Here is a 57,671-nt window from a genome sequence, read left to right on the forward strand (position 1 = left end):
GCATTTATAATAAAAAATTTAATCATAATCTTTTTAGCTATTGTATCTATATATGCAAGAGATTCTATTATTGATACAAGTAAAATATTAAAAGAAAATCAAGCCATCGTAATTGATGCAAAAACAAATAGTATAAATTATGTATTAGAGATTTTGCCAAATGGCAAAATAATAAAAAAATATATAGATATACAAGAGCAAGAAAAAATCATAAAAGAATTAAAATTAGAAAATGTCTCATCAAGCTACAACAACAAATACATAAGAAACACTCCAATAACTACATGGAATAAAAAGAAAATAATTTATGAACAAAAAATAGAAAAAATTGATTTAGATAGATAAATTTTTTTAATATTTTTACGATTTGGAATCTAAATTGCTTAATTACAAGTAGATTATAAAATTTTAGGAATTGTTATGCGCGTAACATTTGGTACAAAATATAATCAAATGGACTATTATCAAAATACATTACAAAATAAACTAAATGAAGCAAATACAAAAATTGCATCTGGTTTAAAAATAAAATATGGCTATGAAGATAGCAGTATCTTTAATCAAAATCTAAAACTAGAATATGATGTTCATGGGCTAAATCAATCTATCGATATAGCAAATGATGCAAATACAAATACACTTCATACAGATAAATCACTTAGTGAAATTTCAAAAGCACTTGATGATTTTAAGACAAAATTAATCCACGCAGGAAATGATATACACTCACAAACTTCAAGAGAAGCTATTGCAAATGATATGCAAAGTATTAGGGATCATATATTATCTATTGCAAATACTTCAATTGGTGGGGAATATATCTTTGCAGGAAGCAGAGTAGATATAAAGCCATTTAATGATGATGGAACTTACAATGGAAATAATGCAAAGCTAGAAGCATTGATTGCCCCAGATATGAAAAGCGCTTATAATATCAATGGAGAAGAATTATTTTTAAGCAGAGATTTAGATAAATACAAGACTATAACTACAAATATCCAAAAATTAAATTTAAGAAAACTCTATCCAAGTGTAATGGATAAAGTCCATAAAACAAATATACCAAGTGAAGTTTTTATAAAAAGTGAAGACACTCTAAGAGATTTAATAGGTGATAATGATAATGATACTACAAATGATTCTAAAGCATATTTTTATTTGCGTGGAAAAAAAGTAGATGGAACTTCATTTAAAGAAAAATTTGTCCTTGATGTGGCATATTCAAATGAAGAAAATGCTACAAGGGTGAGTGATTTATTAAGAAAAATTGGTGAAGCCTTTGGCAATACTTCACAAAATCAAGTAGTAGATGTAAGAATGAATGCTTGGGGACAAATAGAGATAAAAGAAACAAAACCTGGCGGCTCAAATATCGACTTTCATCTAATTGCAGCTGATATTGATGTAGATGATGTAAGTATGCTAAATCAAAGTAATGCTAGAGTTACTAGCTTTCAAAAATCTGCGTATCTTGGAGACTTTAGCTTATCAAAAATTAGTGGTATAAAAAATAATTATGATGCAAGATATACGAGTTTGCCTACAGAATTTATCACAAGTGATAATAAATACGCCTCGCGTAGCACAAAGTTAAGCGATATTTTTGGTATTGAAGCAAATAAGATTGAAATAAGTGGCAAACTTCCAAATAGCCCAAATGGAAATAAATTAGATATAAAAGTAGAACCATTTTTAATTGATATAGAAAATAGCACGATTGATGATTTGATAAAAGCAATAGAAAGCAAATTTAGCGGAAATATAGATGTTGAAATCTCAAATGGTAAAATAAATATCATAGATCACAATGTTTTTAGCCTCGAAAATGATGAGAAAGAGCCGCCATTTAATGGACCTAGTGGTCTTGAAATCACACTAAGAACATTAAATAACAATGGAAATGAAGTAAAGGCTTTGCGGGATAGTTTTCAAAATAATTATGACAATGTCAGTTTTACAAATGCTGGTTCATCACTAAGATCAAATATATCACAGATGAATGCACTAAGTGGAGAATATGCAAAAGATGATACGAAATTAAGTGAAGTTGCTAATAAAAGTCTAGTTGGTGAGACATATATTATGCGATTAAAAGATCATAATGGCATAGATGTTGAAGCAAAGATTGAATTTAGCAGTAATGGAGCATTTCTTATATTACCAAATAAAAATGCAGGAGAAGGAAACTATAGAATCCCATTTTATAATCCACATGATAGACCACCTGAAATAAGCGTTACAAAAGCAGATGATGTTACATATAGGCAATTATTAGATGCAATAACAATCACACTAAATTATTCAAATAAACAAACTCAAGATTTTTTAAATGCACAAGGAAATACTAGTGATGGATTAAGCGAGAGTGGAAAGAAAGCATATGAAAAATTATTAAATATGGCAAACAGCAATGTAAATGCAACACTAAATCAAGAAGGACAGATAGAGATAAAAGACAATATCAGATCTATTACAAAAATGCAATTTATGATACATGGGAGCAATAGCAGTGATTTTTCACAAAGTGGATTACAAAATGCACCTGCCCTTACATTTAATGCAAATAATGCTTTGGTGATTGATAAACCATATATAAACTTTTTTAAACAACTAGATGGAATGATTGAAGCTGTAAGAAAAGGCATATATCGCCCTGATGCACTAGGTGATAACTATAATGCAGATTTAAGAAATATAGGAATCCAAAATTCTATCATGCTATTTGATCATTTAAGCGATCATATAGAAAAAAATATTGCATTAAATGGTGCGTATGGCAGGGCTTTTGAAGATAGTATCAAAAGAAATGAGGTGCTAAAAGTCCAAGTAGAATCCCTAAAAAGTGATACTATTGGCACAGATATAGCAGATACTTATAATAAATTTTCACAACTTACAAATAATTATAATGCCGTCCTTGCTTCAACTAGTAAAATAAATCAAATGTCTTTGGTGGATTTTTTATAAGATTCTATTTAGAAGATTAAAAATCTCACCATATTATACAAATCTATTTTAGGTGTTTTAAAGCCTCTTTTATTATATCTTGTGCTTCTAAGTGCGTAGAATTTTCTACAATTTTCATAAAATCATTTCTTTTAAATCCAAGAGATTCTAAGGCTTGTATGGCTTCTTTTTTATGCTGTGGGATTGAAATAGAATCTATAGATTCTAGCTTTCCACTAATCTCTACAATAATCCGCTTAGCCATTTTTTCACCAATACCTGGCACTTTTTTTAAACTCATAAAGTCATTATTATAAGCAATACTTATAAATTCGCTTGGATTAAATGAGCTACAAATTGCCATTGCAACCTTTGGACCAATACCATTTATCTTTATCAAAGTATCAAATAAATCTTTTTCATTTTTTTGCAAAAATCCATATAAAAAACTCCCATCTTCTCGTATAATTTGTGTGATTAGCAAAATATCATTATCTTTTAGATTAGTAATAGCATTGATAGACATAAATACTTCATAAATCACGCCATTAACATTAAAAAGCACACTATTTCCACTTTTACTATAAACATTTCCAATAAGTCCAGCTATCATTTAGAATCCATAATTATCAATTTCTTGTTGCTCATCTACAAAAATCTTTTGATGGATGATTTTTTTACTCTCTTTATCAAAATAATACCTGCCAATACCTTTTATAATCGTCTTTGATGAATATACTTTTGGCAAAATTAACTCAAATACAACATCATTATATTTTAACCAGCCTTCTTTGCAGATAAATTCTGCTTGAAATACTTCTTTTTGTAGTGATTTGATTTTAGTTTCAATCTCATTTTTATTTTTATCTAAATCAATATTTTTTAGTTTTAAAGATTTTATAAGTTTTACAATCTCTAAAAAATAATTATAATTTTCTACCATATAACTTGGGGCTTCTTTTTTCTGCTCTTTATATTTTTTTATCATTTCTCTTAATTCATTTGCACTAGATTGAAATTTATTATATTTATATATCAAGCCTGTGATTTTCTTATTTAAGGTTTGTTGCTCTGCATATTTAGAATCTAAATCTAGTTTCAAAATATTGATTTGTTTTTTTAAAGATATATTTCCTTGTGGAGTAAATATGATTTTATTATTTCCACCTTTTAGATTATTGATAGTACATTTACTTGAAAATTCTATATTTGAGTTATAATAAAGCTCATTTATATTTATATTTTGTGCTCTAAGATTCCCGCCATTTACTTGATTTACTTCCAAAATATTGCATTCTATAACACCATTTTCAATACTCTCAATAGTGACCTTATCGCCTTTTAGATTCCCTTTTAAGATATCTATTTTTGCTTCTTTTGTAAGAATCACAGAATCTTTATGGCTTTGCCCATTTAATTCTAAATCTTTTGAAATAATTTTTACATTTGCACCAATATTTCCATTTATGATGATTTTATTTGCAAGTATTTGCACGCCACTGCCAATAGCATCAACAAACTCTCCATTTGTTCCAATTGTAATCTTTGTATTAGTATTTATATCGCCAGTGAATTTATAATTATCTACATTTTGGATATTTTTAAAATTTAGTTCTTCATTAAAGGTAAAATCATTATCAAAAAAAGATACAAAGCCACTTTTATTATTAAAATATTCTAAATATTCATCATTATCAATGATATTAAAATCATTGCTATATTTTGGAGATTCTATCTTGGTGTTTATAACATCTATATATTTTCCAAATATATCTCTTCCACTATTTCCATCTTTTTGTTTTATAAATCTAGCTATTTTTGTATTTTCACTCAAAGCGATGATATTTTTTGCACTTGTAGCAACATCTTTTATAAAAAATTCTAAAACACCACCTTTTTTATCTATAAAATTACTGCATTTATAAATTGTGATAAATTTATCTTTATCTTTTACATCCTCTAGATTCTGCATAATGATTTCTTTTTGCTTATTTAAATGCCTTAAAAATACTCTCTTTTGCACTTTTATAGAATCTATAGTATTTATAAATTCATTTATTTCTATTTCATCCTTAGGGGCTATAAAACCATTTTTCAAATGTAAAATCACTTCCTCATTATTAACAATTACATCAAATAATCTATCTTTTGGTTTATATCTCACGCAAAAATCATAGCTTTGCTTGAATTCATAATCTTTATTTTCAAATAATAAATCATCATCAATAGATTCTCCAGCACTAGTATTTAATAATCTATAAGCATTGTATTTTTTTATGTAGGTTGTAAAAGATTTTAGGTTAATCTCTAAAGAATTAATATTTGTTTTTGCCTTTAGTGCGACTTCTTTTAAAATAGAATTTACATCATAAATATCATATATCACTTTAGTTTGCAAAATGAGCCCTTAGTTTTTAAGTCAAATTTATTATAGAATCGTAAATCTTGAAATTTTAAAAAATAAGGCTTGAAAACTTGTTTAAAAAAGCTTTCTATACAAATAGCAGCGGAATCTTATGTTCTAGAATCTTTGGTTTTATAAGAGATTTATTGATGGCAAATACACTTGGGGCTGGAATCTATAGTGATATATTTTTTATTGCATTTAAATTGCCAAATCTATTTAGGAGAATCTTTTCAGAAGGTGCATTTACTCAAAGTTTCTTACCGACTTTCATAAATGCAAAAAGAAAAGGTTTAATTTGTGTTTGTATCTTTATGATATTTTTTTTATTTTTGATTTTATTTAGCATTGCTGTGCAAGTTTTTAGTGGATTTTTTACAAAACTCTTAGCTTATGGATTCCCACAAACTACAATAGAACTTGCAAAACCAATTGTTGCAATAAATTTTTGGTATCTAAGCCTTATTTTTTGTGCAAATTTTTTTAGCTCACTTTTGCAATATAAAAATAATTTTTGGGTTAGTGCATACAATACAGCACTTTTAAATATAGCAATGATTTTAACATTGATATTTGCAAAAGATAAAGATACTTATAATATCGTATATATGCTAAGCTATGGTGTTTTAATAGGTGGAGTAGCACAGATTCTGCTTCATTGCTATAGTTTGTATAAACTAAAATTTTTTAGATTATTTGTAATTGGATTTTTAGATTTAAAAATAATTTTTACAAAAAAAGAAGATTCAAAAATACATATCTTAAAAAATGATTTAAATAGCTTTTTAAAACAATTTTTTCCTGCATTAATTGGTAGCTCTACTGCACAAATTGCATCATTTATAGATACACTTCTTGCGTCATTTTTAGCTGTTGGTTCTGTATCATATCTATATTATGCAAATAGAATCTTCCAGCTACCACTTGCACTTTTTGCAATAGCAACTTCTACTGCACTATTTCCTATGGTTGCAAAAATGATAAAAAATAATGATGAAAAAAAAGCTCTGCATTTGCTAAAAAATGCATTTTGGTTGCTTTTATTTAGTCTTGGCATTTGTGTAGTTGGTGGAATTGTGCTAAAAAATGAAATTATTTGGATTTTATTTGAGAGAGGAAAATTTCAAAGAGATGATACGATAATTGTTGCAAATGTATTTATGATGTATCTAATTGGACTTATTCCATTTGGAATTGCTAGAATCTTTTCTCTTTGGCTCTATTCACACAAAAGACAAGATATAGCTGCCAAAATATCAGCTATTTCGCTTGCATGTGGGGTATTATTTTCACTAATTTTAATGCAGAAATTTGGTGTATTTGCACTTGCATTTTCATCATCATTAAGCGGATTTGTGTTATTAATACTTACAATAAAGGTATTTGGTTATGATAAATTTAAGAATGTAATAAACTCTAAAAGGCTATTTATTATTCTTATTTTGGTTTTGATACTTGAGACATTGATATTATATTTTTTAAAACATTTATTTAATTTTGGAGGTTTTTATGGTGCTTAATAATATAAAATTTTATGATAGTGTAAAAAGAAAAAAACTAGAATTTATCCCTATTAAACCAAATATAGTAAAGATATATCTATGCGGTCCAACCGTTTATGACAACTCACATTTAGGACATGCAAGAAGTGCCATAACATTTGATTTATTGTATAGGGTGTTATTGCAAAATAATTATGAAGTGATTTTTGCTAGAAATTTTACAGATATCGATGATAAAATCGTTAAAAAAAGTAAAGAAGAAAACATTGGTATAAATGAAATTACTTCTACTTATATTACTAGCTATCTAAATGATATGAATGCACTAAATATACTAAAACCTATGCTAGAGCCTCGCGCAACACAGAATCTTGATGCTATATTTGATATGATTAAGATTCTACTAAAAGATGGTAAAGCCTATATTACCCCAAATAATGATATATATATGAGAGTATCAAAAGATTCAAAATATGGTGAATTATCAAATAGAACCAATCTAGAATCTCAAGTTAGTCGTATAGGTGAAAATGAGCAAAAAGAAGATATTAGAGATTTTGCTTTATGGAAGATATTTAATAAAGATGATGATATAGCTTATGATTCTCCATTTGGTCGCGGGCGTCCAGGCTGGCATATAGAATGCTCTGCTATGATTGAAAAACATTTAGCATATAAAGATACTGAATTTTCTATTGATATACATGCAGGGGGAGCAGATTTGTTCTTTCCTCATCATGAAAATGAAGCATCACAAAGTAGATGTGCAAATAATAGAGAATTAGCAAAATATTGGATTCATAATGGTTTTGTGACGATAAATGGCGAGAAAATGAGTAAAAGTCTAGGAAATAGCTTTTTTGTAAAAGATGCACTAAAAATCTATGATGGCGAAGTGCTTAGATATTATTTACTTAGTTTGCATTATCGCTCACCACTAAATTTTTCACACGAAGATGTGCTAAGCAGTAAAAAAAGATTAGACAGGCTGTATAGATTAAAAAAACGAGTAATAGATGTAGAATCTAATATAATAGATAAAGATTTTAGAGATACTTTTTTAAATGCACTAAATGATGATTTAAATATCTCTATTGCATTATCTTGTTTAGATACTATGATTTCACATTATAATGAATTACTAGATAAGAATCCAAAAGATACACAAAATAAGCAAAAGGCTCTCTCAAATATAATTTTTATCAATAAGATTCTAGGAATTGGAGAAAAAAACCCAATAGATTATTTTCATATAGGCGTAAGTGATGAGATGAAAAAATATATAGAAGAAAAAATAAAAGATAGAAATGAAGCAAAAAGTAAAAAAGACTACACCCTAAGCGATAGTATAAGAGATGAATTAAAATCTAAAAATATCCATCTAATGGATACAAAAGATGGAGTAATATGGGAATATATAGCAGAAATATAAAACCTATAAAATCCTATAGATATAATTATTTATAGGCAAAAAATTAGAATCTTCTTTTTGGAATAGAAATTTTATTTGAATTAAAAATACTAAGATTTATTGCTAGATTCCTGCCTAAACCATAAAGATAAATATTTTTATATCCATCAAAAAACGATAATCATAACACAATCAAATTTTTAGCACTATAAGTAAAACTTGGGCTTATATTTTCTTTATAAATCACATCTCCACTGCCTAAAAATCCAAGCCAAAAAGAAAGTGTGCTATTTGCTAATATTTTGTGTTTGCAAGATTGCATCAAAACAAAATCAAAAATTACTTTGCTTTCATTATTTATGTTTATGACATTACAATCATCATCGATAAAATTTTCTTGCATAAAATCAAAATCATTACCAAATACAAAAAATGAAATATCACTATATTTTTCTCGCATGATCTCCATAGCCATTTTATAATAATCCATATCAAGCAATTCATAAATACCTACAAAATCGCCTCTTCTTACATGAATCATACAAGAATTTTTACTAGATTTAATCTTTTCATAAATCATATTATTTTTAGAATCTAAATTTATTTTTGGATACAAAGTATTAATAAAAAAATATCTAAAAGGTATAAAATTTGAAAAATGCCATAAATATTCACCATAAATATAGATTCTATTCTTTATGTCAAATGATAACTCATATATATTTTTATAATGCAAATGTGGATAAAAAATAATTTTTTGTTTATTTACTGGATAGAATATTTTCTTTTTAAAACATTTAATATTGATTTTATTTACAAACTTCTTAAATAATAAAAAATAAAAATTCACTTTTAGGATTTTGCTTAATTCTTTGTTTGTTGTAATGAGCTTTATATTTAAATCAAAATACTTGATTTCTAAATTTCGTGGATTGGTATCTGTATTTTGATATTCTGTGCAATCTAAATATATATCTTTTTTTGTTATTTCTTTTAATACATGGCAAAAAGCGTAGTGAAATAGCTGATTACCAAGCCCACCTTCTAAAAATACTACAATCCTATTTTTATTATATTGCTGCTGCCCCCCCCCTAAATCTAGCCATAGAATCTCCTTATATTTTTAAAAATGCAAAATAATACTATAAGAATTTAAAAAGTTAAAATGAATAGAATCCAAATTTTTGGAGAATTTATGAAAATTTTACATTTAATATCTCAAGATTCTGGTGGAGCAGGAAGAGCAGCGCTAAGACTTCACAAAGCATTATTAGAAGAAAATATAGAATCTTTAATGCTAGTGCAAAATAAAAGCACTGATTTAGATAGTGTCTTAAGATTGGCACAAACAAAACCTCAAAAAATTATGGAAAAACTGCGTCCAGCACTAAGCACAATACCTCTTATGCTATATCCAAAAAGGCATAAAGATATTTTCTCTCCAAATGCACTTAGCAATAAAACATTGATTAAAAAAATAAATGAAATAAATCCCGATATTTTACATATTCACTGGATTAATAATGGCTTTTTAAATATTAAAGATTTAAAAAAAATAAAAATACCAATGATATGGAGCTTGCATGATGCTAACGCCTACACAGGCGGTTGCCACTATGTGGCAACCGCCTGTGTAGGCGTTAAAAATCACTGCATGCGATGTCCCTTGTTAAAATCAAATTCTAAATACGACCTAAGTTTTTGGACATTTAAAGCAAAAAAGAATACATATAAAAAAATAAATCTTACAATAAATGGACTTAGTAGATGGATTGCAAATTGTGCAAAAGATTCTGCTTTGCTAAAAGATAAAACAATAATAAACCTACCAAATCCAATTGATACAAATATTTTTAAACCAATAAACAAACAAATTGCAAGAGAAATTTTGGGCTTAAATACACAAAAGAAAATAATCACATTTGGGGCAATTGATGCAACAAATACCGATAGAAAAGGTTATAATGAACTTATAAATGCATTAAAAAAACTAGATAAAAAAAATATAAGATTAATCATATTTGGTGCAAGCCATGGAAAAAACAATGAAGAAAATATAGAAGGGATTGAGACGATTTATCTAGGACATTTACATGATGATTTGACACTTAGGATTGTATATAGTTTAAGTGATGTAATAGTAGTGCCAAGCAAAGTAGAATCTTTTGGACAAGTAGCCCTAGAATCTCTATCTTGTGGCACGCCTGTTGTGGCATTTGATACAAGTGGATTAAGAGATATAATCGATCATAAAAAGAGTGGCTATCTTGCAAAATGCTATGATGTGGATGACCTAGCAAATGGAATAAAATGGGCAATAGATAATAATTTAGATGACAATCCAAGGCTTAAAGCTATGACTTTTGATTCTAAAATCGTGAGTAAAAAATATATAGCACAATATCAAAATATACTAAATGGGGGGGGGTATAAAGAACTCTTACAAGTAATATTCTTTAAACAAAACACTCTTTATATTACTTTTGGTGCAATAAGTGGCACAAATGTAGCTAGAAAAGGATATAGCGAGCTAATAGGTGCATTAAAGAAATTAGATTTTGATTTTTGTCTGCTTGTTTTTGGATCAAGCAGTGGAGAAATACTACAAAATATACCAACTCACTTTTTAGGCTATATAAATGATGATACTACTTTAAATCTTATATACAATGCAAGTGATATTTTTATCACTCCAAGCTTAGCAGAAAATCTAAGCAATGCAATAATGGAATCTCTATCTTGTGGCACGCCTGTTGTGGCATTTGATATAGGTGGCAATAGTGATATGATAGATCATAAAAAGAATGGCTATCTTGCAAAAGAAAATGATATAGATGACCTAGCAAATGGAATAAAATGGGCAATAGATAATAAAGACATCCTCTCACAAAATGCAATAAAGAAGATAAAAGAAAATTTTAAATCAAATTTAGTAGCAAAAAAATATATAGCACAATATCAAAATATACTTAATGGGGGGGGGGAACTAGCATATAGCAATTTTGCTATTTTTTATATCCTTCCAAATCATACTACAACAAACCACAATAAATACAAAAATCTAACAATCTTACCTAAGGTGGCATAAGATGAGTGCCATCAAATCTATATTAAAAAAAATACGCGACTTATATATATCTATATTTGCAAATATCACTTTTAAAAAATCACGATGTATTAAAGATTCAATGATTATTTTACGAAGTGATGCAATCGGTGATTATTTGCTTTTTCGTAATTTTTTAAAAGAAATAAGAGATGTCTATCCAAAATACAATATCACACTTATAGGAAATATTGCTTGGAAACAATTAGCTATACATTTTGATAAAGAAATCATAGATAATTTTATTTTTTTCAATCCAAAAAAACTCACAAAAAATCCACTTTATGCTACGCAATTTTTACGCACTCTAAAAAATAATAAATACGATATTTTTATTAATGCAGTGCATTCAAGAGATGCTATAAACTTTTTGTTATCAAAATATATAAATGCAAGTTTATGCATTGCTCCACAAGGAGATTATATTAATACCACTCAAAATGCTAAAGCTAAAAATGACAGAATCTATACAAAAATCTATCCTAGTAAAAAAGAAATTTTATTTGAGTTTTATAGAAATATGGAGTTTTTTCAAAACTTTTTAAATAAAAAATTAGAGACAAAATTAGAGCTAGATTCTACTAATTTAGCTTTTAAATATATTCAAGACAAATTTAAATTACAAACTCCATATAGCGTCCTTTTTATTGGTGCAAGCACCTCTTTTCGCAAATGGAATATAGAATCCTTTGGGGAAGTAGGAATACATTTGATAAAAAAATATCAACAAAATATCGCTATTTGCGGTGGAATTGATGATAAAGAAAATGCAAATATATTACAAAAGATAATAGAATCTAAAGAATCTAGCAAACAAATATATAATCTAGCTGGGGCTACAAGTCTCTTAGAGCTTGCAAGAATCGTGTATAATGGCAACCACTTGATCTCAAATGAAACAAGTTGTGCTCATTTAGGAGCTATATTAGACACGACGAATGTTTTCGTCGTGTCTAATGGCAACCACCTAGGCAGATTTATCCCTTATCCAAATGAGCTAAGGGATAAATACTACCCGGTGTTTCACCATTTTATAAAAAACAATTTCGATAAATATGAAGAACTAAGCAATACATATGCCTACAAAAGCACACTAGATATAAATGAAATTACAGCACAAGATGTAATTAAAATTATTGATTTAACTTTACAAAAGGAGAAAAAATGACAGATTATTTTGAAGCAAGAGGAGTAAAGGCTGAATTTTACAAAGATGCAAAATTGCCTGCTTACTACAAAGAAGTATTAGAGGGACTTCCTCATGATGCAAGGATTTTAGATTTTGGTTGTGGATTTGGACAAAATTTATTTGCAATTAAAAATCATAATTTTACATGGCAAATGGGGGGGGGGAATAGAGATTTTAGGCTTGTTGGTATTGATATAAATCCCAATGCAATAAATTTTGTAAAAAGTTTAGATATAGAATCTTTTTTGATAGAAGATATTTTTACATTTAAACCAAAAGAGAAATTTGATTTAATTATCACTACTCATGTGCTTGAACACTTAACAAAAAATAAGCTCATAGATATATTAAAACATTTTAGAGAATCTGTGCTTAAAGAAAATGGTGCTATTTTTGTTGCTGTGCCAAATGCACAAAGTTTTACTGGCTGTTATTGGGCTTATGAGGATTTTACGCATAATACTTTATTTACAGCTGGAAGTCTTATATATGTGCTAAAAATGGCTGGATTTAAAAATATCAATATCATTGACAAAGACGCTCTAGCTGGAAGTAAAGGTATAAAAAAGTGGATTAAAAAGGTATTTTTAAAAATATATACCTTTCATATAAAATTTTGGTGCAAGATGACAAACTCTGCATTTCACGCACCAAGCCCACAAGTATTTAGCTATGAAATAAAAGCATTAGCAAATTAAGCGATTTATCCCTTAAAAATTAGAATCTATAATTTTGATATAATCTTTGATTAAATCAAAATTAAGGGATCAAAATGATGTTAAATTTTGCTTGTGGAAGTAGAATCCACAAAGATTTTGAAAATATAGATTTCTATCCAATAAATGAATAGGGTCGGAGATAGAATCCTAGAAACAAATAAGTTGCAAACAAAAAATAAAAAAATCACATTAGATAAAATCAAAAATAAAATACTGATGAAATATCTAAATATAGTAAGTTTGTTAATCCCAAAAAGTATTAGAAATGAAGTATTTATAAATACAATCATAGGAGAGAGACATAAATTTATGTATGATAGAATTAGTTTGAAAAATATCTTAGAATCTTGTGGTTTTAGAGATATTAAAATAATGAGTTTTAATAAAAGCCAAATAATAAATTTTAATTCTTATTTGCTTGATATTAATAGCGATGGTAGCCCATATAAAGGCATATCATCAATATATATTGAATGCAAAAAATAAAAAAGTGGTGATTATGAAATGTATTTTGTGTGGAAGTGATAATACAAATAAGATTGATGTAATAAAAAAAGATGATTTAATTAGCTTGTATAAAAAGGCATTTGATATAAATGTAGAAAATATCATAAAGCAAGATTTATTTTATCATCATTGTTGTGATTGTGATTTAAGATTTTTTACACTAGAAAATGGGGAGATTCCAAGTGGTGATGATGGATTTTACAATCATTTAAATAAACTACCTTGGTATTATATGCAAGAAAAAAATGAATACCATTTTGCAAAGCAATTTATTAAAAAAGATTCTAGAGTTTTAGAAGTTGGCTGTGGAAAAGCTGCATTTGCTAGTTTTTTACCAAATAAGCAAAATTATATTGGCTTAGAATTTAGCAGTGATGCAAAAAAGTTGGCAAAACAAAATGGCATAAATATAGAAAATATTAGCATAGAAGAATATTCTAAATCTAATAAAACAAAATTTAATATAGCTTGTAGTTTTCAAGTGCTAGAGCATGTAACAAATCCTTATAGTTTTATCCACTCACAGATAAAATGCCTAAATTGGGGGGGGGCAGCAAGGTGATTTGCTAATAATAGCAGTGCCAAGCCAAGATAGCTTTATATCAAAATGTAGCAATGGAATCTTAAATATGCCACCACATCATATTAGTCGCTTTAGTGATAAAACTTTAAAAAATATAAGTGAGATTTTTAATATAGAATTATTAGAGATTTATCACGAAAGTGTGCAAAAGGAACATTTTGATTTTTATAAACAAACAATATGGGCAAATATATTTTTAAAACCAAAGTTGATAGATACAAGCATAAAAAGAAAAATCATAAATAAAGCAGGAATCTTTGCTAGACCTTTTATAAAGATTCCAAATGATGCATATGGACACACTGTTGTAGCTGTGTATAGAGTAAATTAAAGGATTAAAATTAGATGGATAAAATAAGTATTATTACAATAGTCTTTAATGATATAAACAATATCAAAAAAACGCTAGATTCTGTAATAAATCAAACTTATGAAAACTTACAATACATAATCATTGATGGAAAAAGCAATGATGGCACAAAAGAATTTATAGAAAATAAAATCAAAAATATTTCAAATATCACGGAAGAAATAAGCAATGATGATATTTATCACCTAAAAGCCACAAAAAAGAATAATAAAAATTTTACTTTTTATTTTATTAGTCAAAAAGATCATGGAATCTATGATGCTATGAATAAAGGCATAGATTTAGCAAATGGTAAATGGTGTAATTTTATGAATTGTGCTGATAAATTTTATAATAGCAATGCGATATATAAAGTATTTGAAAAATTCAATACAAAAAAAGAGCAAGATAATATAAAACAACCTTGTGTAATATATGGAAATACGCAAATGGTATATGATAATACCTGCTCTAAGATTCTCCTAGCCTCACATAATCACAAATTTCATCACAAATTCATTCATCAATCATCTTTTATTGATACTAATATCATCAAAAAATACAAATTTGATACGAGATTTAAAATCGCAGGTGATACAAATCTTTTTACAATGCTATACAATAATGGCTACAAGTTTTTATACATTGATGAAGTCATAAGCAGTTTTAATCTAGATGGAGTTAGTGGAAAATTAAGCTATCAAATGTTTAAAGAAGATTGCATTATTGGATATAAATATAATAAATTATATCCATTGTTTAATACCCTAAAAGTCCTATTTAGAGATATGCCTAGATATATCATTAGAATCTCCTTACCAAAAAAGATAAGAAATAAAGCTAGAGTTTTGATTAGCAAAAAAAGAATCTAGATTCTGCTATAATCAAGATTTTTAAATAAAATTTTGGTAGATAAAAGTGGTAATTTTCTAGATCCATCCACAACAAATAAAATCTTATATGACAAACTTGATTTAAAAATACTAAAAAGAACTAGAATGGAAAAATATATCAAATCAAATACAAAAGATAAGACAAAAAAGCTCACCACCCCTTTTATATCAATTATCATCCCTGTGTATAATGTAGAAAAATACATATCTCGTTGCCTTGAATCTTGTATAAATCAAAGTTTTAGTGATATTGAGATTTTATTAATTGATGATTGTGGAAATGACAATAGCATATCTATTGCAAAATCTTTTGCAAAAAAAGACTGCAGGATTAGAATCATCAAAAATGAAAAAAATCTAGGATTATTTCACACAAGAATTGTAGGTGAAAAAGAAGCCAAAGGTCTGTATTTATTGCATTTGGATTCTGATGATTATATAGATTATTTTACTTGCAAGATTCTATATAGAAAAGTGTTAGATAAAAATGTTTTGATTGAAAATATCAACATTATCTATGGGGGGGGGATTGCAGCTTGAATCCTCCTAAAATATCAATTATCATCCCTGTGTATAATGTAGAAAAATACATATCTCGTTGCCTTGAATCTTGTATAAATCAAAGTTTTAGTGATATTGAGATTTTATTAATTGATGATTGTGGAAATGACAATAGCATATCTATTGCAAAATCTTTTGCAAAAAAAGACTGCAGGATTAGAATCATCAAAAATGAAAAAAATCTAGGCACTTTTAATTCAAGAATAAAAGGCATAGAAAATGCAAAAGGAATATATTTATTATTTTTAGATGCAGATGATTATATAGAATATAATACTTGCAAAAAAGCCTATGACAAAGCATTAAATGGAAATAATACAAAAGAGCAAATAAAAGAGGATAAATTACCAGATATTGTATTTTTTGGTATGAGATTCTATCCACCAACAATAAAAAAAGTAGCACCTCCAGTATTGATAGATGAGCTGCATAATGAGGAGATTTTAAAAGCCTCTTTCGCCCATTGTGCCACACCTCCGTGGCACATATGTGCGAAGCTTTATAAAGCTTCGCACATTAGTAAAACGATAAATTTACTCCTAGCACATATGGGCGAATTTCCGCGTCTAAATATGGCAGAAGACGCACTAAAAAGCTTTGCAATACTTGCTTTAGCAAATAAATCTATTGGCATAAAAGATAAATTATACATATATTGCAATAATCAATCATCAATAACAAGAAGAATAGATGAAAAATCAATACGAAAAAAAATAAATGATTTTGATAAGGTGCTAGATTATTTAGATAGATTTGGTGAAATAAAAGAAATAAGAGAAAACAAATATTTCAAACAAACAAAAGATAGGACAAAAAATATATTAAAAGCCCAAAGAGAATTAGAATTAAGATATTTACCTAAAGATGTAGCTCACGCTATTGTAGGGGGGGGGGAATTATAGATGCCCTCCTTTAATACCTCAATATCTAAATGCAGCTATAAAATCTCTAAAATATCATCGCAAGTGGCAGACTTATGTGAGGATTCTAGCCTACATAATGAGCATAGGAAAAATCAAGCTCTAAAGGTTTTACATTTAGCAAGTGATAGTATTACAGGAGGGGCGGAGAGTGTATTTAGAAATACGATAAAAATCACAAGTAAAGATTTTATCACTTATACTGCAAGTTGTGATAAAGAAATAAAAGATTCTAAAAAACACATAATCTTGGATGATTATCAAAACTACAACAAAATCACTGCAATCATAAAATATATCTTTAATATAAAAAATTACTCTACTCTACTTTTCTCTTTAAATGAGCTAAAACCAGATGTAATCCATACACAAAATTATCTATCGCGTCTTAGCCCTAGTGTGCTTTTTGCACTAAAAAGATATAAAAAACAAAATCCAAATATAAAACTCATCTATACACAGCATAGCTTTGGTGTATGTGGAAATAGCTGTCTTTATAACTACAATAAAAATCAAGTTTGCGAATCTTGCATAAAAGGAAATCAGCTACAAATTGCTTTTAAAAACTGCGATAGAAGAGGAAGAATCTATTCTTTTATAAAAGCTTTAAGGACTATATTTTATCAAGGAATATTTCTAAAAGAACAAAATCTATTTGATAAAATCATCTTTGTTAGCAATTTTCAAATGCAAAAACACATAGATGATAATTATGATAAAACTAAACTAAAAGTCATCACAAACCCGATAGATTCTAGCTTTTATAATCCAAATATCTCAATAGAGCAAAAAGAAAATTTGATAGTCTTTTTTGGGAGAATTAGTAAAGAAAAAAATGTAGCAATACTAATAGAAGCATTTTATAAATTACATAAAGATTTTAAAGATTACAAACTGCTTATTATTGGTGATGGCGATGATAAAATACGATGCGAGAATCTAGCAAAAAAAATATTTAAAGATTCTAAGCCATATATTTTTATCCCACATCTAAGCCCAAAAGAACTAAGAGAGAAGCTAAAAAGTGCAAAGATTAGCATTTTACCATCAATATTGTATGAGAGCTTTGGACTTACAATAATAGAATCTATACTATCTAGTGTCGTGCCAATTGCAAGTGATATCGGGGCTTTAAGTGAGACTATAGATAAATTTGGCGGACTTAAATTTACCCCAAATTCAAAAGATTGCTTACATGAAGTGATGAAAGAAGCACTAAATAATTATAAAAAATATTTTTATAATCTATCAAAATGGCAAGAAAAAATCTTAAAAGAAACAAACAACAAAAGATATCTAGATAATCTAAAGGAAATCTATGAAGCCAAAAATTAGCATAATCACAGCAATATATAATGATAAAGAAAATATTGCAGCTACAATAGAATCTATCCTCAATCAAACATATGAAAATATCGAATATATCATCATTGATGGTGGAAGCACAGATGGAAGCATAGAAGTTATAAATAAATATCTAAATAATAAACCAAAATATCTAAAACATAATATAGATAAATTTATAAGCAAAAAAGATGATGGAATCTCTCATGCTTTCAATAAAGGTATAAATCTATCTAGTGGGGAGTATATAAACTTTCAAGGTGCAAGCGATATATTGGATAATAAATATGCAATAGAAGAATTATTTAAAGATGTAGATTCTAGCTTTGATTTAATATTAGGTAGAATAAAACGAGTAAGCAATGATGAATACAACAAAATATTATATTTCTCCAAAAAATACAAAAGAAATCCGCTAGATTCTTTGCTCTGGAAGATGAATATTCCACATCAAGGACTTTTTACAAATAAAAGATTTTTTCAAAAATATGGACTTTTTAGGCTTGATAAGATTTATAGTATGGATTATGAACAACTCCTAAGGGCATATAAAGATAGAAAAAACTTAAAAATACTTTATAAAAATATCTTTATATCAAGATGGAAAGAAGGAGGCATTGGAAGCGGAAAAACAAAAGAAATACTAAAAGAATATCATCAAAATAGAGTAGAAAACAAAATCGCAAATAAAATAGTGCTGTATTATGTGTATTTTTGGAGTTTATTTAAATTCTATACAAAATCAATTCTTTTAAAAATAATCAAAGGAAAATAATATGAACTATGAAGCACTCTATATTACACACTTACCAAGCTTTTATAAGATAAATATTTTTAATGAAATAGCAAAAGATAATAGAATCTTGGTGATATTTATTGGATTAAAAAGCATTCAAAGAAAAGATGATTTTATAAATGGTGTGATGAAATTTGATTATTTATTTTTAGAAGAATGTGAATTTGAAAAAATAAACAAAATAAAAACAAGTATAAAATTATTAAACATACTAAAAGATATAAGTTTTAAAAAGATTATTGTAGGTGGTTATGATATGCCGCATTTCTGGATAGCTCTGATCTTTTGTAAGATTTTTAAAAAAAGTATAAAAGCAACAATCCTAGAATCTAGCATAATTGAGAGCGGGCTTAGCGCGCTAAAATTAGGCTTAAAAAAGATATTTTTCTTTTTCAATGATGCAATAATAGTCGCTGGGGGGGGGGTCGCACAGGGATTTAGCACTAAAAATCAATAAAAATAAAAAGATATTTATTGCAAATGGTGTTGGGATTCCAAATATATTTTATGCAAATATAAATAAGCAAAATTATAATCCTAAAAATAAGCAGTTTTTATACATAGGCAGAATCTCAAAAGAAAAAAATATTGATTTATTATTAGAATGTTTTAGAGATTCTATATTTCATTTAAATATCATTGGCGGCAAAATAGATACAAAACAAAGCAATATAACATGTCTTGATTATATCAATAATGACAATATAGCAAATATCATTCAAAATCACATTGCTTTGATACTTCCATCAACTAGTGAGCCTTGGGGACTTGTAGTAGATGAAGCATTGCTATGTGGTGTAAGTGTGATTGCAAGCTCAAATGTAGGCAGTAGTAATGAGCTAATAAAGCCATATAAAAGCGGGATTATCTTTGAGAATAATAATTTAGAGGCACTAAATTATGCATTAGAAGAAATGGATAAAAACTATTTAAAATATCATAAAAACACCTTAAAGATTGATTTTAAAACAAGATATGAAAAAATGAAAAAGGCATATTTATTGGATGAATAGAGTTGATTTTGTAGATAATCTAAAAGGATTTGGGGTTTTATGTGTGATTTTAGGGCATATTGCAAATCCATTTTCAAACTTTATATATTTGTGGCATATGCCTTTATTTTTCTTTATTGGTGGATTTTTTATCAATACAAACAAAAATAATATAGATTTTATAATAAGCAATACAAAAAATCTAATGGGAATCTATATCATCTTTGGAATCTTGGGCATAAGTATAGAATCCCTAAAAGATATAGCACTACATAGGGAAATAGAGATAAAAGAACTTCTTATTGGATTGTTTTTTTATATGGATTATGAGCATTTGCAAAATAGCTATGCACTTATTTTGTGGTTTTTGCCAAGTTTGCTTATTGCAAAAATCACTTGTTTTTTTATCTTAAAATATACAAAATGGCTATTTTTACCATATATCATGGCTATTATTTTTATATTAAAATACAATATAAATCTCCCATTTGTCCTAGATATCGGGATAATAACATCTATATTTTGCCTATTTGGATATTTTTTCTTCAAAAATATCACACGATTTGGTAATGGGGGGGGGTTGCAAATTATTATTTGGATTGGTTTAAGTATATTTTGCTACCTATTTGTAGAAATAAATATTTTAAAATATAGAAATTTTAGCTGGATTTTTTCTCTTGCATTTTGTATTAGCTTTTGCATTTTATTAATGTTTGTATTTTATAAATATCCAAAAATATTAAATTTCAAATATTTTGGAATACATTCTGTATTTTTTTATGTAATACATATATATACAAATAACATCGCAAACTACGCATTAAAATACTTTGGTATAACAAATTGGATAATGATTTTTATACTATCACTCATCATACTTATAACAATTTTATACATAAAATTAAAAATACATATCAAAAAGTGATATAATTGCAAATTGCATATTGCAAAAAAGATAAAAAAAGGAATTTAAAATGAAAACAAAAATTATTATAGGTGTTTTAGGATTATATACTAGCAGTATCAGTGCTTTTGACTATGATTTTTATGGCGGAGCTTATGCATTTAGCAAAATTGGATTTAATAATAAAATAGATTTAGATCAAGGCAAATATCCAACAGATAGCTGGGCTAGCATCGGATTGGAAGCAAATGTATCAGGTAGCTTTGTAGAAGGATTTACTTATGGCTTAGGTGGAATGGCATCAGCTCCTGTATGGGATAAAACTTTTAATGGAGAATATCCAAGCCGTGCATATATAAATGGAACTGCAAGAAATTCTGTAGGCAATGACCTTAATGATCTTAGAAATAATTATTACTTTATATCAATGGCATATCTTGGATATGAATATAAAGCAAAAGGATTAAATATAGGCATAAAAGCTGGTAGATATCTAGATCATGGACTTGATTGGTTTAGTGGCTCTAGCGAGGGTGCTCATGTATGGGCTGGAAATGATAATATGAAATTTCAAATCAATTTTGTAAATAGAAGAGGACTTGCTTTTAATCAATGGTTTAATGATTTTTACACTATTGGCAAGAATGATACTTTTAATGCTCCTAGATATTTTATAATTGGTGCATTTGATATTAATTTTGGTAATTTTGGTATAAAACCACAAGTTTGGTATCATAGAAATGACTATATTGCCCCGGGAGTAAATGCATTCTATCAATATAATGGTGATGATTTTAGTGCAAAAACTAGTCTTTATTCTTTATTTGTATTATCTCACAAAAATACTGCAAATACATACCTAAATCAAACAGATAAAAGACTTGGCACAATCTTAATAATACAAGAAGATATGTCTTATAGTAATTGGGATTTTGGTGCAGGTATATGGAAAACTTTTGGTAATCCAGATGGCAATAGTGGTATAGGAAGACATGGGAATCTAGCAAAAATTGATGTATGGACTTCTAGTGCATTTACTTTTGGAACTGATGGTTGGGCATTAAGTGATGTAAATTCTAAAGATGCATTTACTCTTTGGCTATATGGCGGACAAAAACTAGGTGATTTTACATGGGAATTACTAGGTAGAGCAACAACTTCAAGAAATAGCAACGAACAAAGCATTGCACTAAATCTAGGATACAATGTAACAAAACAAATAACTCTAGCTGCAAAACTAGAATATTTCAATGATCTATCAAAAAATGACTTACCAGCATATGTTGGAAAAAGTAGTGTAGCAAATGATAGAAGCCATATATTTTTAAGCGCTGCTTATAATTGGTAATATTTTTTAGCATCAAAAAGATGCTAAAAAGCTAATCAAGCCAATAATCCATAAAACCTTCTTTATAAAATAAATAATTTTGTTGTAATAATGAATTTATAGATTGCGTATATTCTTTTAGTTTGGGAATATTTTTATTTGCTTTTTTAAATAAAACCCAACATTTTGATATAGGACTATAAAGAGAATGCGAATAACCCCAATCATTCATCAGAATCTGCATTGATTTATTTGTATGAAAGCTACAATGCACAGGAAGTATATAAAACCAATTTGGATTTTTTGGGATATTTTCTCTAACTAAAGTATGAATAATTAGCACACCATCATCTTTTACTAAAGAATTGATATGTTCTAAATGCTCTCTTTTTGTGATATGCTCAAACATGGCAGAATTTATTACAATATCATAAGTTGATAGTTTATTTACATATTTTACAATGCCATCATTTTTGAATTCTTGCATATAATTTTCATATACTAAGATATTTATATTATAAAATTGAAGTAAGATTCTAGCTAGAGTGCCAATCCCACCGGCATAATCTAAAATACTATTTTTGCTGCTGCCCCCCCCCAATAATATCATCTTTTAACAATAAATTTAACATAGTTGCTTGTGCTAAATATGGAGGTTGATTTGTAAGTCTTGTATTTAAATCTGTAGATTCAAATTGTGTATGTGCTTTTAAATTTAGCTCACACCAAGTAGTATAGCTCATTTCATATACATCTTTAGAAAATGTAAAACCACAATATGAACATTTATAATATTCACTTTTTTCTAACTGCTCTTTATACTTGCCACCAAAATGGAATCTAAAATCTGTCGTAAAATAGCTTGTAGCCTTTGCTTTGCAAATGATACATTTCATTTATTTCCTTTATTTTTTAAGATGAAATTAGATTATACATTTTTGTAAAGCAAAAGATTATGAATAAAAACTTTTTTGATTTTCTATTTGTTTTTCCTTGCTATATAATTCTAAAAGTAATTTTCTATTATGTATAGAATCTGCTTCTAACATAGGATTTGTATTAAAATTTTTAATATCAAAAATCCTAAAACCAAGCTTAGTTAAAAAATCATAATGCGTAGCAGTAGAATCTAAATATACTTTTTTTACCTAAAGCTAGCAATACAAATATATTTCCCATTGCTTGCTGTCTATTTTGTTTGAATATCGCAATATCAATATTATTTAAAAAAGCTATATATTCATCAAATTGCATAAAAGATTCTAGTGCAATAAATCTATTTTTAAATCTAGCTATTCCTATATTTTTTTATAGAATCTGCATATTTTTTATCACCATAGCTAAGTGGTGCATAAATATTAATATTGTCAAAATTAGCCAAAATATCAAAACAATCAATATGATGATTTGTATCTGTCGCAGAATTACCAACTTGTATATTTACTATATCTCCTTGTGTTTTTAATGGCTGGGAGATGTATTTTTCATAAAATTGCACATACATAAATGGTTGCAAGCATTTTGCTTTTGTGTGATACCACTTTTTTGCTAAATCATAATCCCCATAAACAACAGGTATAATATATCCTATATTCTTAAATACAAATCTTCTGTATTTTTCTTTTTTAAAATATTCTTTTGTCTTTTTATCAAATTTATAACAATATAAATCCCCCCCCCCAAATAGCAAGATAACATTTTTTTAGATTCCAAAACATAAATGTCAAAATGATATTTATATGATGTATCCAAAGTCCATGTATAAAAATTTTTCTAGCAGATTGGATCTTGCAAACAATATAAAATAATTTTAATATCTTAAAATGATATTTTTGATTTATAAATGTGATATTTTTACTTTGTGTAATAGGATAAGATTGCAGTGTATTAGAATCTGCAAATATAATAAAATGATGATTATTTATATCAAAATATTTATCTATAAAATTAATATATGGAGGGATAAATTTATCTAGCACCATTATATGACATATTTTTCCTTCCATATCTTAAGCTGCTCTTTTATATTTTTCAAAAACTTGTAAAGTCGCGGAGAAATAACACCAAGAAGTAAGAATATGGATATACCCCCCCCCATAGACAGATTTATGCCCTAGTATAGATTTTGGGATTCTAGTAAAATCACTATATTGCATTTTATCTACACTACTTGCACAAGATAAATAATACATAGAAAGCGATAAAAAATAACTAGCTAGATTTACATCTCCTTTGATTGAAAAATATTCAGCCATATTATAAAAGCTATTAGTATGCATTTTATGCTTTTCTTTTTCATCTACCATAGACCATACACCGCCAATATGGATTCTATAAAATGCCGGTTTTATCTCTTTTATGTATTTTACATCACCATATTCTCCAAGAAGAATCCAAAGAAATGTATCAGCATTTTTAATCTTTTTTGCATATTGCATTAAATTTGGCTCTAAAAAATCTATAACATTTCTATACACTACACATCTAAGAGGCAAACAAAGATGAAGTCTTTGCATATCATAACCCTTACCATCTCTATAATCAAACTTTGCCCAATCATTTATAGAAAAATCTACTATATTATCATTACAATCAATAATACTACAAGAATGATAGGTGATAACAAATTTAGGATTATTTTCTAAAAAATCTACTTGAAGTTGCAGTTTTTTAGAATCATTCCAATAATCATCACCCTCACACAAAGCGATATATTTTCTGGCCATTTTGCTTAATTCACCAAAAAAATAACGTCCATTTGCACCCTTTTTATATTGATTTTCTTCTTCATAAAATGCTTTTATGATATTTGGATATTTTGTTGCATAAGATTCTATTATCTCTTTTGTGCCATCATCACTGCAATCATCATGAATAAAAATCTCAAATGCAAAATTTGTCTCTTGTTCTAAAAAGCCCTCTATTGCTCTTGTAATAAAATCTTTATGATTATATGTAATGCAAATAATTGTCAAAATCGGCTCTTTAGAGCTCCAATTTTGCATAATCTCATTTTCACTTCTTTTATATTTTTCTTGCATCAATCTACCTTTTTAGAATCTTTATTATCAAATCTTGTATTTTTCTATCTAGCCCAACATAAAGAGGCAAGCACAAGATTCTACTTGCAATATTTTGTGATATTTCACAAGGAGTATTTGTATCTATATATGGCAATGTATCCAAGCTTGGATAAAAATATCGTCGTGGAAAAATGTCATTTTTATTTAACTCTTCTATGCCTTTTAAAAGAAAATCTTCATTCTTAAATAAAATTGGAAAATAATGATAGTTATTTGTAGAATCTTTATTTAATATTTGCATATCAAAATCATCTTTTAGATTATTAAAATAATACTCCCAAATATCCTTTCTTTGCTCCATGATAAAATCAATATCATCCAAGACACAAAGCCCCATTGCAGCATGAAATTCACTATTTTTAGCATTGATTCCTAAAATCTCTGGAATCGTATTTTTTAATCCAAAATTAATAATACTTTTTGCTTCATCTAAATAATCTTTATTGCGAAATACCAAAGCACCGCCTTCAATGCTATGAAAAATTTTTGTAGCATGAAAAGAAATAGTAGAAATATCACCATAACAAAAAACGCTTTTATTTTTGTATTTCACACCAAAAGCATGTGCGGCATCAAAAATGAGTTTTAGGTTGTATTTATTTGCGATATTTTGTAAAGATTCTATATCACAAGTATTGCCAAATACATGCACGCCCAAAATTGCACTAGTATTTTTTGAGAAAAGTTTTTCTATTTTTTTTGTATCAATACAAAAACTTTTATCATCAATATCGCAGAATCTAGGTTTTATATTTTCCCAAATAAGGGTGCTTGTAGTCGCAGCAAATGAAAATGGAGTGGTTATAACTTCATTTTTTATATCTAATACTTTATATGCAATCTGCAAAGCTAAAGTGCCATTTCCAACTAATAATAAATTTTTAACACCTAAATAATCACATAATCTATTCTCTAGCTCAATACTTAGAGGTCCAAAATTTGTCAAATGATTATTCTTCCAAATCTTATCAATATATCTAAAATACTTATCCTTATTTGGTAAATAAGGCTTACTAACATTTATTTTATTTTTTATCTTCACTATTTTTTCCATCAATATTTTTAAAATCCCTTTTATAAAAACCAAAATAATAATAAATTCGCATTAGATTCTTAAATCCTAGAATCTTTCTTAAAAATCTATTATGTAAAATCTTAGCAAAGCTAACAGGCTTATCCCAATGATTAAATTGCAACAAATAATAAACCTTAGCAAAATCTTTTAATAAAGAATCGCTCATACTTGGAATCTCACTATAAAATCTACCTCCACAGCGATATACAGGAATATATCTAATATCATAAACATCATAACTCAAAGCAAAATTTGCATAAGTCTCAAACTCACTAAAACTATATTTATCTTTATTGCTACTTACAAGTCTAATAATTGGCTCATAAAATAAAGTAGGATTATTTGCATTTAGAGCTTTGCATAAATCTTGCATTATATTTTTATTAAAAATCATAAATTCACACATATATTGATGAGCAATATCTATTTTTATATTTAATAACTTTTGTATAGTCATAAAATATGGGTGATTTATATCTATTTTTGTAGGCATAGCATTTAAAAATACTTTATCAATTTTCAAATCCCTAATTAGCAGACAATCAGCATCAAAACTCAAATAAAACTCCCTTTTACAAATAAAACTATAAGCCATTTTCAAAAATTGTTGAAAAAACCAACCCGCATCATCATCAAAAAACTTACGCAAATACGCAATATCAAGACCATCTAATAATAAATCTTCATCTATAAATTCTATTTTGCTATCAATCCTTAAAACACTCTCATTCATATTAGAATTAGCAATAATTACTATATCTTTAGAATCTATTTTTTGCTGCTGCCCCCCCCCAATTAATATATAAATGAGATTTTAGACTAGATAGGGCATGTGGCAATATATGTAAATCTTTAGCTGCTGTAGGCAAAATAACTTTCATTTTTTCTCCTAATATCTATCATTTAAAATATCATTATGTTTAAAATCAATACGCCTAGATAATCTCACAAGCTTCATACCCCCCCCCATTTCTTGTAGTTTCCAATCCAAATTGGAGCATTTTTTTCATTCTTTTTTAGTGGATATACATTATCAAAACAATACTCTAATATGTCTAGGCTAGGTGAGATTCTAAAATGCTTCTTGTAATCTATATTTTTAGATTCTCGAAAATTTAATAGTGTGATTTTTTTATTGTATTGTTTTTGAAATTTTTGTAAAAAATCGCTTAGCTCTTCTATGTTCTCTTGCCTACACGATACAAGCACAATATTTTTGGCTTGTTTTAGAAATCTATCTATCCTTTGGAATCTTTCTATTTGTTTATTATAAAATTTAGGAAAATCCAAATCCAAACTAGAGTTTTTAAAAAAGTGATGTCTTGCTATCATACCGGTATCTTTATCTATCACAAAGCGACAATTACCATTATCAAGAGCTTTTATCTCATCTTCATAATGATTGACGAAAAAGTTTTTAAAGCCATTTTTATAAGCCTCAAGCACACAATCTAAACTATAATATTTCATCCAATCAATGGGCGAACTAAATTTTCTTAATTTATAATAATCCATATAATACGCAGCTTGACAATGATTTCCGATACTTAGGACAATGTCAGCCTTAATAATCTCTCTAAAATGCAAGATTCTATGGCTCCAAACACTTACAAAAAACTTAGCATCACTAGGAAGCCATCGCAAAAATTTTGCAAACTTAAACAATCGTGGATAAGCAAGTAGGTAATTTTTAATAATTTGCTTTATCATAGAAACTCACTATTTGTAATGCTAAGATTTAGCTTATTTAATGTTCTATTAAAGCTATCATTTCTACACAATATTGGACAAGAAGAACAATCTATAGAATTATAAACTTCTCTTATCCTACTTCCTCTCCAAATATCTTCTAAACTCTCATCTCTTAAATCACCTAATAAATGCCTTTTGCTTTGTCTAAAATGCAAACAAGCCCATACCTTGAAATCTGCACTAATCACCGTGCTAAAAAACATTCCATGGCATTTATTGTAGCCCCTATCTTTGATATTATGCATTTCTTTGTATTTTTGATAACTAGCTACGATTTTAAAATTAGAATCTTCGTATTTTGATCTTAATTCTTCTAACTTTGGTGTAATATCCAAACTATCACCGGTAAATGGGCGAAATTGTGCAAAATCAGCACCTCTATCTTTTACGATTTTTACAAAAGATTCCATATCGCATTCTGTAGTAGAACTTGTAAGAAAACCTACTCCAAAACTAGTTTTAGAGTTTAATCTTTGTTTTGTTTTTGCAAATTTTTCTATATTTTCTAATGTCTTTGCAAAAGATTTAGCATTCATTCCATGAATTTTAAGATACATTTCCTCACTTCCAGCATCAAGTGAGATTCTAAAATACTCTAAATTTGACGCTATTAGCTCACATTTTGCATCATCAAGATTCATACCATGAGAATTAAGACCTAGATTTTGATTAGAATTTTTTAATAATTTTATTGCATATTCAAAATGAGGGCTGATTGTGGGTTCCCCCCCCCCAGAGAGAATTACGCCTTTATTATCCATAGCTTTTAGATTGTAAGCTATTTTTTCTATTTGTTCTTTGCTTAATTCTGCATTATTTTCATTGTTACCACAGCAACCTGGACAATTATGATTGCACTTATTTGTCAAATCTAATTCTGTAACTATCAAAGTTTTATGTGAGTTTAGAAAATAATCAATCTTATTTGTATATTGTAAAATCTTTTCATCTGAATTGAAATTATTTATTTTCATTATTTTTACCTTTTAATAAATCTAGCAAATATTTTCCATACTCACTTTTATGAAGTTTATCTATACTTTTTTGCAATATGAAATCATCGATCCAACCATTATAATATGCTATTTCCTCAAGACAAGCAATTTTATAATTTTGCCTATTTTCTATAGTAGATACAAAGTTGCTAGCCTCACACATAGATTCTGGTGTGCCTGTGTCAAGCCATGTAAATCCTCGCCCAAGCGCTTTTGTCTTTAACTTTCCATTTTTTAAATATGTTAAATTTACATCTGTGATTTCTAACTCACCTCTTTTGCTAGGCTTTAATGACTTTGCGATATCAATTACATTATTATCATAAAAATAAAGACCTGTTAGTGCATAATTACTTTTTGGATTTTCTGGCTTTTCTTCTAAACTTAATACATTAAAATCATCATCAAATTCAACAACACCAAATCTATTTGGATCTTTTACAGGATATGCAAAAGTTATTGCTCCACCATTTTTAGAATCTAATTCCATACATTCATTTAATATATTTTTAAAACCTTGTCCATAAAATATATTATCACCAAGTATTAGGCTTACACTATCTTGCCCAATAAATTCATCACCTAAAATAAAAGCTTCAGCAAGCCCATTTGGCTCTTTTTGAATCTTATAATCTATATGAATGCCTAGTAGCTCTCCATTACCAAAAAGATATTTAAAACGTTCAATATCTCTACTTGTTACAATGATTAGAATCTCTCTAATCCCAGCTAGCATAAGCACTGATAAAGGATATAAAATCATAGGCTTATCATAGATTGGTAAAAGTTGTTTTGTAATTGCTAAAGTAGTTGGATACAATCTAGTTCCACTACCACCAGCTAAAATTATACCTTTCATTTACTATTCCATATGCTTCAAGTAAATGCAAATTATATCTAATCTTTATGAATTGCAAATAACACACTCTCATATCTTCCAAGTGTAAAATGATCAAAATAAAATTTATAACTTGGCATAATCTCATTTAATAACAATGGAATCCTAGTATAGTCAATTGTGCTATGATAAAGGCAGATTGCAATTTTTGGTTTGAATTGTTTTATACTTTCTTTTGCTCCAAGTAATGTATCAAACTCACTACCTTCTATATCTAATTTTATAAAATCAATTTTAGAAATATTATTATTTTTTACAAAATCATCTATACTTAGTGTCTTTATTTTTGAATTAGAAGAATTAAAATTTATAGTCGCACTGCTGCCACTACCTATGCTATCTACAAAAGTATCAGAATCTGCATATAATGGATGTTTTACTAATACTATATTATTAATATGGCTATTCATTTTAAGGTTTTTATTAAATAATTTTATATTATCCTCAATAAATTCAAATGCAAAAACTTTTCCACTCTCACCTACTAAATTTGCAAAATAAAGTGCAGTATCACCGCAACATGCACCACCATCGATTACATAATCACCTTTTTGTGCTTTGATTAGATTCTTGTATGAATATTGTTCTAAATAAAAATCACAAAAAATGCCATGTAAAGAGTAATACAGCTTGATAGGGGCTAAATTTATCTTGGATAAATCATATAAACAATAATCATATGGATTTTTCTTTATATCATCACATCTAGCAAGTATAATATTTTGATAATATCTCCAAGTATGACTATAATAAAGACATATTAAAAAACCTTGCTTTTGACTTACATAATTACAAATAGCACTTAGATAGAGATTCTTACTATATTCATCATTCAAAATGGAGCAAACTTTTGAAATATCTTTTAGTTTAAAATAAAATGCAATTTTATTTTTAGCCTTATACCCCCCCCCATAGGCTTATTCTTGATAATTTCATATCTAAATTTGAAGATTCATAATCATTGCCTTTTAAATCATAATAATAATTTAAACCAAATATTAATTTCATTCTATTTTTAATATTTCTTGGAATAAGTAAAAAAGCAAAAATACCAAATGGTAAGATAAAATAAATCTTTTTTAAAGTTTCTTTAATATTAGATTCTACTTTATCATTGCTAATGAGGCTTAATATAGAGTATATATACTTTTTAAATCTATTCATCATTTTTCCTTTATTCTTGACTTAAAATTTCTGACATAAGCCTAATTGCCAAGTCCTGCTTTATGGTATTTATTCTATCTTTATAACTAGATTTTATCTCGCTATCTTTTTTTAAACCCTCTTCTGCTGCTATTTCCAAGATTGCATAATCATTCAAAAATCCCTCAAGTGAATTTTTTATAGCCTGTGGTGAGGCATTTTGTAATATCTTTACTAAATGCTCTATTATATCGCCATCAAAAATATCATAATTAAAATCCATCATTTTTTCCTAATCTAATTTCAACAGATTTTTTATGAGCTTCTAAGCCCTCATTTTCTGCTAGTATAGCACAAGATTCTCCTATAGATAAAATTGCTTCTTTTGAAAAGCTAATAATAGAACTCTTTTTTACAAAATGTTCTACACTAAGTGGAGAAAAAAATCTTGCACTTCCACCTGTTGGAAGTGTATGATTTGGTCCTGCGATATAATCACCAATTGGCTCTGGAGTATTTTCTCCTAAAAATATAGCACCTGCATTTTCTATAAAAGGCAATAAAACATGTGGATTCTCACACATTATTTCTAAATGTTCTGGAGCAATTTCATTCATAAGTTTTATAGAATCTTGCAAGGATTGGGTAATAATAATACACGCTCTATTATTGATAGATTTTGATGTGATTTCATATCTACTTAGTTTTTTTAATTCACTCTCAACTTCAATATTTACTTGTTTTGCTAGATTGAAATCATCTGTAATAAGAATCGAGCTAGCCATTTCATCATGCTCTGCTTGTGATAATAAATCTAGGGCTATATATTTTGGATTTGCATTTTTATCTGCAATAATTCCTATTTCACTAGGACCTGCAATCATATCAATATTTACATCACCAAATACAAGTTTTTTTGCAGTGGCTACATAAATATTTCCTGGTCCAGTTATAACATCTACCTTTTTAAAACTCTCACTACCATATGCCATAAATCCAATAGCACTAGCCCCGCCAACCTTATAAATCTCTTCCAATCCACATATATGAGCAGCAGCTAAAAGTAAATCATTTGGTTTATTTTCTGGTGTAGGTGTGCAAACTATAATCTCTTTTACTCCAGCTACAATTGCAGGTATGGCATTCATAAGAAGTGAGCTAGGATATGCAGCTTTTCCTCCAGGTATATACAATCCAGCACGTTTCATTGGAGCGACTTTTACGCCAAGCATTGTGCCATTTTCTTCAAAATCAATCCAAGATTTTTCTTTTTGTTTTGCATGAAATGCACTAATACGTTCAAATGCACATTTTAGGGCATTTTTTAAATCTGTTGGTAGAGTATTATATGCTTTTTGCAATAAACTTTTATCAATGATAATATCCTCAAAGTTTTTAGGATTCCATCCATCAAACCTTGCAATATGAGATAAGAGTGCGTTATTGCCATTTACTTTAATATCATTTAAGATTCCATTGACTACAGATGAAACATTTTCTATATCCATATTACCACGATTTAGTAAATTATTAAATTTTGCATTAAAATCGCTATCTTTTGTATTTAAGATTTGCATGTATTATCCTAGAAATATTTATAAAATTGATATTATAGAGAGATCAGATTAGATATTCTTAAATTTTAAGAATATCTAAAAATAGAAGGAATTTATAAGCTTATTTTAATTGAGTTTTAAGCATCCAGATTTCTTTTTCTAGAACTGCTAAGATTCCATTTGCATAATCAGCACTTACTTTATCTTTTGCATCATCTGCTACATCTGATAATTCTTTAAATAATTTCATAAAGTATTCAAAGTCATCAAGAATAATCTTTAATACTTGAACTGGTTGAAATGCTGTTGCACTTTCTTCTTTGATTTTTGCATTTTTTAAAATATCTACTAATGTTACATATGGTTTATCACCTAATTGAATGATTCTTTCTGCTGCATCATCAAAAACATCTGCAAATTCATCATATATTTTTTCAGTAGCCTCATGAATTGGTTTAAACATTGGTCCTTCTATATGCCAATGTAAATTATGTAATTTAGTATAAAATACTAGACTATCTGCTTGAATTTGTTTTAAAAGTTGAGTTACTTTTTGTGACATTTTTTGCCTCCAATTTTCTAATCTATAAAATTTACTAAATAATAAAATTTATTATTTAGGTAATTGAAATCATAACATAAAAAATTAAAAAATACTACAAAAAAATTATTTTCATTTTAAAAATCCTAAAGATTTAAAATCTTCAAAATTACTATTTAGCTCCCTGTTAATTTCATTTATAAAATCTTGATTGCTAAAGATAGGATTAGACATCGCTGCAACTTTGTATGCAGTGTTTTCAATAATTATTTTAATCTGTCCGCCACTAAGTTCATAAGAGATTAATTTATCTACATCAAAATCTTTTGAATATTTAGCCTTTTTTGGAAGCATGATATTCCATATCTCCTTTCTTTGGGATATATTTGGCTTTTGGAATTCAATTTTATAATTAAATCTCCTAGAAAATGCAAAATCGATATTATCAAGCAAGTTTGTTGTAGCAATCAAAATCCCATCAAATTTTTCTATTTGCTCTAAAAATATATTTTGCATTTGGTTATACATTTTATCCACACTATTACCTAAAATACTTCTTTGACTCAAAAACTGATCTGCTTCATCAAGCAATAAAATCGCATCTTTTTTTATATCTCTTGTGATATTTTTATATGTATCAAAAATGCGACGAACATTTTTTTCACTCTCACCAACATACATTGATAATACTTTTGAACAATCAAGGCTAAGTAAAGGCTTTTTTAATACATTTGATAAAGCATAAGCTGTTATTGTTTTTCCTGTGCCAGGATATCCATAAAATATAATCTTTGCATTAATGCCTTTATTATTATCTTTTATGCCCCATTGTTTTAATCTATTTACAACACTAGAATCTAGCTGTTTTATAAGCAAATCTAGTGTCTCTTTGGTTTTGCTTGAAAGTATGATATTGTTTAGATTCTCTTTTGGAAATATTAACTCAAAAATATCCTGATTTTTCATAACAGAATCTATTAATATTTTATTTGATTTTCTTTGCGGATGTAATAGCTGCTGCAAAATATTTGCTGGAATATAAAAGCTCTTGTTTATTATCCCACCAAAAGGACTTAAAATATCCTCATCATAATCAATCAATCCATTTTTTATAAGAGCACTTTTTTCATCAAAAATATATTTATTACTAAGCTTTGAATAATCATCATTACTAATTAGCTCAATTAGCGAATTAATCTCTCTTGCTCTTTCATTTTCTGCATAATATTCTTCTTTTAAAAGTGCAAAAAATATAATTTTTTCTTCTTCATTGAGATTAAAAGGTCTTAAAAATGAAATAATATTTAGCTTTTTTTGTGTAATTTCTAGTCTTTTGCTTATGCAATTTTTAATAGAATTTATATTTGAGAGAATCTGCGAATATGCTTTGGATTCTATTTTGGAGATTCTGCGTAAATATGCTGATTTTTGCATCAAATTCACTCTTAAAAACTCATCTTTTAAATAATCCAAATCATCTTTATAAGCTACCATTTTTGGTAGATTAAAATTATTTTCACCATTTTCTAAGATTCTCAAAAAACTTACACTTAGGCTTATATTGGCATTTAAAAGCTCGAGCAAAGCAATATCACTTGAATATATATCACTATTTAAAGAAATATATTCTAAATGAAGCAATGATTTTATATGTTTTAAATATTTAATAGATTCTATTCCTTTTGTATTAAAAACTTGTTCTAAAAGATTTAAAACCAAAAAGCTATTTTGATTTTCAAGCAAAGAATATGATAAAAACTGCAAAATTTTTGCCTCATCAAGAGAACAATCAAGGCTTTTTATAAGCTTATTTTTAGATAAATTTTTTGAATTTATAAAATCAATATAATGTTTCAAAACTAGTCCTAAAATAGTATTTGGTAAAATGCTAACCTAAATTAGTTTTTATTTATCTTTAATATTTGGATTTATAGATGAATTTTTTTGATAGATTGATTGTTTGTGATGATAAATTGGAGTTTGTTAGAAATGATATTATCTTAAAAAAAGATAGTTATTATTTTGATTGGACAGCAAGTGGATTAGAATCTAAGAGTATAAAAACTAGATTAGAATCCATTCTACCTATATATGCAAATACTCACTCTAATAACACAAAACATGCAAATATCATCTCAAATTTATACATAGAATCCAAAGCAAAAATAAAAGAATTATTAGAATTAGAAGAAGATTTTATCATCATTCCAAGTGGATTTGGTGCAACTGGTGCGATGAAAAAATATCAAGAGATATTTGGAATCTACGCTTCACCAAAATTAAAAAATAGAATACAAGATTTTATCTCAAATAAGCCGCTTATGCTTGTTGGACCTTATGAACATCATTCAAATGAAATTAGCTTAAGAGAAAGTATTTGTGAATGCATAAGAATCCCGCTTAAAAATGGATTTATAGATTTAGAATATTTACAAAAAGTATTAGATTTAAATAAAAATAGAGAAATCCTTGCTTCAATAAATATCGCTTCAAATGTAAGTGGTGTTATCTTGCCTTATGATGAAATATCGCAGATTCTACGATCGCATAATATTAGCATAGCCTATGATTTAGCAGCACTGATATCTCATAGAAATATAGATTCTAACCTATTTGATGTAGCATATATGTCACCTCATAAGTTTCTAGGTGGTATTGGAAGTTGTGGGATATTGTGTATTCGCAATAAATATCTAAATATAGACATTCCACCTACTTTTAGCGGAGGAGGCAGTATAAAATATGCCTCAAAAGATTCTCATTATTATATAGATGATATAGAATCTAGAGAAGATGTAGGCACTCCGCCGATTTTAGGACTCTTAAAAGCTATGCTTGCTTGCAAATATCGAAATGAAATTGGACTAGATTTTATACAAAAAAGAGAAAAAATCCTAAGCAATATTTTTATAAATGAGCTAAAAGATTTGCAAGGCATAGAAACATATGAGATAAATAATAATGCAGCAAAAATACCTACAATTAGTTTTAATATAGAATCTATTTCACCTTATGATTTAGCTTATGAATTATCTTATAAATATAATATTCAAGTGAGAGCTGGTTGCACTTGTGCAGGACCTTATGGACATGATTTGCTAAAGAGAGAAACTATAATTGATATAAATAATCTTAGTAAAAATCCGCATTTAAAGCCATCGTGGCTAAGAGTAAGCTTGCATTATAGTCATAATTTTAATGATATAGAATATTTACTAGATTCTATAAAAAAAGCAAAAAAACGACTTGGAAGATAAAGCAAAGCTTTTATAATACTATTAGTAACATTGTGATACTTAAATTAAGTAAATTTAATATTCTTAATATTTATTTGACATTTAATTAACACTTTTAATAAAATGCTAAGGATAACTTATACATGCGTATAATTATAGCTATTTTTGCGATTAGTGATTTTGAACAAAAAATGCAAAATGGAATCCGCACGATAAATCTTAAAGTAAATAATCTTGATAAAATGCTAGATTCTCTAATCAGGGAAAGAATTAGATAGAGAACAAAAAGCACTAGATTAAAAAAATGGATAGAAAATAATCTCCAATTCATAAAAAAGATTCCACAAAATCGCCCATTAATTTATTTTGCACAAGGTGTAGATGGATTGCAAAATACTTGTGATGATGGGAGTGAAAATGATTTAACAAAAAAGATTGGTGGAGAAAATATCATCAAATGTAATAATAATACAAATAGACGCCTAAATATCAATGCAGAACAACTTTTACAAAATGAACCAGATATTATTTTTGTGCGTGAAGTAGCTATGTTTAGAGAACTAAAATAAAATCCAAAAAGCTTTTGGGCTAATTTAAAAGCAGTAAAATATGGCAAAGTATTTTATGCACCTAGCTCACCTTCAAATTGGCTTCATCGACCACCATCTTTGATGCAAGGAGTTGGATTTAGGTGGGCATTTAGTGTAGTAGAAAATGCAGATTCTCTTGCAAAAGAAAAAATTCCTTTAGATGAAGATAACAAAAACGCTATAAAGGAATTTTACTCCCTATTGTGACTCTAGATGCATAACTTTTTTCCGTAAAAGTATTTTCTTTTTTAATCTCTTGAATTATTTCTAAATTTGATAACTGTTTATAAAATAAATCAAAATATATAACAAAAATTGATTTTCCAACCCTGTTAAGCAAATCATCTAAATTATCAACTGAACTACCTTGCAAATCTTCAGAAACAGATGTAGATTGTCTGGATTTTTTTTCCGTAGGACATGTTTTATTTTGTCCTTTTATTATACTTTTTATATTATCCATTATTGATTGAGCTTTTTGCATCTCTAAAATTATTTTTTCATAGGATTCCTGGTATTTTTGCCAAATATCTTCACCAACTAAGGCTTCTACATCTATTTGCTTCTTGGGAAAAGTTAAATCATATTTTTCAATTATTTTAATTCTCTTGCCTAAATCTTTTATGTTTCTTGTTTTTGGTGATTTTTCAGCATCACTTACAATCCATTCTTTCCAATTATAATTCCCTTTAGATTGATTACACTTTCCGCAAGCTGGCACTAAGTTTGCAATTTCTGTTATATATCCTGTATGTCGCTTATTAACTATTAAAGGATATAAATGATCCCATTCCGTTTTTGGATCTCCACAATAAACACATGTTACATTATCTTCTGTTTGTTCAAGAGTTTTAAGGGCGTTTCTAATTTCCTCATCGGATGGTTCTATAATTGGAACTATTCCATTATAAAATGAGTTTGTAATACTAGATGATCTTCCCTTTATAGTAACAGCTTTAGGCATGTTAAAAATATTCTTTTTCATAATTTATTATTTGACCTCCGATTCGCCCCATACGTACAATTCACACATCAACTTTGTCCTGCCCAAAGTGAACTTGGACTTTTTTAGGAAAGCTTATAAGGTGGTTTAAGCCTGCTGCTGTTGCAGCCAATAAGCTTTTCTATTGATATCTGCAGTATACAGTTTTTCTCTTCGTTCTGCAAGCCTTGATTCTTTTCTGACCTCAAAATAATCTTGAGGAGTCAGATAAAGAAGTGCCCCGTGTAAGCGCTCGTTGTTGTAAAAATCAATCCACTGTGCCATTTTTTCCTTTGCATCTTCATAGCTGAAGTATGCAGTCTGGCGGACGTGTTCAGTTTTCAGCGTTGAATGAAATCTTTCCAGTTTGCCGTTGCTCTGCGGATGGCAGACTCTTGCTGCCGTTTCGTAAAGTTCAAGCAAAGAAATCAAAGACTTGAAATCCTGTGAAATGAACTGCTTTCCGTTGTCGTGGATGATTCTTGCCCTTGCTTCCGGATACTTTTCTTTTACCCTTGCAACCAGAAGCTCAATGTTTATGCCCTCCATGTTTTCGCATAATACCCAGTCCAGAATCTTTCTGCTGCAAATATGCAACACGCAGAATATTTAAGCGTAGGCAGCAATCTTGGTAAAATCTATATGAGTGCAAGTCTCTCAAACATCAAACGCACTCATTATATTATGTCAAAAAGCTTTACACCTACACAATTTCAAAATGATTTAGATAGGATAAATTCATATTATTCAAATACAAAAATCGCCCTAAAATTAGGTCTAGTGCCAAATGATAGTGATGAATATGTATTTAATGCTAATTATTCAAAAGGAAGCAAAGGTGGGATTCCAAGCACTGCTTCACAGACAAATTTTTGGAATTGGCCAAATTATGATAAATGGCATGTAAATTATATTGGTAGAACAAAGCTAAATGATAGTTTTATGCTTCATACAAAAGCATGGGTTGATGGCTTTTATAATAAGCTAAATATGCTTGGTAGATGGAATGGAAATACAATTGTTAGTGGCAGAATTAATGGCTAGTCTATTTATGATGACTATACGCTTGGGGCATAACAATTGCCAACAATTCTATAATGTAAAAGGCTTTAATACTCATGCTTTTGGAACTGAAGAAAGAAATAGATATTATCGCAGGAACAAGGCTGATAAGAAAAATATATCAAGGAATCCAGGGTATAATCAAGAAGGGCGTAGAATCTATATGGAACTTAGCTTAAAATATTAAGGAATAAAGTGAGAGAAATTACAAAATCAAAAGAAATTAAAAATCTATGGGATAAAAAAGCACAAAATTTTCCACGATTTGGAGAATTTAAAGATGAAGATAATATTATTTTTGAATATTTTAGCAAAGATGGTGAGATTTGGAAGGATAAAATAGTGCTAGATTTAGGTTGTGGAAATGGTAGATATGGGCTATTTTTTGCAACCTTAGCCAAAAAAGTTTATATGCTTGATATTTCTCCTAAAATGCTTGAAAATGTTGCAAATGATGCTAAAAAATTTGGATTTAATAATATAGAAATTCTTTGTTATGATTGGAGTGATTTTGAGCCAAAAGATCTTAATGTAGATATTATATTTACAAGCCTTACTCCTGCACTAAATAATTTTGAAAATTTTAAAAAGGCTTATACTTTGGCAAAAGAAGCTATGTTTTATGTTGGTTGGGGGCGAGTAAGAGAATCTAAAATTTTAAATGAAGTTTTCAAATCTCACAATAATAATCAAGTAGTCTTACCAAATGGTGCTGAATTTGTATGTGAATGTTTAAGTAAAATGAATGCAAAGATTCCAGAAATCAAATACATTACAAAAGAAATAACACATCAAAAACCACTACAAAAAGCGATTTTGGATATTTCTTGGCAATTAGAAGCCCATGGGATTAAACCGGATTTAGAAATTATTCAAAAAATCATCAAAGATTATACAAAAGATGGAATCACAAAATATACAACTAAAATGGAAAATGGACTTTTGTATATACAAAAATAAAACATGAGATTAAAAATTATCATCCTTGCAAAACTTGATAAAACAAATCTGCAAATTCTGCTCTCTGCTTTTTATAGCCTGTGGTATTGACATTAGCAATATTGTTGGAGGTATTGTCAATTTGAAGTTGCTGCCCTAACATACCCGTAGTGGCAGTATAAAGAGCTCTCATCATTCTTTATCCTTTGTAAATAGAATCCGCAATGTGCGTATTTAGACATATTCAAGCAAAACTAATTCCATAACTTCAATTTTATAGATTCTATAAGTTCATAATGGCTAAAATATCTCTTTGTATTTTATATATTAAAATCTTTAAGGATACAAATGCTCCTCACTACGCTCTATATCATTGCTATTACTGCTGAAGGAATGACAGGTGCGCTTGCTGCTGGTAAGCATAAAATGGATCTCTTTGGCGTGATATTTATTGCACTTGTTACTGCCATTGGTGGGGGTTCAATCCGAGATATTTTGCTTGAGCATTATCCGCTTACTTGGGTGGCTCATCCTCAATATGTTGTGCTTATTTGTATAGCTGCTCTCCTCACAACACGAGTGCCCCGCGTAGTTGCGCGAAGTGAAAATGTCTTTTTAACTCTTGATGCTATAGGCTTAGTTGTTTTTAGCATTTTAGGCGCACAAGTGGCTCTTGACAAAGGCTATGGATTCATTATCGCTGTAAGTTCAGCAGTGATTACAGGAGTGTTTGGGGGTATTTTACGCGATATTTTATGTATGCGAATCCCTCTTGTCTTTCAAAAAGAAATTTATGCTGGTATTGCTCTGCTTTCTGGTGCTCTCTATTATGTCTTCCTTGAATATGTACATTTAGATATTATGCTTGTAACACTTATTGCCTTAGTTATTGGTGTGAGTGCAAGACTTTTGGCAATTTTTTATAAACTCTCCTTGCCTGTATTTAATTATGAAGAAGACAAGAAAGAGTAGGCTTTTTTATATGCAAGTTTTTAGATTTTTTTTATACAATATAACTTCAAGTTTGTTTTGTGAGGATAGATGATGAGTTCTACTGCCTTAGCCTTAAAGTATCGCCCTACTTGCTTTAGTGATTTAGTAGGACAAAATGCGATTTCTCAAACACTCTCTTTGGCATTAGATTCTAAACATCTCTCACACGCTTATCTTTATTAGTGGATTGCGTGGAAGCGGAAAAACAAGTTCTGCAAGAATCTTTGCTCGCGCACTGCAATGTGAATCTGGACCAACAAGCACACCCTGTGGAACCTGTGCAAGTTGTGTAGAAGCCTTGCAAAATAGACATATGGATATTATCGAAATGGACGCTGCAAGCTCAAGAGGAATTGATGATATTAAACGAGTTATTGAACAAACAAAATATAGCCCAAGCTTTGCACGATACAAAATTTTTATCATCGATGAGGTGCATATGTTGAGCAAAGAAGCTTTTAATGCTTTGCTTAAAACACTTGAAGAACCGCCAGAGTTTGTAAAATTTATCCTTGCAACCACAGACCCGCTCAAACTCCCTGCGACAATTTTAAGTCGCACACAGCACTTTAGATTCAAACAAATCCCCCATAGGCTTGTTGTGGAGCATATCAGCAATATTTTAAATAAAGAAAATGTAAGCTATGAAGTGCAAGCACTTGATATTATTGCGCGTAGTGGTGCGGGAAGTTTGCGTGATACGCTCACCTTGCTTGACCAAGCAATTATTTTTTGTAAAAATCATATTGAAGTCGCCGGAGTGAGTGATATGCTAGGTGTGGTTGATCCACAAGTGCTAAAAGATTATTTTTACAGCATTGTGCATAAAGATTCACAAAAAATGCAAAGTATTTTAGAATTGCTTTTTGAATATGAATGCGAGATGATACTTGATGAGATGATGCTTTTCTTGAAAGAAAAATTGCTACAAAAAGACGCAGATTTTCCACCCCTGCTTCTTGACCGATTTGCAAGGATTCTAACAGAATCTAAAATGCTCCTTAGCCTCAATACCGATGGAAGTTTTGTCTTGCTTCTCTGTAGCCTCAAAATGCAAGAAGCCCTCAAAGTAAAAGATATAGAATCTATGATACAAGAGCTTGAAAATGAACTTTTTTCATCTCAAAATACAACACTTACATCACCTACACAACCTAACCCCACAACAAATAATACAAACCAACACATAGAACAAAATGTAACCCCTATCTCTCATACATCTCAATCTCACAGAGATAAAGAAACTATCTCACATACACAGCAAGACGCTCCTATACAGACATTTAATGCAAAAATACATTTTGATAATCTCATCACTAAAATCAAAGATCGCAATGCAGAGTTAGGTATCATTTTTGAACGCAATGTGCATTTTGTAGAATTTGTAGAAAAAGATAAAATCTTGCGTTGGCAAAGTATCGCACAGGGGAAAGACAAAGAGTTTCTTAAAGAATATGGCAAAATTATCCGCACACTTGTTTATTCAATTTTTGGCGATAATACACATATTGAACAAGTGAGCGCAGACGACAGCATTCAAACAAAACAAGATTCCTCGCCAAATCTTTCACACAATGAAACTAATATATCTTATTCACAACACAATATAGAATCTACAACGCAAACGCAAAATATGGGCTTTTGGATATTCAAAATATTTGATAAATAGTGCTAAAAATGTGCTAAATGATATGAAATTATTGCATTTAGCAAATAATAAATTTAATAATTTAAGTGGCGGACAAAAACAAATGGTGCTAATTGCTAGAGCAATAATGTAAGATTGTAAAATTATGATTTTAGATGAGCCTACAAGTGCGCTAGATTTTGGAAATAGTGCTAAAGTTTTAGAGATTCTCTAAAATATAAAAGATAAGACTATCATACAAACAACACATAATCCACACAATACTTTTTTTTAGCGATAAAATCGTGCTTTTAAAAGATTCTAATGTATTTAAATATGGTGATAAAAGTATCATAAATACACAGAATCTAAGTGATATTTATGGGATAAAAATGGACAAGTATCCAAGTAAATAGGCAAAGTATAATCCAAAAAATATAAAGTATCTTAAATGCTTTCATATTGTCCCATTTTTTGCATTTATTGCCCCAAATAATATCAAGCTATAGATTCTATTTTTTAGAATCTCTCAATTTTATTTATGTTATCTATATCTTGCATGCTTTATACAATAATAATCTATCAATTTTTTCCATATAAATCCTTAAGAATAAAGCATTCCACAAAACTTTAGTATTTTACGCATTATAGGATGTATTATGGGATTAACAATGTAACTAACAAAAATAGAGAATGGCAATCCACTTAGTGCTAATACACCAAATATTATGACCTTACCTTTATGCAAAGGTCTTGGAGTTTTACCTATTTTGCGCATATTGATAAGTTCTACTATACAAAATGCGATAATGTTTCCTATCAAATATATGGGTATAAAAAATGCAACAATCATATTGTATTCCGCGTATTCTGTTTCTATAGGATAATCAATACCAATATCTTCTTTGCGATAAGGAAAATCAAAAGGCACATGCAATGCAATAAAGCATTCAAATAATATAAATACAATAGCATACCCCAAAAAATAATATATTAAAAGCCATCTGAATAAATAGCATTTTTATAAATAAAACGATTGTAAATATAAAAAATTAGTATATATGTCAGTAAAACCCATATATTAGCTCAAAAATAAAAAATAGACCTAAACCTAACCCAGATAAGATGCTATCAATCATTGATTCTATCCTTTTGTGTCATTATAGAGTTTTAAAGGCAAAATCTCTAAATTTTAATTAATTATAACTCTCATTTAAATTTTGATAGATTCTATTATATTTTATATATCGATTTTAAAAGAGAGTAAATCTAAAAATTAAATACAAATTAATTTATTTTGTATGATAATTTGCCACTAAAAAATTACAAAAATTAGATTTATTTCAAAGGGGCTTTAATAGTGAATCTTGAAGCAAAAATGTCAAATACATTAAAATTCTTATCTGCTGATATGGTAGAGATGGCAAATAGCGGACATCCAGGAGCGCCAATGGGGCTTTCTGATGTGCTTACAATATTATCAAAACACATCATTCACAATCCAAAACAACCAAAATGGATAAATAGAGATAGGCTGATTTTTAGCGGTGGGCACTGCTCTGCTCTACTTTATAGCTTTTTACATTTATGTGGATATAAAATTTTGCTTGATGATTTGAAAAAATTTAGATCACTAGATTCTATTACTCCAGGACACCCAGAATATGGACTAACTGATGGTGTAGAAATGACTACAGGACCACTTGGGCAAGGTGTCGCAAATGCAGTTGGTTTTGCTATGGCTTCAAAACTTGCAAAAAATATGCTTGGAGAAGATTTGATAAATCATAAAGTATATTGTATATGTGGCGATGGCGACTTACAAGAAGGTATAAGCTATGAGGCTTGCTCACTTGCTGGACTTCATAAATTAGATAATCTAATAATCATCTATGATAGCAATGATATTACAATTGAGGGTGAGATAAAAATTGCATTTGATGAAGACATAAAAAAGCGATTTGAATCTTGCGGATTTGATAGCATACAAATTGATGGACATAATTTTATAGATATAGAAAATGCCTTGCGAAAGGCAAAAAAATCAACCAAACCATTTTTAATTATTGCAAAAACAAAAATAGCAAAAGGAGCAATGGAACTAGAGGGAAGCCACAAAAGCCATGGTGCTCCACTTGGCAAAGAAATATTACAAAAAGCAAAAAAAGAAGCAGGATTTAAAGAAGATTTCTATATCCCACAAGATGTAAAATTAGCATTTGAATCTTGCAAAGAAATCGGCGATATGCACTATCAAATATGGCTTAATAAACTAGAAAAATCAGGCAAACAAGCCTTACTAGATGAACTTTTAAATCCTAATTTTGATTCTATAAAATATCCTACTTTTAGTAAAGATACTAGCACTAGAGTTTCAAATGGTGAGATTCTAAATACAATATCAAGCACTCTAAAAGGCTTTGTTGGCGGGAGTGCTGATCTTGCTCCATCAAATAATACAAATATAAAAAATAGTGGTGATTTTCCAAATGGAGTAAATTTGCATTTTGGTATTAGAGAGCATGCTATGGGGGCGATAACAAATGCCTTTAGTGCGTATGGGATTTTTATTCCATTTTGTGCTACTTTTTTTGTATTTAGCGATTACATGAGCCCTACTCTTAGAATAGCAAGTATCAGCCATCTAAAAAATTTCTTTATTTTTACACATGATAGTATAGGCGTTGGAGAAGATGGGGCTACACATCAGCCAATAGAACAGCTTAGCCATTTTCGCTCTATGCCAAATCTATATGTTTTTAGACCTGCGGATGCAAATGAAAATATAGAATGCTGGAAAATTGCCCTAAAATCACAGAATCCAAGCGCTTTTGTGCTAAGCAGGCAGAATCTTCCATTGCTAGAATCTTGCAATATAGATTGCACAAAAGGTGCTTATATCATAAAAGATTCTAAAGATGCAAAGATTATTCTTTGTGCTAGTGGGAGTGAAGTGCATTTAGCACTCAATTGTGCAAAAGAATTAGAAAAGCAAGGAATAAATACAAAAGTAATAAGCGTGCCTTGCTATGATTTATTAGTAAAGCAAGATAAAAAATTCATAGATTCCTTATTTGATAAAAATGCTAAAGTATTAGCGATTGAAGCATCAAGAGGGTTTGAGTGGTATAAATTTGCAGATGATGTTATAGCAATGGATAGCTTTGGCAAATCTGCAAAAGGCGAAGTTTTGTTTAATCATTTTGGTTTTAGTGTAGAAAATGTCATAAATAGGGCTAAAAGTCTTTTATGAGATTATTTATATTTCCAACAAATCGAGCATTAAATAATTTTTATATAAATTATAAAGATAGCATACTACCAGATGCAACGACTATTGGAAGTTTTTTTGAAGAAATAATAATAGTAAATGGCAAATCAAAAATACCAAAAAAGCTAAGAAAAATCATACTTTGGGATATTATTAGTAGATTTGAAGTAGAAAAAATCGGATTTGATAAGACATTTTTGCGATTTTTAGAAAACTCATCATTTTTATTTAACTTTTTTGATGAGATAGAATCTGCAAATATAGATATAAAAAATATCGATATTAGCGATACTTATGGAGATTATGAGGATCACTTAAGAATCCTAAATAATATTTATAATGCTTATAAAAAAAGATTAGATGAACTAAATTTATATGATAATCCTACAGAATATAGACTAAATACCGCATATATAAAGTATTATAAACATATTGAAATATATATCGATGGATTGCTTAGTAATAAAGATTTTAATCTAATAAAAGAGATAGCAAAATATAGCAATATAGATTTAATTTTTGAGTGTAGCAAATATAATAAAACTATTTTTGAGAAGCTTTTTAATCAAAGATTTAAAATAGATATAAAATATACAATAAGTATAAATACCAACAAAATAAAAGATCAAATATCACTAGATACAAAAAAGCCAAATATATCAATTTATAGTTTTTCACTGCGATTAAATCAAGCATTGCTTGTGATTGCAAAAATAAATGAATGGCTAAAAAATGGTATTGAAAATATTGCCGTAATACTTCCTAGTGAGGATTTTAAAAAATATTTAAAATTATTTGATAAAGCCAAGAATCTAAACTATGCAATGGGATTAGAAGATTCTAATACCATATCAAAAATACGAAATTTAGAGCTAAAAATAGATAATTCAAAATCAAAACTCTTAAATATTATAGAAAATATAGGCACAATAAAAGAAAATCTAAAAGATGAATTATTAGAGCTAACTAGATTTGAAAATCTATTTGAAAACCTTGATTATAATGATATATTAGAATTTATTATCAATAATATTAAAAATATAGATGACACACATGGCGGAAAAGTAAAAGTCATTGGAATCTTAGAGACTAGAGGAATTGCATTTGATAAAATTATTATTGTTGATTTTAATGATGAATTTTTACCAAAAATAAATGACAATGATATTTTTATAAACTCTAATATAAGAAAAAGGGTAAATCTCCCTACAATAAATGATAAAGAGAATCTCCAAAGACACTATTATGCAAATCTCATTAATAATGCAAATGAAGTATGTATCGCTTTTGATGCTAATAAGATTCGCTCTAATTTACTTGATGATTTTGAACTATATGATGTAATTGATGGAGAGAGTTTGTGGAGTTTTTTTCCAAAAAACTTACAAAAAGAATACAAAGAAGATGAAATCATCGCAAATTTTGAGGATAAGAATCTATCTGCTACAAAAATAAAAACTTTTTTAGATTGCAAACGAAAATTTTATTTTTGCTATATTGCAAAACTAGCTCCAGATGAAATCGATATAGAAGATACAAGTGCATTTATAGGCAATGTAGTGCATGATATTTTAAAAGATTTAGGAGATGATTTTAAAATAGAATCTTTTAAAAAAGCTCTAAAAATTAGAGAAATGAATATACTAAATAGAATAGATATGGAATCTTTAATATTTAAAATCAAGCCATTTATAGAATCTAATTATGAAATTTTGCAAAAAAATAGGCAGATATTAAATAGAGAGTTTGAATTTAAATATGATATTTTTGGATTTGCATTTAGCGGAAGAATAGATAGAATAGATAAAGATAAAAATGAAATACATATCATTGACTATAAAATAAAAAATAATTTTGATATAAAAAAAGAGAGATATTTACAACTTCTAATATACAAAAAAGCTATTAGTGAGATTTATAAAGATTATTATATAAAAGCTGCTTATTATGATGTATTGAATGATAAATTGCATTATATGGATAGCAAAGATGAGCAAGCAGAAGAAGAGATATTGCAAGAGGTATTGACGCTACTAAAAATAAAAAATATAAACTTTGAAAAAACAAATAATAGCAGTATATGTCATTATTGTGATTATAAACATTTATGTGATATGTATTAAAACTTTATACAATTAGGCAATAAATCAATTTTATTTTGTAAGTCATGCTCATTTTTAGCAGATAAAAAAACAATACCTGCTTTATATTTAGAGGTATCATCGATTATATCACCACTTTTTGCCCATATTATAGAATCTAGCAAATGCTCACCAAGCAAAGTTAAATCTATATTTTTAATTTTGCCTCGTTTATTGCTCATTATACATGCTCTTGCAAAAAATCTTTTTGCATTAATATGATTTATAATCCCACCATTATATTGATATTTTTTAGGTATAAGAATCCTCCTATCAAGCACTTTAGATTCTATAGAAGAAAAAATATTTGTGATTTTATCTTGATTATGTGCTTGGATACAAAGACTTGGATAGTCAATCCCGCAAGCTTGCGATACAAACTCATTATACAAATCACCGCCCATTCTCCTACAAGATTCTACGATAAATGGCATTATTTCATTATTTTTATTCTTGTATAAAATGATTTGTGTATGAAAGATTCCATCTTTTAGATTTAGGATTCTAGCAATTTGTTCTATTTGATTTATCACCTCTTTGATGATTTTTGAAGTAAATTTTTTACTTGTTGTTGTGCTAGATACAGCAAAAGGATTGAAACAATGCTCTTCATTATCATAAAAATAAAATACTACTTTTTGATTTTGCAAAATAACACTAAAGCCATGATTGCTACCATCTATAAACTCTTCAACGACAATACGACTGCTTTTAGAATTCATAAATGCAAGTTGTAATTTTTCATACAAATATTCATTTGCATATGCGATATTTACGCCCTTGCCAGTAGCAAAATCAACAGGTTTAATAATAATTTTAGAATCTTTAAAATTATTTGTAATCTTTAAAATTGCTTCATTGATATTATCAAATCCCATTGCCTTGGGACAAGGAAGTTTATTTTCTTGTAAAAATTTACGCCATAAATCCTTATAGTGAATAATTTTTGCAGTCTCTAAAGTATCAAAATTACCAATTTTAAGCTTATTTGCAACATAGCTACAAGTAAGAGTAGATACATCATCACAAGAACTAATAATTGCATCAATTTTTGATTTTTTTGCTAGTTCTAGCATAGAATCCATATCGCTATAATCACACAAAATCACTTCATCTGCAAAACTATGCCCTAAATCATTTGGATTATTTCCACTTGTAATAACATAATATCCTAACATCTTAGCAGATTTTATAGTAGGGATATCAGCAAACTTGCCACCTGCTATTAGTAGCTTTTTCAAAATCTCTCCAGCATATAAATTGATTATTATTAAATTTTATTTAATATATATTCTCTATCCTTTTTATCGCTACCATCACAAAAACTTTCATCGTTACAAGTAAGACAAGGTTTTGGTTTTTTGGAATATAAAAATAAAATTTTTCTATAAATATAATTCTTTGTATAAATTTCTTCTATAGTTTGATTTTGTATGCTTCCTATGTGATTATTTTGTGTTGGAAAAATATTACAACATAAATACGCATAACCCAAAAAATCAAAAAATATTTCTCTAAATACACGAACACACGGATTAATCCTATTATTAATACTCAAAGTTTTCACAACCCCCCCCCTATCACTTCCAATATCACTCCAATTTATAGTATTAACTTGTAATATAAAATTATCGATTTTACATTCAGTAGTGATGCTATGACTTGGATTAATTGAAATTTGTGGAATAGAAATATCTAGTTTTTTATAAAATTGATTGATTTTTTCTAATGATATATCATCACAATATATTTCATTTGGCTTTGTATGCAATGTAATATTTATACGGTTAAGGCCAGCGTTTATTAAATTTTCTAGCATTTCAATATCCAAATAATCACCATTTGAATTAAAATGAATAAAAGCATTTGTAGCCCTTTTTAAATCAGAAATATGTCGTAATATATGCGGGTCAAGCAATGGCTCATTATAATAATTTAAGCAAATGCTTGAATTGAATTCTAAAGATTCTAGATTCTTAAGTAATTTATTAAAAATACTGCTATCAATGAGATGTGATTTATCATTGCGTTTATATGTAGATACAGGGCAGTATAAACATTTTCTATTACAAAAACCGCTAGTTTCAAGATTAAAAATAGAAACAAATTCTTTAAAAATTTGTTTTTGTAAATTTTTGTCATCGATACTTTTAAAGAGATAAGCAATATCCTTAAAATGATTTAAATGATGATTTAAAAGCTTCTTCCAGTAAAATCTCCCAGGAGTTTTATTTAGCGGGATACAATCATCACTAAAATACAATTCATAATCTTTCATCTCTGTCCTTTGTGGTAATATAGATATTTCTTAGTTTATTGATATGTTTTTGCAATGTTGTTGTAGAAGCTTGTTCTGGATATTGACAAAATCTACATACACAAATACTATCTCTTTTACCCTGCAAATGCTTTAAGCGCAATTCATATAATCTTTTGAAATAAGGGGGGGGGTCGTGCTAGTTTTATCATCCCATATATCTTTAAGATTATGAGTATAGATATTTCCGAGCTTGATTCTACCTTGATAATCCGCACAACACGGACTTACATCGCCATTACTATGTATTAAAAGTTGATAAAAAATATTTGGACAAATATTGTAAGTAGATGATAATTTATGCCCATATTGATGTGTGATTATGGACTTTTCTTTTTTTTCTTTACTTAAATTAATTTTTAGTGAATCGCTTACATCAATTCCATACCAAATGTTTGCAACACCATCAAGAAAAATGCTATCACAATAATCACCAAATATATCAAGAAATCTTTGACAATCATCTTTGCTAAAATAATCTTTATTCATTTTAATATGAATATGGCAGTTATGCCCTGTTTTATCTGCATATTGAGTTTTGTATTGATAAAAGTATTTTATGTTTTCAACAATTTTAGAAAAACTTATTTTTCTATGTGAAAAAGTTTTATAAGCAGAATCTTCTAGTCCATAAATACTAAAATGTATCTGGTCTAATCCTGCTTCAATGATACTATTGCTTAAATTGTTTGACAATAAGCTTGCATTGCTGGTAGTCGCAATACGTTGTGCAACATTGGAATCTTTTAGCAAAGCCACCATTTGTGGAAAATATTTATTTAAAAGTGGCTCCCCAAACCCGTGAAGATGAATCATCTTTATTGGATTTTTAAACTCCTTTAGCTGTGTGATGATAATCTTCAATGTCTCCAAACTCATTTGCGATAAATTCATTGATTTTAGAGCATCTCTATTGCTTTGAAAACAAAACTCACATTTAAAATTACATATGCTACTTGGGTCAATATACATTGTGATTGGCTGCGTGAGCGGTAATAATTCAATAAGTGGTTTTCTATCTTTGCTATATGGCTGTCTAAATTCTGCTTTCATAAAAATTCCTCATAATAAAATAATCAAATAAAAAACATAACACTTTCTGTTAATCCGCTTGAATAGTGCCTAAAATACATCTTATAATCGCATCTTATGCTAAAAACTAGCTCTGGGATCTTATAAAAATCATCAAAGCTATGATATACGCATATAGCAATCATTGGACGATATTTTGTGATAAATCTTTGCATTCCTTTTAAAGCCTCTATTTCTACACTCTCAATATCAACCTTAATTAACATCAACCCCCCCCCATCTAGCACAGAATCCAATATCTCTATCTTCCCTTCTTGCAAAAGTGTATCGAGTTTGCAAAGTTGTATTTCAAAGTGATTGTTTAAATTATTCATCTTATTTATATCGCTTATTATATGTCCTGAAGTGCTATCGCTACAAAAAAATGTGAGATCATCTGTGTTTGCAAGTCCAACATTAAATCCCTTTGTATTTTTAAGTTTAGATTCTATATTCTGCTTTGCGATAATAAAATTTTGCCTATCTGGCTCGAAATAATAAATATATTGATATAGATTGTTTCTTTTTACGAACTCTAAACTGGTCTCACCCCTATAAGCACCAATGTCAAAGAAATATCTTACATTATCAATATCATAAAAATCTTCAAAATACTGCTCTTGTGGAATAAAATCAAAATCTTTCATAAATGAATAATCACTATTTAGTCTAAAGTTTATAATTTTTTCAAATTGACTTTTAGATTCTTCATCTTGCAATCTATCAAAAATCTCTTGATATTTATTTTTATGATTTAGATAGTCAAGTCTAAAGTCTTCCCAAGTGCTAACATTTTTGTGCAAGTGATTGCATTTAAAAGCATCAAAAAATTCTAACTCTAATAATTTTAGATTTGCAGATTCTCTTGAAGCTCTCTGTAATGCAAAATAATCAATATATTCTAAATCAATCAAAGTAGAATCATTAGATATAGATTGTATTTTTGCAATAGCACTTTTAGTCTGTGATGTAACTACTACTACTACTTTTATACAAAGTGGTGATTTATCGATTGATTTATTGGATAGACTGTGTGGTACTAAATCATTTACCTTTATTATGGGTATTTTATAATCTTTGACTTCATAATATTGATTGGTTGTAAAATCATCTATGATTCCATCACATTCAATTTTATTATCTAAAAGAACTTTTATGATATTTTTTGAATATTGGTTATGTCCAAAAATATAACGTTTAAAACTAGTATCTTTATGATTAAAAAAAGAGTTGAAAAATAACGTAGCTAAGTTATTATCTGTTTTATAGATTTTCATTTATCTACCTCCATATTTCTATAATCAATCTCAACGATATTATTTTTTTGTGCCGATAATGTAGCACTCTCAAAAAACAATAATCCTTCTTTTGATTCACCTAAACCAAAAATATAAGGCGAAGTAGAATCTATGCCATTTTTAAAATTTACAAGGCTTATGGCAATATCATAATAATAATTCGCAAAGGCTTCCAAAAAACCTTGTGGATGTCCTGCCTTAAATCGATTATAGCGGGCAAGTGAAGCAATTTTTAGATTTGGTGATGCCCTATCTTTTATGATTCTTTCTCCAGATTGGGTATTGAGTATTAATTCTTCGCTATTACTTTGCAACCACTCGCAACTAGATTTAGAACCAAAGATTCTAAGTTTTAGTCCATTTCTATGACCTAATGCACACTTTGAAAACCACATATTTACCGATATATTATCTTCATAAGTGGCAAAAATATTTACATTATCAATGATATTTTTAAAATTCCCACAACCATTATATTTACTATATACATTAAGTGCTTTTTTATGGGTTAAAAAATAAATTAGATTATGGCAATGTATCCCTAAATCAAGTGAAATAATAGGTATTATTCCATCAGTTAATCGCCAACTCTGTGGAATCTTTACCTCGCCATTATCATTCTTGCAAATAAAACTTTCCTGTGGCATTTCAATATTTATTTGAAAAATATCTCCAAATTCGCCATTTTCTATCATATATCTCAATTCACGAATCATAGGATAACCAGTATAATTATAAATCACCGCCAAAAAAATATTTTTATCTTGCAATGCAGCGGCGATCTCTTTGGCTTCATTAAGATTCCTGCAAAGCGTTTTCTCAACAACAACAGCATATCCATATCTTATACAATCAAGCAATATTTGTTTATGCGTAGGAGTTGGAGTAAGAATGCAAATAGCATCAATTTTACCCTGCTCTATTTTCAATAAATCCTTATAATCATCATAGATTCTAATATTGCTATCCCATAGGTATGCTGTCTTATGATTAATCTCTTTGTTTGTGCTAAAACAAGCACAACAGATTTCAAATTTATTATCCATACGAGTAGATACAAAATGCGTATAACCAATAGCAGAATCACAGCTGCCACCGATGAATCCTAGCCTTAATATAGACATAAATACTCTTTAAAAATTTTGAAAATAGAAATTTTCAAACTATAAATATTAAGGTTAATAATGCTTGTTTTTTATAGATAAAATAATGCTTTGGTAGATAAATAAAAAAATATAAATATATTTACATTAATCATTTTTCAAGTATAATTTGAACTCATTATTTTAGAAAAATAACGATTTATACGAGGTGGATAGTTTGAAAATTTCTATTTTCACAACTTTTAAAAAATCAAAAAATATAACCAAATCTTAGAGAATATTTTGTATGAAAATTTTTATATTAACTGATAATTATGATATTTTTTTACCAATTTATGATGTGATAAAAAATAATATTAAAAAAGATATAGATATAAAATATTTTTGTAATCCTACTTCAAAAAATAAATTTAAAGACTTTGATTTTATAAAGCAAAAAAATATCAAAGATGATTATAACGATTTGCTTAAATTTGATATTGGATTTTCAATCCATAGCAAGATGATATTTCCAAAAGAGCTAGTAGAAACAATCCCTTGTTTCAATCTCCACCCTGGTTTTAATCCTCATAATAGAGGTATATTCCCACATGTATTTTCTATCATAAATAAGCTAAAAGCAGGTGCTTCACTCCATATTATGGATTCTAAAATTGATAATGGCAAAATAATAGATAGAGAAGAAGTTGCTATAAAATCATATGATGATAGCTTAAGTTTATATAAAAAGATTCTAAATTTAGAAGTAAAAATTTTTAGACGCAATCTAGATTCTATTATCAATAAAACATATAAATTTATAGACATAGATTACAAGCACTCAAATTACAATTCTATGAATGATTTTAAAAATCTATGCAAAATAAACCTAGATAAGATTCTAACGATGCAAGAAGCGATAGATTATCTTAGAGCATTAAGCCACAAACCATACAAAAATGCCTATTTTATTGATAAAAATGGAGATAAAATATTTGTTTCTTTAAAATTACAAAAAGATAATATTATCAAAAATCCTACTATGGGGGGGGGTTGTCTCAAAAATAGAATCTTAGATAAAAGATTCAATCTCCTCCTTAAAAAGAGTGCTTAAATGTCACACTTAAGCATTGATGAATTAAAACAATTACAAATTAAACTTCCTAAAAACCCACAAAATATTCTAGTATCCAAAAAAGCAAGCCTCTATAACACGCATTTAATGGAATTTAGCAATAATATAAGAATAGATGATTTTGCAATATTAAGCGGTGCTATAAAATTAGAAAGTTTTATTCATATTGCTGCATTTGTGGCACTTTATGGTGGTAAAAATGGAATTGAAATAAGCGAATTTTGCACTATATCACCAAAAGCTACTATATTTGCAAGCAATGATGATTTCAGCGGAAATGCTCTAATTAGTGGTGTTGTAGATTCTAGATTCTGCAATACAACATACAAAAAAGTCCTTTTAAAAAAACATACACAAATATGCTCAAATGCTACTATATTGCCTGATGTAGTATGCGGTATTGGTAGTGTGCTTGGGGCATTTTCTCTGCTAAAAAGTAATATCAATGAATTTGAAATCTTTGCTGGAATCCCTGCAAAAAAGATTGGCTCTAGAGCAAAAAAGATTTTAGAATTAGAAATAGCATTTAAAAAAGATTTCGCCAAAAATACCATGTATGGGGGGGGGGATTCCAAAATATAAAATCCCTTAATCCCTACTTCTATCTTTATATTTTTAGACTTTTTATCTCTTTCTTCATATTTTTTATCTCAAATAAAAGGAAAAAAGCAAAATGGAAAATATTGAAAAAATTATATTTAATGCACTAAAAAATCTAGCAGATGAATTAGAAAACAATGAGCTTAAAAACCCAACAAGAGAAACTAAAATATATGGTATTGATGGCAATTTAGATTCTCTTGCATTAGTTAGCTTTATAGCAGATTTAGAAGAATCTTTGAGTGAAGCATGGGGCGGAGTGGCAGTGGTTTTGGCAGATGAAAAAGCAATGAGTTTGAGAAATTCACCATTTAGAGATGTAGAAACACTAACAAAATACATAATCTCTCTTAAGCAGGACAAATGAAAAATAAAATAATAGTAATAACTGGCACTAGAAAAGGCATAGGCAAGGAATTAAGCTTATATTATCTAAAAAAAGGACACATAGTATGTGGCTGTTCTCGTGGGGTTTCTAGCATAGAGCACGAAAATTATCGCCATTTTGAGCTAGATGTAAGTAATGAATCTCAAGTTGTTTCAATGATAAGAACGATAAAAAAAGAATTTGGCAGAATTGATATTTTACTTAATAATGCTGGAATCGCCTCTATGAATCACATTTTAACAACACCATATAAAAGTGTGCAAAATATTTTTAATACAAATGTTTTTGGCTCATTTTTATTCCTAAGAGAAGTAGCAAAACTCATGAGTCTAACTTATAAAAAAAATAAAATGCAAGGTTTGCCTTTTCGCATTGTGAATTTTGCCACAATCGCAACTCCGCTTAGATTGGAAGGTGAGGCAATTTATGCAGCTTCAAAAGCAGCAATAGTAAATTTTACCCAAATTGCAGCAAAAGAATTAAGCGAGCTTGGAATTACGATAAATGCAGTAGGACCAACCCCTATTCCAACAGATTTAATCAAAAATGTCCCAAAAGAAAAAATGCAAAATTTACTAAACGAGCAAGCCATAAAAAGATTTGGAGAATTTAGCGATGTCTTAAATGTAATTGATTTTTTTATCAATGAAAATAGTGATTTTATCACCGGACAAGTGATTTATCTAGGGGGCGTAGTAAATGGCTAATTTCTTAGAGAAAATCTCAAAACATAGTGGAAATTTTATTATATATGATGATAATCCATATAGCTATAGAGATTTATTTAAAAAAATTGATGAAAAGTCTTTAATTTTATCAAATATAGAGCAAGGAAGCACTATAGCTTTAATTGGTGATTATGATATAGATTCTATTAGTTTTTTACTTTGCTGCTACAAACATAAAATGATAGTTGCGCCACTTTTAAAATCAAATCCAAATGAAGATTCTATAAAAGCAGCACAGATTGAATATATCTATCAAAATAATAAATTAGAAAAAACTAATAATAAAAGTGAAAATAATTTATTATCCAGATTAAAAAATAAAAGTGGGCTTATTTTGTTTTCAAGCGGTAGCACAGGAATCCCAAAAGCAATAGTGCATGATTTAGATTCTATGCTTGAAAGCTATATAGATAAAAGGGTAAAGCCTATTAATTTGCTTTTATTTTTAGGATTTGATCATATTGGTGGATTAAATACGCTTTTTAATAGTTTGAGCAGTGGTAGCTGTGGTATTGCACTAAAAGATAGAAAAAATATAAAAGATATAGCAAAAGCCTTGCAAGATTATAAAATTTCTTTACTTCCTGCAAGCCCTAGCCTCTTAAATCTTATGCTAACTTGCAATATTCAAAATAATTATGATTTAAGCAATTTACGCATTATTACATATGGAAGTGAGATGATGCCACCTTCCTTGCTATATAAATTAAAGCTA

The 57,671-nt window shown here is 28.2% G+C and carries 62 protein-coding genes and 2 pseudogenes (1 of these 64 running past the window's edge); 35 read left to right on the forward strand and 29 right to left on the reverse strand.

Annotated elements, in window-relative coordinates; translation table 11 throughout:
* Positions 1–153: 153 nt before the first annotated feature.
* Both CQA42_RS01870 and flgL read left to right on the forward strand, forming a co-directional pair.
* Positions 154–345 carry a hypothetical protein gene (locus CQA42_RS01870; protein ID WP_115582996.1) on the forward strand — a complete coding sequence of 64 codons (192 nt, stop codon included), beginning with the start codon at positions 154–156 and terminating at the stop codon, positions 343–345.
* 75 nt (positions 346–420) lie between these two features.
* Positions 421–2,967: a flagellar hook-associated protein FlgL gene (gene flgL, locus CQA42_RS01875; RefSeq protein ID WP_115582997.1), complete on the forward strand. Its 2,547-nt coding sequence runs from the start codon at positions 421–423 to the stop codon at positions 2,965–2,967.
* 43 nt (positions 2,968–3,010) lie between these two features.
* Here the strand turns inward: flgL and ruvA are convergent, their stop codons facing one another.
* Positions 3,011–3,559, reverse strand: a complete 549-nt coding sequence (ruvA, locus tag CQA42_RS01880; RefSeq protein ID WP_115582998.1) for a Holliday junction branch migration protein RuvA — start codon at positions 3,557–3,559, stop codon at positions 3,011–3,013.
* A complete protein-coding gene (locus CQA42_RS01885; RefSeq protein WP_115582999.1) occupies positions 3,560–5,344 on the reverse strand; it encodes a FapA family protein in 1,785 nt (594 codons plus the stop codon).
* Positions 5,345–5,421: 77 nt separating this feature from the next.
* Here CQA42_RS01885 and murJ point away from each other — a divergent pair, with 77 nt between their 5' ends.
* Positions 5,422–6,870 (forward strand): murein biosynthesis integral membrane protein MurJ, encoded by a 1,449-nt coding sequence (gene murJ, locus CQA42_RS01890; RefSeq protein ID WP_115583000.1) that lies wholly within the window; start codon positions 5,422–5,424, stop codon positions 6,868–6,870.
* Positions 6,860–8,284 carry a cysteine--tRNA ligase gene (gene cysS / locus CQA42_RS01895; protein ID WP_115583001.1) on the forward strand — a complete coding sequence of 475 codons (1,425 nt, stop codon included), beginning with the start codon at positions 6,860–6,862 and terminating at the stop codon, positions 8,282–8,284. The genes murJ and cysS overlap by 11 nt, the downstream gene beginning before the upstream one ends.
* 160 nt (positions 8,285–8,444) lie before the next feature.
* On the opposite strand, the gene CQA42_RS01900 is transcribed toward cysS, so the two are convergent.
* Positions 8,445–9,374: an alpha-1,2-fucosyltransferase gene (locus CQA42_RS01900; protein ID WP_115583002.1), complete on the reverse strand. Its 930-nt coding sequence runs from the start codon at positions 9,372–9,374 to the stop codon at positions 8,445–8,447.
* An 84-nt stretch (positions 9,375–9,458) separates the two neighbouring features.
* On the opposite strand from CQA42_RS01900, the gene CQA42_RS01905 reads away from it, so the two are divergent.
* The 15 genes from CQA42_RS01905 (at position 9,459) to CQA42_RS01975 (ending at position 22,474) form a co-directional block, all read left to right on the forward strand.
* Positions 9,459–11,351, forward strand: a complete 1,893-nt coding sequence (locus tag CQA42_RS01905) for a glycosyltransferase (RefSeq protein WP_115583003.1) — start codon at positions 9,459–9,461, stop codon at positions 11,349–11,351.
* Between the two features lies 1 nt (position 11,352).
* On the forward strand, positions 11,353–12,537 hold the full coding sequence (locus tag CQA42_RS01910; protein WP_115583004.1) for a glycosyltransferase family 9 protein: 1,185 nt from the start codon (positions 11,353–11,355) through the stop codon (positions 12,535–12,537).
* Positions 12,534–13,256 (forward strand): bifunctional 2-polyprenyl-6-hydroxyphenol methylase/3-demethylubiquinol 3-O-methyltransferase UbiG, encoded by a 723-nt coding sequence (locus tag CQA42_RS01915; protein ID WP_115583005.1) that lies wholly within the window; start codon positions 12,534–12,536, stop codon positions 13,254–13,256. Before CQA42_RS01910 ends, CQA42_RS01915 begins: the two co-directional genes overlap by 4 nt.
* Positions 13,257–13,400: 144 nt before the next feature.
* Positions 13,401–13,763, forward strand: coding sequence for a hypothetical protein (locus CQA42_RS08390; RefSeq protein WP_258865524.1), 363 nt, complete (start codon positions 13,401–13,403; stop codon positions 13,761–13,763).
* A 13-nt stretch (positions 13,764–13,776) separates the two neighbouring features.
* Complete coding sequence (locus CQA42_RS01925; protein ID WP_115583124.1) at positions 13,777–14,346, forward strand: bifunctional 2-polyprenyl-6-hydroxyphenol methylase/3-demethylubiquinol 3-O-methyltransferase UbiG; 570 nt, start codon at positions 13,777–13,779, stop codon at positions 14,344–14,346.
* Position 14,347: 1 nt separating this feature from the next.
* The gene (locus CQA42_RS01930; protein WP_115583006.1) at positions 14,348–14,698 is read left to right on the forward strand and encodes a hypothetical protein; all 351 of its coding nucleotides are present in this window, start codon (positions 14,348–14,350) and stop codon (positions 14,696–14,698) included.
* Positions 14,699–14,712: 14 nt separating this feature from the next.
* Positions 14,713–15,588: a glycosyltransferase gene (locus CQA42_RS01935; RefSeq protein WP_115583007.1), complete on the forward strand. Its 876-nt coding sequence runs from the start codon at positions 14,713–14,715 to the stop codon at positions 15,586–15,588.
* Positions 15,589–15,621: 33 nt separating this feature from the next.
* Entirely contained in the window at positions 15,622–16,149 is a 528-nt protein-coding gene (locus CQA42_RS01940; RefSeq protein ID WP_309544414.1) for a glycosyltransferase family A protein, read from the forward strand.
* The gene (locus CQA42_RS01945; RefSeq protein WP_115583008.1) at positions 16,146–17,072 is read left to right on the forward strand and encodes a glycosyltransferase family 2 protein; all 927 of its coding nucleotides are present in this window, start codon (positions 16,146–16,148) and stop codon (positions 17,070–17,072) included. Before CQA42_RS01940 ends, CQA42_RS01945 begins: the two co-directional genes overlap by 4 nt.
* The gene (locus CQA42_RS01950) at positions 17,073–18,425 is read left to right on the forward strand and encodes a glycosyltransferase family 4 protein (protein WP_115583009.1); all 1,353 of its coding nucleotides are present in this window, start codon (positions 17,073–17,075) and stop codon (positions 18,423–18,425) included. It begins immediately after the preceding gene.
* Positions 18,409–19,209 carry a glycosyltransferase family 2 protein gene (locus CQA42_RS01955; RefSeq protein WP_115583010.1) on the forward strand — a complete coding sequence of 267 codons (801 nt, stop codon included), beginning with the start codon at positions 18,409–18,411 and terminating at the stop codon, positions 19,207–19,209. The genes CQA42_RS01950 and CQA42_RS01955 overlap by 17 nt, the downstream gene beginning before the upstream one ends.
* Position 19,210: 1 nt before the next feature.
* Positions 19,211–19,687: a hypothetical protein gene (locus CQA42_RS01960; protein ID WP_115583011.1), complete on the forward strand. Its 477-nt coding sequence runs from the start codon at positions 19,211–19,213 to the stop codon at positions 19,685–19,687.
* A gap of 58 nt (positions 19,688–19,745) precedes the next feature.
* Entirely contained in the window at positions 19,746–20,243 is a 498-nt protein-coding gene (locus tag CQA42_RS01965) for a glycosyltransferase (RefSeq protein WP_258865540.1), read from the forward strand.
* Positions 20,236–21,147 (forward strand): acyltransferase family protein, encoded by a 912-nt coding sequence (locus tag CQA42_RS01970; RefSeq protein WP_115583013.1) that lies wholly within the window; start codon positions 20,236–20,238, stop codon positions 21,145–21,147. Before CQA42_RS01965 ends, CQA42_RS01970 begins: the two co-directional genes overlap by 8 nt.
* A 49-nt stretch (positions 21,148–21,196) precedes the next feature.
* Entirely contained in the window at positions 21,197–22,474 is a 1,278-nt protein-coding gene (locus CQA42_RS01975) for an outer membrane family protein (protein WP_115583014.1), read from the forward strand.
* A gap of 31 nt (positions 22,475–22,505) precedes the next feature.
* Here the strand turns inward: CQA42_RS01975 and CQA42_RS01980 are convergent, their stop codons facing one another.
* The 17 genes from CQA42_RS01980 to CQA42_RS02055 form a co-directional block, all read right to left on the reverse strand.
* Complete coding sequence (locus CQA42_RS01980; RefSeq protein ID WP_181881451.1) at positions 22,506–23,054, reverse strand: class I SAM-dependent methyltransferase; 549 nt, start codon at positions 23,052–23,054, stop codon at positions 22,506–22,508.
* A complete protein-coding gene (locus CQA42_RS01985) occupies positions 23,029–23,349 on the reverse strand; it encodes a hypothetical protein (protein WP_115583016.1) in 321 nt (106 codons plus the stop codon). Before CQA42_RS01985 ends, CQA42_RS01980 begins: the two co-directional genes overlap by 26 nt.
* Positions 23,350–23,560: 211 nt before the next feature.
* Positions 23,561–23,707, reverse strand: coding sequence for a hypothetical protein (locus CQA42_RS08230; protein ID WP_181881452.1), 147 nt, complete (start codon positions 23,705–23,707; stop codon positions 23,561–23,563).
* A gap of 34 nt (positions 23,708–23,741) precedes the next feature.
* Positions 23,742–24,143, reverse strand: a complete 402-nt coding sequence (locus tag CQA42_RS01990; RefSeq protein WP_115583017.1) for a hypothetical protein — start codon at positions 24,141–24,143, stop codon at positions 23,742–23,744.
* Complete coding sequence (locus tag CQA42_RS01995; protein WP_147289246.1) at positions 24,109–24,459, reverse strand: hypothetical protein; 351 nt, start codon at positions 24,457–24,459, stop codon at positions 24,109–24,111. Before CQA42_RS01995 ends, CQA42_RS01990 begins: the two co-directional genes overlap by 35 nt.
* Before the next feature lie 3 nt (positions 24,460–24,462).
* A complete protein-coding gene (locus CQA42_RS02000; RefSeq protein WP_115583019.1) occupies positions 24,463–25,494 on the reverse strand; it encodes a glycosyltransferase in 1,032 nt (343 codons plus the stop codon).
* A 4-nt stretch (positions 25,495–25,498) separates the two neighbouring features.
* A complete protein-coding gene (locus CQA42_RS02005; protein ID WP_258865525.1) occupies positions 25,499–26,578 on the reverse strand; it encodes a DegT/DnrJ/EryC1/StrS aminotransferase family protein in 1,080 nt (359 codons plus the stop codon).
* Entirely contained in the window at positions 26,562–27,344 is a 783-nt protein-coding gene (locus CQA42_RS02010) for a DUF6492 family protein (protein WP_115583020.1), read from the reverse strand. Before CQA42_RS02010 ends, CQA42_RS02005 begins: the two co-directional genes overlap by 17 nt.
* 221 nt (positions 27,345–27,565) lie before the next feature.
* Complete coding sequence (locus tag CQA42_RS02015; RefSeq protein ID WP_115583021.1) at positions 27,566–28,321, reverse strand: DUF1796 family putative cysteine peptidase; 756 nt, start codon at positions 28,319–28,321, stop codon at positions 27,566–27,568.
* On the reverse strand, positions 28,318–29,337 hold the full coding sequence (locus tag CQA42_RS02020; protein ID WP_115583022.1) for a radical SAM protein: 1,020 nt from the start codon (positions 29,335–29,337) through the stop codon (positions 28,318–28,320). The genes CQA42_RS02015 and CQA42_RS02020 overlap by 4 nt, the downstream gene beginning before the upstream one ends.
* Entirely contained in the window at positions 29,324–30,217 is an 894-nt protein-coding gene (gene rfbA, locus CQA42_RS02025) for a glucose-1-phosphate thymidylyltransferase RfbA (protein ID WP_115583023.1), read from the reverse strand. Before rfbA ends, CQA42_RS02020 begins: the two co-directional genes overlap by 14 nt.
* A 38-nt stretch (positions 30,218–30,255) precedes the next feature.
* Positions 30,256–31,092 carry an FkbM family methyltransferase gene (locus CQA42_RS02030; protein ID WP_181881453.1) on the reverse strand — a complete coding sequence of 279 codons (837 nt, stop codon included), beginning with the start codon at positions 31,090–31,092 and terminating at the stop codon, positions 30,256–30,258.
* A 61-nt stretch (positions 31,093–31,153) separates the two neighbouring features.
* The gene (locus CQA42_RS02035; protein WP_115583025.1) at positions 31,154–31,420 is read right to left on the reverse strand and encodes a hypothetical protein; all 267 of its coding nucleotides are present in this window, start codon (positions 31,418–31,420) and stop codon (positions 31,154–31,156) included.
* Positions 31,421–31,430: 10 nt separating this feature from the next.
* Positions 31,431–31,682 carry a DUF2018 family protein gene (locus CQA42_RS02040; RefSeq protein ID WP_181881454.1) on the reverse strand — a complete coding sequence of 84 codons (252 nt, stop codon included), beginning with the start codon at positions 31,680–31,682 and terminating at the stop codon, positions 31,431–31,433.
* The gene (gene hisD / locus CQA42_RS02045; RefSeq protein ID WP_115583027.1) at positions 31,672–32,976 is read right to left on the reverse strand and encodes a histidinol dehydrogenase; all 1,305 of its coding nucleotides are present in this window, start codon (positions 32,974–32,976) and stop codon (positions 31,672–31,674) included. The genes CQA42_RS02040 and hisD overlap by 11 nt, the downstream gene beginning before the upstream one ends.
* A gap of 100 nt (positions 32,977–33,076) precedes the next feature.
* On the reverse strand, positions 33,077–33,517 hold the full coding sequence (locus CQA42_RS02050) for a DNA starvation/stationary phase protection protein (protein WP_115583028.1): 441 nt from the start codon (positions 33,515–33,517) through the stop codon (positions 33,077–33,079).
* 111 nt (positions 33,518–33,628) lie between these two features.
* On the reverse strand, positions 33,629–35,353 hold the full coding sequence (locus CQA42_RS02055) for an ATP-binding protein (RefSeq protein ID WP_115583029.1): 1,725 nt from the start codon (positions 35,351–35,353) through the stop codon (positions 33,629–33,631).
* 77 nt (positions 35,354–35,430) lie between these two features.
* Here CQA42_RS02055 and CQA42_RS02060 point away from each other — a divergent pair, with 77 nt between their 5' ends.
* The 3 genes from CQA42_RS02060 to CQA42_RS02065 all read left to right on the forward strand — a co-directional run bounded on the left by CQA42_RS02060 (position 35,431) and on the right by CQA42_RS02065 (position 37,301).
* The gene (locus tag CQA42_RS02060; RefSeq protein WP_115583030.1) at positions 35,431–36,753 is read left to right on the forward strand and encodes an aminotransferase class V-fold PLP-dependent enzyme; all 1,323 of its coding nucleotides are present in this window, start codon (positions 35,431–35,433) and stop codon (positions 36,751–36,753) included.
* A 122-nt stretch (positions 36,754–36,875) separates the two neighbouring features.
* The gene (locus CQA42_RS08395) at positions 36,876–37,010 is read left to right on the forward strand and encodes a hypothetical protein (protein ID WP_258865526.1); all 135 of its coding nucleotides are present in this window, start codon (positions 36,876–36,878) and stop codon (positions 37,008–37,010) included.
* A 108-nt stretch (positions 37,011–37,118) separates the two neighbouring features.
* Positions 37,119–37,301, forward strand: a complete 183-nt coding sequence (locus CQA42_RS02065; protein ID WP_115583031.1) for a hypothetical protein — start codon at positions 37,119–37,121, stop codon at positions 37,299–37,301.
* A 199-nt stretch (positions 37,302–37,500) separates the two neighbouring features.
* On the opposite strand, the gene CQA42_RS02070 is transcribed toward CQA42_RS02065, so the two are convergent.
* Together CQA42_RS02070 and CQA42_RS02075 are read right to left on the reverse strand one after the other, a co-directional pair.
* Entirely contained in the window at positions 37,501–38,307 is an 807-nt protein-coding gene (locus CQA42_RS02070; protein WP_115583032.1) for an HNH endonuclease, read from the reverse strand.
* 105 nt (positions 38,308–38,412) lie between these two features.
* The gene (locus CQA42_RS02075; RefSeq protein ID WP_220271577.1) at positions 38,413–38,853 is read right to left on the reverse strand and encodes an integrase core domain-containing protein; all 441 of its coding nucleotides are present in this window, start codon (positions 38,851–38,853) and stop codon (positions 38,413–38,415) included.
* Positions 38,854–38,895: 42 nt separating this feature from the next.
* Here CQA42_RS02075 and CQA42_RS02080 point away from each other — a divergent pair, with 42 nt between their 5' ends.
* The 3 genes from CQA42_RS02080 to CQA42_RS02085 are packed head-to-tail and all read left to right on the forward strand — an operon-like array spanning position 38,896 to position 40,326.
* Positions 38,896–39,348 (forward strand): hypothetical protein, encoded by a 453-nt coding sequence (locus CQA42_RS02080; RefSeq protein ID WP_115583033.1) that lies wholly within the window; start codon positions 38,896–38,898, stop codon positions 39,346–39,348.
* The gene (locus CQA42_RS08165) at positions 39,341–39,553 is read left to right on the forward strand and encodes a hypothetical protein (RefSeq protein WP_147289247.1); all 213 of its coding nucleotides are present in this window, start codon (positions 39,341–39,343) and stop codon (positions 39,551–39,553) included. The genes CQA42_RS02080 and CQA42_RS08165 overlap by 8 nt, the downstream gene beginning before the upstream one ends.
* Positions 39,554–39,561: 8 nt before the next feature.
* Complete coding sequence (locus tag CQA42_RS02085; protein WP_181881455.1) at positions 39,562–40,326, forward strand: class I SAM-dependent methyltransferase; 765 nt, start codon at positions 39,562–39,564, stop codon at positions 40,324–40,326.
* A 25-nt stretch (positions 40,327–40,351) separates the two neighbouring features.
* Here CQA42_RS02085 and CQA42_RS02090 read toward each other — a convergent pair.
* Positions 40,352–40,501, reverse strand: a pseudogene (locus tag CQA42_RS02090) (flagellar basal body protein); the annotation flags it as partial.
* A 152-nt stretch (positions 40,502–40,653) separates the two neighbouring features.
* Between CQA42_RS02090 and CQA42_RS02095 the strand changes: the two are divergent.
* The 3 genes and pseudogenes from CQA42_RS02095 to CQA42_RS02105 all read left to right on the forward strand — a co-directional run bounded on the left by CQA42_RS02095 (position 40,654) and on the right by CQA42_RS02105 (position 43,079).
* Positions 40,654–41,277, forward strand: coding sequence for a trimeric intracellular cation channel family protein (locus CQA42_RS02095; protein WP_115583035.1), 624 nt, complete (start codon positions 40,654–40,656; stop codon positions 41,275–41,277).
* Between the two features lie 72 nt (positions 41,278–41,349).
* Positions 41,350–42,895, forward strand: a pseudogene (locus CQA42_RS02100) (DNA polymerase III subunit gamma/tau); the annotation flags it as partial.
* 61 nt (positions 42,896–42,956) lie between these two features.
* Positions 42,957–43,079, forward strand: a complete 123-nt coding sequence (locus tag CQA42_RS02105) for an ATP-binding cassette domain-containing protein (protein ID WP_220271578.1) — start codon at positions 42,957–42,959, stop codon at positions 43,077–43,079.
* A 450-nt stretch (positions 43,080–43,529) separates the two neighbouring features.
* Here CQA42_RS02105 and CQA42_RS02110 read toward each other — a convergent pair whose 3' ends face one another.
* Positions 43,530–43,907, reverse strand: coding sequence for a hypothetical protein (locus CQA42_RS02110; RefSeq protein ID WP_115583036.1), 378 nt, complete (start codon positions 43,905–43,907; stop codon positions 43,530–43,532).
* Positions 43,908–44,303: 396 nt separating this feature from the next.
* Here CQA42_RS02110 and tkt point away from each other — a divergent pair, with 396 nt between their 5' ends.
* Positions 44,304–46,178, forward strand: a complete 1,875-nt coding sequence (gene tkt / locus CQA42_RS02115) for a transketolase (RefSeq protein ID WP_115583128.1) — start codon at positions 44,304–44,306, stop codon at positions 46,176–46,178.
* A complete protein-coding gene (locus CQA42_RS02120) occupies positions 46,175–48,319 on the forward strand; it encodes a PD-(D/E)XK nuclease family protein (protein WP_115583037.1) in 2,145 nt (714 codons plus the stop codon). Before tkt ends, CQA42_RS02120 begins: the two co-directional genes overlap by 4 nt.
* On the opposite strand, the gene CQA42_RS02125 is transcribed toward CQA42_RS02120, so the two are convergent.
* From CQA42_RS02125 to CQA42_RS02145, 5 genes are all read right to left on the reverse strand, one after another.
* Positions 48,316–49,578, reverse strand: coding sequence for an acetyl-CoA carboxylase biotin carboxylase subunit family protein (locus CQA42_RS02125; RefSeq protein WP_115583038.1), 1,263 nt, complete (start codon positions 49,576–49,578; stop codon positions 48,316–48,318). The two genes, CQA42_RS02120 and CQA42_RS02125, sit on opposite strands and share 4 nt — an antisense overlap.
* A 29-nt stretch (positions 49,579–49,607) precedes the next feature.
* Complete coding sequence (locus CQA42_RS02130) at positions 49,608–50,615, reverse strand: radical SAM/SPASM domain-containing protein (protein ID WP_115583039.1); 1,008 nt, start codon at positions 50,613–50,615, stop codon at positions 49,608–49,610.
* Between the two features lie 132 nt (positions 50,616–50,747).
* Positions 50,748–51,707, reverse strand: a complete 960-nt coding sequence (locus tag CQA42_RS02135; protein WP_115583040.1) for a radical SAM/SPASM domain-containing protein — start codon at positions 51,705–51,707, stop codon at positions 50,748–50,750.
* 23 nt (positions 51,708–51,730) lie between these two features.
* Positions 51,731–53,002 (reverse strand): FkbM family methyltransferase, encoded by a 1,272-nt coding sequence (locus CQA42_RS02140; protein ID WP_115583041.1) that lies wholly within the window; start codon positions 53,000–53,002, stop codon positions 51,731–51,733.
* Positions 52,999–54,147, reverse strand: coding sequence for a Gfo/Idh/MocA family protein (locus CQA42_RS02145; RefSeq protein ID WP_115583042.1), 1,149 nt, complete (start codon positions 54,145–54,147; stop codon positions 52,999–53,001). Before CQA42_RS02145 ends, CQA42_RS02140 begins: the two co-directional genes overlap by 4 nt.
* 265 nt (positions 54,148–54,412) lie before the next feature.
* On the opposite strand from CQA42_RS02145, the gene CQA42_RS02150 reads away from it, so the two are divergent.
* The 5 genes from CQA42_RS02150 to CQA42_RS02170 all read left to right on the forward strand — a co-directional run.
* Positions 54,413–55,219: a dTDP-4-amino-4,6-dideoxyglucose formyltransferase gene (locus CQA42_RS02150; RefSeq protein WP_115583043.1), complete on the forward strand. Its 807-nt coding sequence runs from the start codon at positions 54,413–54,415 to the stop codon at positions 55,217–55,219.
* A complete protein-coding gene (locus CQA42_RS02155) occupies positions 55,220–55,822 on the forward strand; it encodes an acyltransferase (protein WP_115583044.1) in 603 nt (200 codons plus the stop codon).
* Positions 55,823–55,913: 91 nt separating this feature from the next.
* Complete coding sequence (locus CQA42_RS02160) at positions 55,914–56,207, forward strand: hypothetical protein (protein WP_115583045.1); 294 nt, start codon at positions 55,914–55,916, stop codon at positions 56,205–56,207.
* Positions 56,204–56,935: an SDR family NAD(P)-dependent oxidoreductase gene (locus tag CQA42_RS02165; RefSeq protein ID WP_115583046.1), complete on the forward strand. Its 732-nt coding sequence runs from the start codon at positions 56,204–56,206 to the stop codon at positions 56,933–56,935. Before CQA42_RS02160 ends, CQA42_RS02165 begins: the two co-directional genes overlap by 4 nt.
* Positions 56,928–57,671, forward strand: partial view of a fatty acid--CoA ligase family protein gene (locus tag CQA42_RS02170; RefSeq protein WP_115583047.1) — the 5' portion only. The gene runs 585 nt beyond the window's last position; the window shows 744 of its 1,329 coding nt (coding positions 1–744); its start codon is at positions 56,928–56,930; the stop codon falls past the right edge of the window. The genes CQA42_RS02165 and CQA42_RS02170 overlap by 8 nt, the downstream gene beginning before the upstream one ends.

Origin of the sequence: Helicobacter sp. MIT 99-5507, from assembly GCF_003364295.1 — a bacterium.
In the GTDB taxonomy this organism is placed as follows: Bacteria; Campylobacterota; Campylobacteria; order Campylobacterales; family Helicobacteraceae; genus NHYM01.

Coding starts and splice junctions, on each gene's coding strand:
- flgL (WP_115582997.1), top strand. CDS start 421: ATGCGCGTAACATTTGGTACAAAATATAATCAAATGGACTATTATCAA.
- ruvA (WP_115582998.1), bottom strand. CDS start 3,559: ATGATAGCTGGACTTATTGGAAATGTTTATAGTAAAAGTGGAAATAGT.
- cysS (WP_115583001.1), top strand. CDS start 6,860: ATGGTGCTTAATAATATAAAATTTTATGATAGTGTAAAAAGAAAAAAA.
- CQA42_RS01905 (WP_115583003.1), top strand. CDS start 9,459: ATGAAAATTTTACATTTAATATCTCAAGATTCTGGTGGAGCAGGAAGA.
- CQA42_RS01910 (WP_115583004.1), top strand. CDS start 11,353: ATGAGTGCCATCAAATCTATATTAAAAAAAATACGCGACTTATATATA.
- CQA42_RS01915 (WP_115583005.1), top strand. CDS start 12,534: ATGACAGATTATTTTGAAGCAAGAGGAGTAAAGGCTGAATTTTACAAA.
- CQA42_RS08390 (WP_258865524.1), top strand. CDS start 13,401: ATGAATAGGGTCGGAGATAGAATCCTAGAAACAAATAAGTTGCAAACA.
- CQA42_RS01925 (WP_115583124.1), top strand. CDS start 13,777: ATGAAATGTATTTTGTGTGGAAGTGATAATACAAATAAGATTGATGTA.
- CQA42_RS01935 (WP_115583007.1), top strand. CDS start 14,713: ATGGATAAAATAAGTATTATTACAATAGTCTTTAATGATATAAACAAT.
- CQA42_RS01950 (WP_115583009.1), top strand. CDS start 17,073: ATGCCCTCCTTTAATACCTCAATATCTAAATGCAGCTATAAAATCTCT.
- CQA42_RS01955 (WP_115583010.1), top strand. CDS start 18,409: ATGAAGCCAAAAATTAGCATAATCACAGCAATATATAATGATAAAGAA.
- CQA42_RS01960 (WP_115583011.1), top strand. CDS start 19,211: ATGAACTATGAAGCACTCTATATTACACACTTACCAAGCTTTTATAAG.
- CQA42_RS01970 (WP_115583013.1), top strand. CDS start 20,236: ATGAATAGAGTTGATTTTGTAGATAATCTAAAAGGATTTGGGGTTTTA.
- CQA42_RS01975 (WP_115583014.1), top strand. CDS start 21,197: ATGAAAACAAAAATTATTATAGGTGTTTTAGGATTATATACTAGCAGT.
- CQA42_RS01985 (WP_115583016.1), bottom strand. CDS start 23,349: ATGAAATGTATCATTTGCAAAGCAAAGGCTACAAGCTATTTTACGACA.
- CQA42_RS08230 (WP_181881452.1), bottom strand. CDS start 23,707: ATGCAATTTGATGAATATATAGCTTTTTTAAATAATATTGATATTGCG.
- CQA42_RS01995 (WP_147289246.1), bottom strand. CDS start 24,459: ATGGAAGGAAAAATATGTCATATAATGGTGCTAGATAAATTTATCCCT.
- CQA42_RS02000 (WP_115583019.1), bottom strand. CDS start 25,494: ATGCAAGAAAAATATAAAAGAAGTGAAAATGAGATTATGCAAAATTGG.
- CQA42_RS02010 (WP_115583020.1), bottom strand. CDS start 27,344: ATGAATGAGAGTGTTTTAAGGATTGATAGCAAAATAGAATTTATAGAT.
- CQA42_RS02015 (WP_115583021.1), bottom strand. CDS start 28,321: ATGATAAAGCAAATTATTAAAAATTACCTACTTGCTTATCCACGATTG.
- CQA42_RS02020 (WP_115583022.1), bottom strand. CDS start 29,337: ATGAAAATAAATAATTTCAATTCAGATGAAAAGATTTTACAATATACA.
- rfbA (WP_115583023.1), bottom strand. CDS start 30,217: ATGAAAGGTATAATTTTAGCTGGTGGTAGTGGAACTAGATTGTATCCA.
- CQA42_RS02035 (WP_115583025.1), bottom strand. CDS start 31,420: ATGAATAGATTTAAAAAGTATATATACTCTATATTAAGCCTCATTAGC.
- CQA42_RS02040 (WP_181881454.1), bottom strand. CDS start 31,682: ATGGATTTTAATTATGATATTTTTGATGGCGATATAATAGAGCATTTA.
- hisD (WP_115583027.1), bottom strand. CDS start 32,976: ATGCAAATCTTAAATACAAAAGATAGCGATTTTAATGCAAAATTTAAT.
- CQA42_RS02050 (WP_115583028.1), bottom strand. CDS start 33,517: ATGTCACAAAAAGTAACTCAACTTTTAAAACAAATTCAAGCAGATAGT.
- CQA42_RS02060 (WP_115583030.1), top strand. CDS start 35,431: ATGAATTTTTTTGATAGATTGATTGTTTGTGATGATAAATTGGAGTTT.
- CQA42_RS08395 (WP_258865526.1), top strand. CDS start 36,876: ATGCGTATAATTATAGCTATTTTTGCGATTAGTGATTTTGAACAAAAA.
- CQA42_RS02070 (WP_115583032.1), bottom strand. CDS start 38,307: ATGAAAAAGAATATTTTTAACATGCCTAAAGCTGTTACTATAAAGGGA.
- CQA42_RS02075 (WP_220271577.1), bottom strand. CDS start 38,853: ATGGAGGGCATAAACATTGAGCTTCTGGTTGCAAGGGTAAAAGAAAAG.
- CQA42_RS02080 (WP_115583033.1), top strand. CDS start 38,896: ATGCAACACGCAGAATATTTAAGCGTAGGCAGCAATCTTGGTAAAATC.
- CQA42_RS08165 (WP_147289247.1), top strand. CDS start 39,341: ATGGCTAGTCTATTTATGATGACTATACGCTTGGGGCATAACAATTGC.
- CQA42_RS02095 (WP_115583035.1), top strand. CDS start 40,654: ATGCTCCTCACTACGCTCTATATCATTGCTATTACTGCTGAAGGAATG.
- tkt (WP_115583128.1), top strand. CDS start 44,304: ATGTCAAATACATTAAAATTCTTATCTGCTGATATGGTAGAGATGGCA.
- CQA42_RS02120 (WP_115583037.1), top strand. CDS start 46,175: ATGAGATTATTTATATTTCCAACAAATCGAGCATTAAATAATTTTTAT.
- CQA42_RS02130 (WP_115583039.1), bottom strand. CDS start 50,615: ATGAAAGATTATGAATTGTATTTTAGTGATGATTGTATCCCGCTAAAT.
- CQA42_RS02135 (WP_115583040.1), bottom strand. CDS start 51,707: ATGAAAGCAGAATTTAGACAGCCATATAGCAAAGATAGAAAACCACTT.
- CQA42_RS02140 (WP_115583041.1), bottom strand. CDS start 53,002: ATGAAAATCTATAAAACAGATAATAACTTAGCTACGTTATTTTTCAAC.
- CQA42_RS02145 (WP_115583042.1), bottom strand. CDS start 54,147: ATGTCTATATTAAGGCTAGGATTCATCGGTGGCAGCTGTGATTCTGCT.
- CQA42_RS02150 (WP_115583043.1), top strand. CDS start 54,413: ATGAAAATTTTTATATTAACTGATAATTATGATATTTTTTTACCAATT.
- CQA42_RS02155 (WP_115583044.1), top strand. CDS start 55,220: ATGTCACACTTAAGCATTGATGAATTAAAACAATTACAAATTAAACTT.
- CQA42_RS02160 (WP_115583045.1), top strand. CDS start 55,914: ATGGAAAATATTGAAAAAATTATATTTAATGCACTAAAAAATCTAGCA.
- CQA42_RS02165 (WP_115583046.1), top strand. CDS start 56,204: ATGAAAAATAAAATAATAGTAATAACTGGCACTAGAAAAGGCATAGGC.